At 70.8% G+C, this 56,872-nt stretch carries 49 protein-coding genes, 2 tRNA genes and 3 pseudogenes (1 of these 54 cut by a window edge); 28 read left to right on the top strand and 26 right to left on the bottom strand.

Features of this window, described 5'->3' with window-relative positions; translation table 11 throughout:
* On the bottom strand, positions 1–478 hold the 5' end (the start) of the coding sequence (locus AB0P24_RS29735) for a metallophosphoesterase (RefSeq protein WP_365799302.1). The gene continues 611 nt to the left of window position 1, outside the view; the window shows 478 of its 1,089 coding nt (coding positions 1–478); the start codon lies at positions 476–478; the stop codon falls past the left edge of the window.
* Between the two features lie 255 nt (positions 479–733).
* Positions 734–1,846, bottom strand: coding sequence for a LacI family DNA-binding transcriptional regulator (locus AB0P24_RS29730; protein WP_365799300.1), 1,113 nt, complete (start codon positions 1,844–1,846; stop codon positions 734–736).
* A gap of 470 nt (positions 1,847–2,316) precedes the next feature.
* Here AB0P24_RS29730 and hisC point away from each other — a divergent pair, with 470 nt between their 5' ends.
* The 4 genes from hisC (at position 2,317) to cydD (ending at position 9,883) form a co-directional block, all read left to right on the top strand.
* Complete coding sequence (gene hisC, locus AB0P24_RS29725; protein WP_365799298.1) at positions 2,317–3,396, top strand: histidinol-phosphate transaminase; 1,080 nt, start codon at positions 2,317–2,319, stop codon at positions 3,394–3,396.
* 273 nt (positions 3,397–3,669) lie between these two features.
* Entirely contained in the window at positions 3,670–5,178 is a 1,509-nt protein-coding gene (locus AB0P24_RS29720; RefSeq protein WP_365799296.1) for a cytochrome ubiquinol oxidase subunit I, read from the top strand.
* An 18-nt stretch (positions 5,179–5,196) separates the two neighbouring features.
* Positions 5,197–6,204: a cytochrome d ubiquinol oxidase subunit II gene (gene cydB, locus AB0P24_RS29715; protein ID WP_365799294.1), complete on the top strand. Its 1,008-nt coding sequence runs from the start codon at positions 5,197–5,199 to the stop codon at positions 6,202–6,204.
* An 82-nt stretch (positions 6,205–6,286) separates the two neighbouring features.
* A complete protein-coding gene (gene cydD / locus AB0P24_RS29710; RefSeq protein ID WP_365799292.1) occupies positions 6,287–9,883 on the top strand; it encodes a thiol reductant ABC exporter subunit CydD in 3,597 nt (1,198 codons plus the stop codon).
* A gap of 20 nt (positions 9,884–9,903) precedes the next feature.
* Here the strand turns inward: cydD and AB0P24_RS29705 are convergent, their stop codons facing one another.
* The 6 genes and pseudogenes from AB0P24_RS29705 to AB0P24_RS29680 form a co-directional block, all read right to left on the bottom strand.
* Positions 9,904–10,791 (bottom strand): HAD hydrolase family protein, encoded by an 888-nt coding sequence (locus AB0P24_RS29705; RefSeq protein ID WP_365799290.1) that lies wholly within the window; start codon positions 10,789–10,791, stop codon positions 9,904–9,906.
* Between the two features lie 114 nt (positions 10,792–10,905).
* Positions 10,906–11,808, bottom strand: a complete 903-nt coding sequence (locus AB0P24_RS29700) for an LLM class flavin-dependent oxidoreductase (RefSeq protein WP_365799288.1) — start codon at positions 11,806–11,808, stop codon at positions 10,906–10,908.
* 220 nt (positions 11,809–12,028) lie between these two features.
* Positions 12,029–12,604 (bottom strand): RNA 2'-phosphotransferase, encoded by a 576-nt coding sequence (locus AB0P24_RS29695; RefSeq protein WP_365799286.1) that lies wholly within the window; start codon positions 12,602–12,604, stop codon positions 12,029–12,031.
* 121 nt (positions 12,605–12,725) lie between these two features.
* Positions 12,726–13,216: pseudogene (locus AB0P24_RS29690) on the bottom strand (MerR family transcriptional regulator); the annotation flags it as partial.
* A 121-nt stretch (positions 13,217–13,337) separates the two neighbouring features.
* Entirely contained in the window at positions 13,338–15,098 is a 1,761-nt protein-coding gene (locus AB0P24_RS29685; protein ID WP_365799284.1) for an SDR family oxidoreductase, read from the bottom strand.
* Positions 15,095–15,222 (bottom strand): annotated as a pseudogene (locus AB0P24_RS29680) (Xaa-Pro aminopeptidase); the annotation flags it as partial. The gene AB0P24_RS29685 and the pseudogene AB0P24_RS29680, both read right to left, overlap by 4 nt.
* A gap of 257 nt (positions 15,223–15,479) precedes the next feature.
* On the opposite strand from AB0P24_RS29680, the gene AB0P24_RS29675 reads away from it, so the two are divergent.
* From AB0P24_RS29675 to AB0P24_RS29650, 6 genes are all read left to right on the top strand, one after another.
* Entirely contained in the window at positions 15,480–16,445 is a 966-nt protein-coding gene (locus AB0P24_RS29675) for an ABC transporter ATP-binding protein (protein ID WP_365799351.1), read from the top strand.
* A complete protein-coding gene (locus AB0P24_RS29670) occupies positions 16,435–17,343 on the top strand; it encodes an ABC transporter permease (protein ID WP_365799282.1) in 909 nt (302 codons plus the stop codon). Before AB0P24_RS29675 ends, AB0P24_RS29670 begins: the two co-directional genes overlap by 11 nt.
* On the top strand, positions 17,340–18,251 hold the full coding sequence (locus AB0P24_RS29665; RefSeq protein ID WP_365799280.1) for an ABC transporter ATP-binding protein: 912 nt from the start codon (positions 17,340–17,342) through the stop codon (positions 18,249–18,251). Before AB0P24_RS29670 ends, AB0P24_RS29665 begins: the two co-directional genes overlap by 4 nt.
* A gap of 10 nt (positions 18,252–18,261) precedes the next feature.
* A complete protein-coding gene (locus tag AB0P24_RS29660) occupies positions 18,262–18,981 on the top strand; it encodes an ABC transporter permease (protein WP_365799278.1) in 720 nt (239 codons plus the stop codon).
* Positions 18,982–19,060: 79 nt separating this feature from the next.
* Positions 19,061–19,285, top strand: a complete 225-nt coding sequence (locus tag AB0P24_RS29655) for a hypothetical protein (RefSeq protein WP_365799276.1) — start codon at positions 19,061–19,063, stop codon at positions 19,283–19,285.
* 274 nt (positions 19,286–19,559) lie between these two features.
* Positions 19,560–19,647, top strand: a tRNA-Ser gene (locus AB0P24_RS29650).
* 89 nt (positions 19,648–19,736) lie between these two features.
* On the opposite strand, the gene AB0P24_RS29645 is transcribed toward AB0P24_RS29650, so the two are convergent.
* The 9 genes from AB0P24_RS29645 to AB0P24_RS29605 all read right to left on the bottom strand — a co-directional run bounded on the left by AB0P24_RS29645 (position 19,737) and on the right by AB0P24_RS29605 (position 30,022).
* A complete protein-coding gene (locus AB0P24_RS29645) occupies positions 19,737–20,534 on the bottom strand; it encodes an HAD family hydrolase (protein WP_365799275.1) in 798 nt (265 codons plus the stop codon).
* Positions 20,531–21,808 (bottom strand): serine--tRNA ligase, encoded by a 1,278-nt coding sequence (serS, locus tag AB0P24_RS29640; RefSeq protein ID WP_365799273.1) that lies wholly within the window; start codon positions 21,806–21,808, stop codon positions 20,531–20,533. The genes AB0P24_RS29645 and serS overlap by 4 nt, the downstream gene beginning before the upstream one ends.
* Before the next feature lie 530 nt (positions 21,809–22,338).
* Entirely contained in the window at positions 22,339–23,274 is a 936-nt protein-coding gene (pheA, locus tag AB0P24_RS29635; protein ID WP_365799271.1) for a prephenate dehydratase, read from the bottom strand.
* 122 nt (positions 23,275–23,396) lie between these two features.
* Positions 23,397–24,677: an iron uptake transporter deferrochelatase/peroxidase subunit gene (efeB, locus tag AB0P24_RS29630; protein WP_365799269.1), complete on the bottom strand. Its 1,281-nt coding sequence runs from the start codon at positions 24,675–24,677 to the stop codon at positions 23,397–23,399.
* A gap of 8 nt (positions 24,678–24,685) precedes the next feature.
* On the bottom strand, positions 24,686–26,836 hold the full coding sequence (locus AB0P24_RS29625) for a copper resistance protein CopC (protein WP_365799267.1): 2,151 nt from the start codon (positions 26,834–26,836) through the stop codon (positions 24,686–24,688).
* 14 nt (positions 26,837–26,850) lie between these two features.
* Positions 26,851–27,375 (bottom strand): copper chaperone PCu(A)C, encoded by a 525-nt coding sequence (locus AB0P24_RS29620; protein WP_365799265.1) that lies wholly within the window; start codon positions 27,373–27,375, stop codon positions 26,851–26,853.
* A 32-nt stretch (positions 27,376–27,407) separates the two neighbouring features.
* A complete protein-coding gene (locus tag AB0P24_RS29615) occupies positions 27,408–28,061 on the bottom strand; it encodes an SCO family protein (RefSeq protein ID WP_365799263.1) in 654 nt (217 codons plus the stop codon).
* 106 nt (positions 28,062–28,167) lie between these two features.
* A complete protein-coding gene (locus AB0P24_RS29610; RefSeq protein WP_365799261.1) occupies positions 28,168–28,941 on the bottom strand; it encodes a YcnI family protein in 774 nt (257 codons plus the stop codon).
* A 217-nt stretch (positions 28,942–29,158) separates the two neighbouring features.
* Positions 29,159–30,022, bottom strand: a complete 864-nt coding sequence (locus AB0P24_RS29605) for a hypothetical protein (protein ID WP_365799259.1) — start codon at positions 30,020–30,022, stop codon at positions 29,159–29,161.
* Positions 30,023–30,381: 359 nt separating this feature from the next.
* Here AB0P24_RS29605 and AB0P24_RS29600 point away from each other — a divergent pair, with 359 nt between their 5' ends.
* The 4 genes from AB0P24_RS29600 (at position 30,382) to AB0P24_RS29585 (ending at position 33,354) form a co-directional block, all read left to right on the top strand.
* A complete protein-coding gene (locus AB0P24_RS29600) occupies positions 30,382–30,831 on the top strand; it encodes an ATP-binding protein (RefSeq protein WP_365799257.1) in 450 nt (149 codons plus the stop codon).
* Positions 30,832–30,869: 38 nt separating this feature from the next.
* On the top strand, positions 30,870–31,442 hold the full coding sequence (locus tag AB0P24_RS29595; RefSeq protein WP_365799255.1) for a GNAT family protein: 573 nt from the start codon (positions 30,870–30,872) through the stop codon (positions 31,440–31,442).
* 99 nt (positions 31,443–31,541) lie between these two features.
* The gene (locus AB0P24_RS29590; protein WP_365799253.1) at positions 31,542–32,522 is read left to right on the top strand and encodes an intradiol ring-cleavage dioxygenase; all 981 of its coding nucleotides are present in this window, start codon (positions 31,542–31,544) and stop codon (positions 32,520–32,522) included.
* A 10-nt stretch (positions 32,523–32,532) separates the two neighbouring features.
* A complete protein-coding gene (locus AB0P24_RS29585) occupies positions 32,533–33,354 on the top strand; it encodes a triphosphoribosyl-dephospho-CoA synthase (RefSeq protein ID WP_365799251.1) in 822 nt (273 codons plus the stop codon).
* A 131-nt stretch (positions 33,355–33,485) separates the two neighbouring features.
* Here the strand turns inward: AB0P24_RS29585 and AB0P24_RS29580 are convergent, their stop codons facing one another.
* Both AB0P24_RS29580 and AB0P24_RS29575 read right to left on the bottom strand, forming a co-directional pair.
* The gene (locus AB0P24_RS29580) at positions 33,486–34,955 is read right to left on the bottom strand and encodes an aminopeptidase P family protein (protein ID WP_365799249.1); all 1,470 of its coding nucleotides are present in this window, start codon (positions 34,953–34,955) and stop codon (positions 33,486–33,488) included.
* 167 nt (positions 34,956–35,122) lie between these two features.
* Positions 35,123–36,508, bottom strand: coding sequence for a PP2C family protein-serine/threonine phosphatase (locus AB0P24_RS29575; protein WP_365799247.1), 1,386 nt, complete (start codon positions 36,506–36,508; stop codon positions 35,123–35,125).
* 646 nt (positions 36,509–37,154) lie between these two features.
* On the opposite strand from AB0P24_RS29575, the gene AB0P24_RS29570 reads away from it, so the two are divergent.
* Positions 37,155–37,829, top strand: coding sequence for a bifunctional DNA primase/polymerase (locus tag AB0P24_RS29570; RefSeq protein WP_365799245.1), 675 nt, complete (start codon positions 37,155–37,157; stop codon positions 37,827–37,829).
* Between the two features lie 54 nt (positions 37,830–37,883).
* Positions 37,884–38,393 (top strand): annotated as a pseudogene (locus AB0P24_RS29565) (hypothetical protein); the annotation flags it as partial.
* Positions 38,394–38,762: 369 nt separating this feature from the next.
* Here the strand turns inward: AB0P24_RS29565 and AB0P24_RS29560 are convergent.
* From AB0P24_RS29560 to AB0P24_RS29550, 3 genes are all read right to left on the bottom strand, one after another.
* Entirely contained in the window at positions 38,763–39,728 is a 966-nt protein-coding gene (locus tag AB0P24_RS29560; RefSeq protein WP_365799243.1) for a DUF5926 family protein, read from the bottom strand.
* Between the two features lie 348 nt (positions 39,729–40,076).
* The gene (locus AB0P24_RS29555) at positions 40,077–40,715 is read right to left on the bottom strand and encodes an ATP-binding protein (RefSeq protein ID WP_365799241.1); all 639 of its coding nucleotides are present in this window, start codon (positions 40,713–40,715) and stop codon (positions 40,077–40,079) included.
* A 200-nt stretch (positions 40,716–40,915) separates the two neighbouring features.
* Positions 40,916–41,770 (bottom strand): glycerophosphodiester phosphodiesterase, encoded by an 855-nt coding sequence (locus AB0P24_RS29550; RefSeq protein ID WP_365799239.1) that lies wholly within the window; start codon positions 41,768–41,770, stop codon positions 40,916–40,918.
* A 257-nt stretch (positions 41,771–42,027) separates the two neighbouring features.
* Between AB0P24_RS29550 and AB0P24_RS29545 the strand changes: the two genes are divergently transcribed.
* Together AB0P24_RS29545 and AB0P24_RS29540 are read left to right on the top strand one after the other, a co-directional pair.
* Entirely contained in the window at positions 42,028–43,500 is a 1,473-nt protein-coding gene (locus tag AB0P24_RS29545; protein ID WP_365799237.1) for a trypsin-like peptidase domain-containing protein, read from the top strand.
* 60 nt (positions 43,501–43,560) lie between these two features.
* Positions 43,561–43,645, top strand: a tRNA-Ser gene (locus AB0P24_RS29540).
* Positions 43,646–43,907: 262 nt separating this feature from the next.
* Here AB0P24_RS29540 and AB0P24_RS29535 read toward each other — a convergent pair.
* The 3 genes from AB0P24_RS29535 to AB0P24_RS29525 all read right to left on the bottom strand — a co-directional run bounded on the left by AB0P24_RS29535 (position 43,908) and on the right by AB0P24_RS29525 (position 45,508).
* A complete protein-coding gene (locus AB0P24_RS29535; RefSeq protein ID WP_365799235.1) occupies positions 43,908–44,102 on the bottom strand; it encodes a hypothetical protein in 195 nt (64 codons plus the stop codon).
* A gap of 323 nt (positions 44,103–44,425) precedes the next feature.
* Positions 44,426–44,557, bottom strand: a complete 132-nt coding sequence (locus tag AB0P24_RS29530; protein WP_365799233.1) for a hypothetical protein — start codon at positions 44,555–44,557, stop codon at positions 44,426–44,428.
* 135 nt (positions 44,558–44,692) lie between these two features.
* On the bottom strand, positions 44,693–45,508 hold the full coding sequence (locus tag AB0P24_RS29525) for a winged helix-turn-helix domain-containing protein (RefSeq protein WP_365799231.1): 816 nt from the start codon (positions 45,506–45,508) through the stop codon (positions 44,693–44,695).
* Between the two features lie 312 nt (positions 45,509–45,820).
* Here AB0P24_RS29525 and AB0P24_RS29520 point away from each other — a divergent pair, with 312 nt between their 5' ends.
* A complete protein-coding gene (locus AB0P24_RS29520; RefSeq protein WP_365799229.1) occupies positions 45,821–46,216 on the top strand; it encodes a hypothetical protein in 396 nt (131 codons plus the stop codon).
* A 217-nt stretch (positions 46,217–46,433) separates the two neighbouring features.
* Complete coding sequence (locus tag AB0P24_RS29515; RefSeq protein ID WP_365799227.1) at positions 46,434–47,312, top strand: GNAT family N-acetyltransferase; 879 nt, start codon at positions 46,434–46,436, stop codon at positions 47,310–47,312.
* A 209-nt stretch (positions 47,313–47,521) separates the two neighbouring features.
* Here AB0P24_RS29515 and AB0P24_RS29510 read toward each other — a convergent pair whose 3' ends face one another.
* A complete protein-coding gene (locus AB0P24_RS29510) occupies positions 47,522–48,397 on the bottom strand; it encodes a bifunctional DNA primase/polymerase (protein ID WP_365799225.1) in 876 nt (291 codons plus the stop codon).
* A 371-nt stretch (positions 48,398–48,768) separates the two neighbouring features.
* Here AB0P24_RS29510 and AB0P24_RS29505 point away from each other — a divergent pair, with 371 nt between their 5' ends.
* The 8 genes from AB0P24_RS29505 (at position 48,769) to AB0P24_RS29470 (ending at position 56,787) form a co-directional block, all read left to right on the top strand.
* The gene (locus AB0P24_RS29505; RefSeq protein ID WP_365799223.1) at positions 48,769–49,086 is read left to right on the top strand and encodes a hypothetical protein; all 318 of its coding nucleotides are present in this window, start codon (positions 48,769–48,771) and stop codon (positions 49,084–49,086) included.
* 251 nt (positions 49,087–49,337) lie between these two features.
* Positions 49,338–50,525, top strand: coding sequence for an acyl-CoA dehydrogenase family protein (locus tag AB0P24_RS29500; RefSeq protein ID WP_365799221.1), 1,188 nt, complete (start codon positions 49,338–49,340; stop codon positions 50,523–50,525).
* Entirely contained in the window at positions 50,503–51,453 is a 951-nt protein-coding gene (locus tag AB0P24_RS29495; protein WP_365799219.1) for an OB-fold domain-containing protein, read from the top strand. The genes AB0P24_RS29500 and AB0P24_RS29495 overlap by 23 nt, the downstream gene beginning before the upstream one ends.
* A 1-nt stretch (position 51,454) precedes the next feature.
* Positions 51,455–52,588 (top strand): acyl-CoA dehydrogenase family protein, encoded by a 1,134-nt coding sequence (locus AB0P24_RS29490; RefSeq protein WP_365799217.1) that lies wholly within the window; start codon positions 51,455–51,457, stop codon positions 52,586–52,588.
* A gap of 16 nt (positions 52,589–52,604) precedes the next feature.
* Positions 52,605–53,048, top strand: coding sequence for a MaoC family dehydratase (locus AB0P24_RS29485; RefSeq protein ID WP_365799215.1), 444 nt, complete (start codon positions 52,605–52,607; stop codon positions 53,046–53,048).
* Positions 53,045–54,211 carry a lipid-transfer protein gene (locus AB0P24_RS29480; RefSeq protein WP_365799213.1) on the top strand — a complete coding sequence of 389 codons (1,167 nt, stop codon included), beginning with the start codon at positions 53,045–53,047 and terminating at the stop codon, positions 54,209–54,211. Before AB0P24_RS29485 ends, AB0P24_RS29480 begins: the two co-directional genes overlap by 4 nt.
* Positions 54,212–54,427: 216 nt before the next feature.
* On the top strand, positions 54,428–54,997 hold the full coding sequence (locus AB0P24_RS29475) for a SigE family RNA polymerase sigma factor (RefSeq protein ID WP_365799211.1): 570 nt from the start codon (positions 54,428–54,430) through the stop codon (positions 54,995–54,997).
* 134 nt (positions 54,998–55,131) lie between these two features.
* Positions 55,132–56,787 (top strand): long-chain fatty acid--CoA ligase, encoded by a 1,656-nt coding sequence (locus AB0P24_RS29470; protein ID WP_365799209.1) that lies wholly within the window; start codon positions 55,132–55,134, stop codon positions 56,785–56,787.
* Positions 56,788–56,872 lie beyond the last annotated feature (85 nt).

Raw genomic sequence — 56,872 nt, 5'->3', positions numbered from 1 at the left:
CCGCGGCTGCCTCGGCGGACAGCCGCATCACCAGGTCGATGACGCCGATGCCGTCCGGACCCCGGTCGGTGAAGTCGCCGAGGAACCACAGCCGGGCGGTGCCCGCACACCAGTGGCCGTCCGCGTCGATCAGGCCCTGCTCACGCAGCGCGGCGACCAGCTCGTCGAAGTAACCGTGCACGTCACCGACGACGTACAGCGGGCCGGGGCCGTTTCCGGGCTGCGCGGCCGGGTCCGCGGCCGGCTGGACGGGCATCTGGAGCGTGTCGCCGCGGTTGATGACGGGCAGGTCCCGCTGGGTGGGCGTGTACCCGTCCGGATATCCCTCGGGGTACACGTCATCGAGGGGCGGGACGACATCGCCGGGGTGGGTGCTGGGGGCGTACGGGCCGGTCTCGTTGACGTACCCGGGCACCCGGAAGTCGCGCAACGTCGCCGTCCGCTCCGCCTCGGGTCCCTGACCGGCCCCCTGAGTCATCAGACCCCTCCACCATCGCGCCGCCTCTGCACCGCTTCGGACTGCCTGGTCGCAGCGGCCCGCGGTGTCGTGGGCCCATCATAGGAATGCCCGTCGCGCCGTGTGATGACCCAGGGGTGGTGAATCCGGGCAGGACTCCAGTTCAGCGTGGCTTTCGCCCCGGTTGGGCAGGGCTTCGACCACCCGCCGTTCAGCTGCCGGCCGCCGTCGGACGACGCCCGGCGGCCCGGCCGCCCCGCTCTCCGCGCGCTCGTGCTACTCCTCCTCCGGTGCCCGCGGCGGGCTGACCGTGGTGCGCTGCGGGCGTCGCTGGGAGGAGGTACGCACGATCAGTTCGGTCGGTATCACCTGTTCGACCGGCTGGTCCGAATCGACGCCTTCGATCGCGTCGATGAGCAACTGCACCACGGCCGTGCCGATGCGGCGCGGCTTGAGGGAGAGCGTGGTGATGGGCGGCTCGGTGTTGGCGTACACCGTCGACTCGCTGCAGCACACCAGGAGCAGGTCGTCGGGGACGCGCAGCCCGTAGCGGCGGGCGGCGGCCAGCAGGTCGGTGCCGTTGGGGTCGAAGAGGCCGTAGACGGCGTCGGGGCGGTCCGGGCGGGCGAGCAGCCGGTCGGCGGCGACGGCGCCGGCGCACGGGTCGTGCGCCGGGTACGCCTCGTAGACCGGGTCCTGGCCGACGCGCTCGCACCAGCGCAGGTAGGCGGTGGTCGACAGGTGCGTGTACGTGTCCGTCGTGGTGCCGGTGAGCAGTCCGATCCGGCGGGCGCCCGCGTCGGCGAGATGGTCGAGGATGCCGAGGACGGCGGCCTCGTGGTCGTTGTCCACCCAGGCGGTGACCGGGAGCGCGCCGGCCGGGCGGCCGTCGGAGACCACCGGCAGCCCCTGCCGGACGAGCTCGCTGACCACCGGGTCCTGGTCGGAGGGGTCGATGACGACCGTGCCGTCCAGGGCGACGTTCGACCACACGTCGTGGCGTGAGGTCGCGGGGAGGATCACGAGGGCGTAGCCGCGGGCGAGCGCGGCCGAGGTGGCGGCCCGCGCCATCTCGGCGAAGTACGCGAACTCGGTGAAGGTGAAAGGTTCATCCCCGTACGTCGTCACGGTCAGGCCGATGAGTCCCGACTTGCCGGTACGGAGGGTGCGGGCGGCGGCCGAGGGGCGGTAGCCCAGCCGGTCGGCGACCTCGCGGACGTGGCGCCGGGTGGCATCCGGGAGCCGGCCCTTGCCGTTCAGGGCGTCGGAGACGGTCGTGATGGAGACTCCGGCGGCGGCGGCCACGTCTCTGATGCCGGCCCGGCCCGGCCGGCTGCCTCGCCGAGAGGTTTCCGCGCGGCTCACCTGGTGCTTCCCTGCTGCTGTCATGGCGAGCCGATAGTAGGGCTCATGCGGTGGGGTAGTGCGGACGCATATGCACGCGTTAACAGGCACGTTTCTGCAAGGCCAATGGGGGTCAACTGCCTTAGAAAGAAAGTCAGTTGAACGATCCAATGGTGAGACGTGACGTGTCGGCAGGGATGGGCCTGCCAAGTGCCCGATGTTTCGAAGAGGTCTCAACTCACCTGCACGGGTGATGCGCGCCAGGGCGTGAGCCACCGGCGCGTAGATATATGTAGGGCGCGCCCCCGATAAATGCGCCTTCGTGTGGTGATGCCCGTGATGCCTGTGGGGCGGATGAGGTTCGCGGTCTCGGTTCCTCGCCCACCGGCTGGTGCGCCGCTCCGGCTCAGCGCGCGCTCTTCCGCTGTACGCGGCGGGGCCCAATCCTCATAAGGTGAGCAGTATTGGATGCCGGCGGCGCGGACGGTCCGCCGGTGGTCGCGAGGAGGACTGCGGTGAGCGAGACGAGCCCCAAGCTGCGCGCCGAGCTGGAGGGTATCCCCACCTACAAGCCGGGCAAGCCGGCGGCGGCCGACGGACCGGTCGCGTACAAGCTCTCCTCCAACGAGAACCCCTATCCCCCGCTCCCCGGCGTGATGGAGTCGGTCACCGCGGCCGCCTCCTCCTTCAACCGCTACCCGGACATGGCGTGCACGGCGCTGATGAACGAGCTCTCGGACCGCTTCGGCGTCCCGCTCACCCACCTCGCCACCGGCACCGGCTCGGTCGGTGTCGCCCAGCAGCTGGTCCAGGCCACCAGCGGCCCCGGCGACGAGGTGATGTACGCCTGGCGGTCCTTCGAGGCGTACCCGATCATCACGCAGATCAGCGGTGCCCGGTCGGTCCAGGTGCCGCTCACGCCCGGTGATGTGCACGACCTGGACGCGATGGCGGACGCCGTCACCGACCGCACCCGCCTGATCTTCGTCTGCAACCCCAACAACCCGACCGGTACGGTCGTGAAGCGGGCCGAGCTGGAGCGGTTCCTGGACCGGGTGCCGAGGGACGTGCTGGTGGTGCTCGACGAGGCCTACCGGGAGTTCATCCGCGACCCCGAAGTGCCTGACGGCGTCGAGATCTACCGCGAGCGGCCGAACGTCTGTGTGCTGCGGACCTTCTCCAAGGCCTACGGCCTCGCCGGACTGCGCGTCGGCTTCGCGATCGCTCATGAACCGGTGGCGGCCGCGCTGCGCAAGACGGCGGTCCCCTTCGGTGTGAGCCAGCTCGCCCAGGAGGCGGCGATCGCCTCGCTGCGGGCCGAGGACGAGCTGCTCGGCCGGGTCGGCTCGCTGGTGTGCGAGCGGCAGCGCGTGGTCGCAGGGCTGCGCGGCCAGGACTGGACGGTGCCCGAGACCCAGGCCAACTTCGTGTGGCTGCGGCTGGGGGAGCGCACGACCGCCTTCGCGCAGCTCTGCGAGGAGCACGGCGTGGTCGTCCGGCCGTTCCCGGGTGAGGGTGTGCGGGTGACGGTCGGCGAGACCGAGGCGAACGACATCTTCCTGAAGGTGGCTGAGGCCTTCCGCAAGGAGCTGTAGCGCCGGCGGGGCGAGTGGGGTCTTCCCGCCGTCCCCGGGATTCACGCGCGTACGGGGTCGCACGGCCGAGATGAGGGCCGGGCGGCCCCGTACGCGCGTCCAGAAGGTGCCGAACGGCCCAAGTGCGACCCCCCTTCGAGCTTCGACAATCAGTGCGTCATAATGGTTTGTGAATGTGAATGCATTCACAAGCGTGTCCCATTAGTCCCGTGATGCACGCGACAAAAGGGGCAGAGTGCCGCTGTATCACGGCGACGTAAGGAGACTGACGACGTGTACCTGGCTCTGGCGCCGGAGACACTGGCGCGCTGGCAGTTCGGCATCACCACCGTCTACCACTTCCTGTTCGTCCCCCTGACGATCTCGCTGGCCGCCCTCACGGCCGGCCTGCAGACCGCCTGGGTGCGCACGGAGAAGGAGAAGTACCTCAGGGCGACCAAGTTCTGGGGCAAGCTCTTCCTGATCAACATCGCGATGGGTGTGGTCACCGGCATCGTGCAGGAGTTCCAGTTCGGCATGAACTGGTCCGACTACTCGCGCTTCGTCGGTGACATCTTCGGTGCCCCGCTCGCCTTCGAGGCCCTGATCGCCTTCTTCTTCGAGTCCACCTTCATCGGGCTGTGGATCTTCGGCTGGGACAAGCTGCCCAAGAAGATCCACCTGGCCTGCATATGGATGGTCTCCATCGGCACGATCCTGTCCGCGTACTTCATCCTCGCGGCCAACTCGTGGATGCAGCACCCCGTCGGCTACAAGATCGACAAGGCGAAGGGGCGTGCCGAACTCACCGACTTCCTGGCCGTCCTCACCCAGAACACCACGGTGGCCCAGGTCTTCCACACGCTGTCCGCGTCCTTCCTGACCGGCGGCGCGTTCATGATCGGTATCGCCGCCTTCCACCTGTTCCGCAAGAAGCACATCAGTGTGATGAAGACCTCGCTGCGGCTCGGTCTGGTCACCGTCGTCATCGCCGGCCTGCTCACCGCGATCAGCGGTGACACCCTCGGCAAGGTCATGTTCAAGCAGCAGCCGATGAAGATGGCCGCCGCCGAGGCCCTGTGGGACGGCCAGGACTCGGCGCCCTTCTCGATCTTCGCCTACGGCGACGTCAGCAAGGGCCACAACACCGTCGAACTCTCGGTCCCCGGCCTGCTGTCGTTCCTGGCCGATGGCAACTTCAACTCGCACGTCCCCGGTATCAACGACACCAACAAGGCCGAGCAGCAGAAGTACGGCACCGGCGACTACCGGCCCATCATCCCCGTCACCTTCTGGGCCTTCCGCTGGATGATCGGCTTCGGCATGGCGTCCTTCGCCATCGGCCTCGCCGGGCTCTGGCTGACCCGCAAGAAGTTCATGCTGCCGCAGCACCTGAGGGTCGGTGAGGACGAGGTGCCGAACCTGGTCCTCTTCAAGAACAAGGCGCTCAGCCCCAAGCTCGGCAGGCTGTACTGGCTGGCGGCGATCTGGACGCTCGGCTTCCCGCTGATCGCCAACTCCTGGGGCTGGATCTTCACCGAGATGGGCCGTCAGCCCTGGGCCGTCTACGGCGTCCTGACGACCAGCGCCGCGGTCTCCCCCGGGGTCTCCCAGACGGAGATCCTCATATCGATGATCACCTTCACCGCGCTGTACGCCGTCCTCGCCGTCGTCGAGGTCAAGCTGCTCGTGAAGTACGTGAAGGCCGGCCCGCCGGAGCTCACCGACGACGATCTCAACCCGCCCACGAAGATCGGCGGCGAGACCCGTGACGCCGACAAGCCGATGGCCTTCTCGTACTAGGCCGAGGGAGACGCAGTCATGGAACTTCACGACGTCTGGTTCGTCCTGATCGCCGTCCTGTGGATCGGCTACTTCTTCCTGGAGGGCTTCGACTTCGGGGTCGGCATCCTCACCAAGCTGCTAGCCCGGGACCGCCTGGAGAAGCGGGTGCTGATCAACACGATCGGCCCGGTCTGGGACGGCAACGAGGTGTGGCTGCTCACCGCGGGTGGCGCGACCTTCGCCGCCTTTCCCGAGTGGTACGCCACGCTCTTCTCCGGCTTCTACCTGCCGCTGCTGGTCATCCTGGTCTGCCTGATCGTCCGGGGCGTCGCCTTCGAGTACCGGGCGAAGCGGCCCGAGGAGAACTGGCAGCGCAACTGGGAGACCGCGATCTTCTGGACCTCGCTGGTCCCGGCGTTCCTGTGGGGAGTGGCCTTCGGGAACATCGTGCACGGTGTGAAGATCGACCGGAACTTCGAGTACGTCGGCACCTTCTGGAACCTGCTCAACCCGTACGCCCTGCTCGGCGGACTGGTGACGCTGACCTTGTTCACCTTCCACGGCGCGGTGTTCACCGCGCTCAAGACGGTCGGCGACATCCGGGTACGGGCGCGGAAGCTGGCGACCAAGGTCGGTGTCCTCACCGCCGCGCTGGCACTGGTCTTCCTGCTGTGGACCCAGATCGACAGCGGTGACGGCAAGAGCCTGGTGGCGCTGGTGGTGGCGGTCGTCGCACTGCTGGCCGCCCTCGGGGCCAACCTGCGGGGTCGCGAGGGATGGGCGTTCGCCCTGTCCGGCGTGACCATCGTGGCCGCCGTGGCGATGCTCTTCCTGTCGCTCTTCCCGAATGTCATGCCGTCGTCGCTCAACGGCGACTGGAGCCTCACGGTCACCAACGCCTCGTCGAGTCCCTACACCCTGAAGATCATGACGTGGCTGGCCGCGATCGCCACGCCGCTCGTCCTGCTCTACCAGGGATGGACCTACTGGGTGTTCCGCAAGCGGATCGGCACGCAGCACATAGCGGCCGAAGCCGCCCACTGAGTCCGAGGGGAGGGTGTCTCATGGTGCTGATCGCGTTGGTTCGTGATGTTTCACGTGAAACACCCTCTCCGGGCCGAAGGGCATGTTTCACGTGAAACCAATCGATCCCCGGCTGCTGCGCTACGCCCGTGCCACCCGCCTCTTTCTGGTGGCCGTCGTCGGCCTCGGTGCCGTCGGCGCCGGGCTGGTCATCGCTCAGGCCATGCTCATCGCCGAGGTAGTGGTCGGTGCCTTCCAGCACGGTCATTCGGTCTCCGAACTGCGCACGCCCCTGCTGCTGTTGGCGGCCGTGGCGGTCGGCCGCGCGCTGGTCTCCTGGCTCACCGAGCTGGCCGCGCACCGGGCGAGCGCGGCGGTCAAGTCCGAGCTGCGGGGGCGTCTTCTCGACCGGGCGGTGGCGCTCGGTCCCGGCTGGCTGAGCGGCCAGCGGACCGGGTCACTGGTCACCCTCGCCACGCGCGGTGTCGACGCCCTCGACGACTACTTCTCGCGCTACCTGCCGCAGTTGGGGTTGGCGGTGGTCGTGCCGGTCGCGGTGCTGGCGCGGATCGTCACCGAGGACTGGGTGTCCGCGGCGATCATCGTCGGAACCCTCCCGCTGATCCCGCTCTTCATGGTGTTGATCGGCTGGGCCACCCAGTCCCGGATGGACCGTCAGTGGCAGCTGCTGTCCCGGCTCTCCGGCCACTTCCTCGACGTGGTCGCCGGGCTGCCCACGCTGAAGGTGTTCGGCCGGGCCAAGGCGCAGGCCGAGTCCATCCGCCGGATCACCGGCGAGTACCGGCAGGCGACCATGCGGACCCTGCGGATCGCCTTCCTCTCCTCCTTCGCTCTGGAACTGCTCGCCACGCTGTCGGTGGCGCTGGTCGCCGTGACCATCGGCATGCGGCTCGTGCACGGCGACATGGACCTGTACATCGGGCTGGTCATCCTGGTGCTGGCGCCCGAGGCGTATCTGCCGTTGCGGCAGGTGGGCGCCCAGTTTCACGCGGCGGCGGAGGGGCTGGCGGCGGCGGAGGAGATCTTCGCTGTGCTGGAGACACCGCTGCCGGCGTCCGGGGCGGGTGCGGTGCCTTCCGTCGCTTCCCTGGCCTTCGAGGGAGTGACGGTCCGCTACCCGGGACGGTCGGCGGACGCGGTCACCGACGTCTCGTTCACCGTCGAACCAGGGGAGACGGTCGCGCTGGTCGGCCCGAGCGGCGTGGGCAAGTCGACGCTGCTGAGCGTGCTGCTGGGGTTCGTACGGCCGGCGCAGGGGCGGGTGCGGGTCGGGGGAGCCGACCTCGCCGGCCTCGACCTGGAGGAGTGGCGGTCGCGGATCGCGTGGGTGCCGCAGCGGCCCCATCTCTACGCCGGGACGATTGCCGAGAACGTACGGCTGGCGCGTCCCGACGCGGACGACGACGCCGTCCGGGGGGCGTTGCGGGACGCGGGGGCGCTGGAGTTCGTGGATGCGCTGCCGGAGGGAGCGGAGACGGTTCTCGGGGAGGACGGGGCCGGGCTCTCCGCCGGGCAGCGGCAGCGACTGGCGTTGGCGCGGGCGTTTCTGGCCGACCGGCCTGTGCTGCTGCTGGATGAGCCGACGGCCGCGCTGGACGGGGCGACCGAGGCGGAGGTGGTGGCGGCGGTACGGCGGCTCTCCGTGGGACGGACCGTGTTGCTGGTGGTGCACCGGCCGGCGCTGCTCTCGGCGGCGTCCCGGGTGGTGCGCCTCTCCGGCAGCGAGATCCCCAGTGGGCTTCGCCCCACGGATCCCCAGAATCTTTGCCCATCCACCACCGGACTCGATCAGTTCGAAGGCGAGGCCGCGGAGCGGCTCGGTCGTGCGGAGAGCGGGACGACAGACCGACCAGATCAGCTGGAGGGTGAGGCCGCGCAGGGGCTCGGGCTGCCTGTGGGTGGTCCCGTGGAGGCGGTGGCCGAGGGCGGGCGGAGTGTTCTTGGGCGGGTGCGTGCCGCTTCCGGGGCCCGGCGGGGACGGTTGCTGCTCGCGCTGCTGCTCGGAGCTCTCGCGCTCGGCAGCGCTGTCGGGCTGATGGCGACCTCCGGGTGGTTGATCTCGCGGGCCTCGCAGGAGCCGCCGGTGCTGTATCTGATGGTTGCCGTGACGGCCACGCGGGCCTTCGGGATCGGGCGGGCCGTGTTCCGGTACGGCGAGCGGCTGGTGTCGCACGACGCCGTGCTGCGGATGCTGGCCGAGACGCGGGTCGCCGTGTACCGGCGGCTGGAGCGGCTCGCGCCCGCCGGGCTGCGGACGACCAGGCGGGGTGACCTGCTCACACGGCTGGTCGCCGATGTGGACGCGCTACAGGACTACTGGCTGCGGTGGCTGCTGCCTGCCGGGGTCGCGCTGGCCGTCTCCGCGGGGTCCGTGGCGTTCACGGCCTGGTTGCTGCCCGAGGCCGGTGCCGCGCTCGCGGTGGGGCTGCTGGCGGCCGGTGTCGGTGTTCCGCTGGTGACCTCCGCGGTGGCCCGGCGGGCCGAGCACCGGCTGGCGCCCGCTCGTGGACTGCTCGCGACGCGGGTGACCGACCTGCTCACCGGCACCGCCGAGCTGACGGTCGCCGGCGCGCTGCCCGCCCGTACCGACGAGGCCCGGCGGGCCGACGGCACGCTCACCCGGATCGCCTCGCGGGGAGCCACGGCCACCGCGCTCGGTGACGGGCTGACCGCACTGCTGACCGGCCTGACCGTCGTGGCCACCGCGCTGCTGGGCGCCCAGGCGGTCGCCGACGGCTGGCTGAGCGGGGTGACGATGGCGGTCGTCGTCCTCACTCCGCTGGCCGCCTTCGAGGCCGTACTGGGGCTGCCGTTGGCCGCGCGGCACCGGCAGCGGGTGCGCAGGAGCGCCGAGCGGGTCTACGAGGTGCTGGACGCGCCCGAGCCGGTACGCGAGCCGGAGCGGCCGCGGCAGGCGCCCGCCGCGCCCTTCCCCGTCGTGCTGAAGGGCCTGACGGCTCGGTACCCGGGGCAGTCGAGGGATGCGCTCGACGACGTGGACCTCGCCCTGCACGAGGGGCGCAGGGTCGCCGTGGTGGGTGCGTCCGGCGCCGGCAAGTCGACGCTCGCGCAGGTCCTGCTGAGGTTCCTCGACCCGGCCGCGGGCTCCTACACGCTCGCCGGCGTGGACGCGTACGGCATGGACAGCGATGACGTGCGGCGGCTGGTCGGGCTGTGCGCCCAGGACGCGCACCTCTTCGACAGTTCCGTACGCGAGAACCTCCTGCTCGCCCGGAAGGACGCCACCGAGGAGGACCTGCGCGACGTGCTGGGCCGGGCCCGGCTGCTCGACTGGGTGGACGGGCTGCCCGACGGGCTCGACACCCTGGTCGGCGAGCACGGGGCGCGGCTCTCCGGCGGGCAGCGGCAGCGGCTGGCGCTCGCCCGGGCACTGCTCGCCGACTTCCCGGTGCTCGTGCTGGACGAGCCCGCCGAGCATCTCGACCTGCCCACGGCCGACGCGCTCACCGCGGATCTGCTGGCCGCCACCGAGGGCCGTACGACGCTGCTCATCACGCACCGGCTGGCGGGCCTGGAGGCCGTGGACGAGGTGATCGTCCTCGACGCCGGCCGGGTGGTGCAGCGCGGGACCTACCTGGAACTCGCCGCCGGAGCCGGACCGCTGCGTGACCTGGCGGAGCGGGAGGCGGCGGCGCAGTCGTCGGCGGGAGCGCGGTAGTCCGGCCGCGGCGGCCGGTCTCAGGCGCGGGCGGCCAGCATCTCCTCGATCACGACGGCCACTCCGTCCTCGTTGTTGGCGACCGTACGGCCGGAGGCGGCGGCGACGGCGGCGGGGTGGGCGTTGCCCATGGCGTAGGACTGGCCGGCCCAGGTCAGCATCTCGACGTCGTTGGGCATGTCGCCGAAGGCCACGACCTCCTCGTGCGAGATGCCGCGCTCGGCGCACTCCAGGGCGAGCGTGCTGGCCTTGGAGACGCCCGGGCCGCTGATCTCCAGCAGGGCGCTGGGGCTGGACCGGGTGACGGTGGCGAGGTCGCCGACGGCCAGGCGGGCGAGGCTGAGGAAGGCGTCCGGGTCGAGGGCGGGGTGGTAGGCGAGGACCTTGAGCACGGGCTCGCCGGCGCTCGGACCGTCGGTCGCCAGGATCTCCTCGGCCGGCAGCAGATGGTCCGGTATCTCCAGGTGCAGCTTGGGATAGGCCGGCTCCTGGTGGAAGCCGTACGTCTGCTCGATCGCGTACACCGTGCCGGGCGCGGCGTCGCGCAGCAGGCGTACGGCGTCCAGCGCGTTCCCCCTCGCCAGGTCGCGCACCTTCACGAAGCGGTGGGCGCCGGGGCCGCCGTGCAGGTCGACCACGGCCGCGCCGTTGCCGCAGATCGCCAGGCCGTGGCCGTGGACGTGGTCGCTGACGACATCCATCCAGCGGGCCGGGCGGCCGGTGACGAAGAAGACCTGGACACCCGCCTCCTCGGCGGCGGCCAGCGCGGCGACCGTCCTCGGGGAGACCGACTTGTCGTCGCGCAGCAGGGTGCCGTCGAGATCGGTGGCGATCAGCCGGGGCGGGGTCGCGAAGGCAGGGGTCTCGGGCTGTCGGGTCGCTGAGGTCACCGGCCCATTCTCGCGCATATGCCCGCACGGCCGGGCAGGCGTGCGCACAGATGAGACACAGACGACTCCACGACGCCGCCACCGCCGCCCTGTTCAGCTGTGCTGCCCAGCCGGGCAGCACGTGCACGATGTTCAGCCCAGCTGGCCCAGGGCCTCCATGGCGATCAGCTCGAAGACCTTCTCCTCGGCCGCGAACATCGAGTCCGGGACGGGCCAGTGGATCACCAGCTCGGTGAAGCCCAGCTCCTGGTAACGGCCCGCGAAGTCCACGAAGGCGTCCAGGGATTCCAGTGGACGGCCGCGGTCGGGGGTGAACCCGGTCAGCAGGACCTTGTCCAGCTCCGCGGCGTCCCGGCCGGTCGCCGCGCAGGTCTCGACGAGCTTGCCCAGCTGTCCGCGCAGTGCCTCGAACGACTGCTCGGGCGTGCCCGTCTCGTACAGCTTCGGGTCACCGGTGGTCACCCACGCCTGGCCGTACCGCGCGGCCAGCCTCAGCCCGCGCGGGCCGGTGGCGGCCACCGCGAAGGGCAGCCGGGGCCGCTGCACGCAGCCCGGGATGTTGCGTGCCTCGGTGGCTGAGTAGAACCCGCCCTGGTAGGTCACGGCATCCTCGGTGAGCAGTTGGTCGAGCAGTGCCACGAACTCCGCGAACCGGTCGGCCCGTTCCCGCGGGGTCCACGGCTCCTGGCCCAGGGCGGTGGCGTCGAAGCCGGTGCCGCCGGCGCCGATGCCGAGCGTCACCCGGCCGTCGGAGACGTCGTCGAGGGAGATCAACTCCTTGGCGAGCGTCACCGGATGCCGGAAGTTCGGCGAGGTGACCAGTGTGCCCAGCCGCATCCGGTCGGTGACGGAGGCGGCGGCGGTCAGCGTCGGTATCGCACCGAACCACGGCCCGTCGCGGAAGCTGCGCCAGGACAGGTGGTCGTACGTGTACGCGGTGTGGAAGCCCAGCTCCTCCGCGCGCGTCCAGGCGGAACGGCCGCCCTCGCTCCAGCGGCGGTACGGGAGGATCACGGTGCTCAGACGCAGACTCATGGGTCCGAGACTAAGGGGACCCGCTGTCAGCGGACGAAACGGTCACCGACCGGGGGAGAAACGGTCACCGTGGGCGGCTGCTCAGCCACGGCGTGAGCAGGTGGGCGGCGAGGTACTCCTCGTGCGTGCGGTTCCCGGGCAGCGGCACGACCAGCGAGGCCGCGGGCGGGAAGCGGCGGGCCCGGGCCCGGAGTGGTCCACACCACTCATGACGCAGGGGTCAGTGCGGATCGGGGAAACGCAGATAGCGTGGCGGTACGGCCTGTGTCAGCCACACCCCGTTCGCGCTGACGTGGAAGACGTACCCGTCCCGGTGCATCGCGCCCGCGTCGACCGACAGCACGATCGGGCGCCCGCGCCGGGCACCGACCCGCGTCGCGGTCTCCCAGTCCGCCGACAGATGCACGTCGTGCCTGTTCATCGGGCTGAGGCCCGCGCTCCGGATCGCGTCCAGGTTCCGCGCGACGGTGCCGTGGTAGAGGTACGGCGGCGGGGTCGCCGGGGGCAGTCCGAGGTCGACGTCGATGCTGTGGCCCTGGCTGGCGCGGATCCGGGTGCCTTCGATCGCGAACCGCTGCTTGTCGTTGGCGGCGACGACGTGGTCCAGTTCCTCGCGGGTGACCGGGAAGCCGTGTGCGGCTGCCGCCGCGAGCAGCGTGTCGATCTCCACCCAGCCCGCTTCGTCCACGCGGAGCCCGATGCGTTCGGGCTGGTGGCGCAGGTGTTTCGAGAGGTACTTCGACACCTTCACGGTGCGCCGCTCGTCCTGTGCTCCTTCGTTGTGTCTCGCGTTCATGCCACCAGCGTGCCGGGCGAGACGCGGATCACGCAGATATTTTTCTCCGCAGGTTTGATCCACAACCAAGTGCGGTTATCCACAAGGAAATTGGCCGGGCTGTGGACAAGTGCTGGGCGATTCACGGTGGTTCGTCAAGATCGTTAACAGGGCGGTGATCTGCGGCGAAGGCGTCCAAGTGCCCTGCCCTCAGCTCCCGTTCGGCGGCGACGGCGACGGACTCCGCGACACGGTCCGGGCCAACGGGGCGTCGTACGGCCTGAATCGTTTCGGCGCGCAGAGGCACCGAACGCGTCGCGTCCGGGGTTTTCGGCGGCTCCCCCGCGCCGAGGCGTCGGCGCACCTCGCGGGTCGCGAACAGGCGCATGGCACGGGCCAGTTCGGCGTCCACCGTCTGCTGGGCCAGGGGACGAAGGCGGCGTACGAGCGAGGCCGCTTCGGCCGCGCCGACGTCGGTGCGGTGTCCGGGGCGTCGAGGTAGCGGGCGAAGACGTGCTCGGTGGTGAACTCCACGCAACGCAGGGCGATGTGCTCGACCTGAACCCTCAACTCCCGTAGCTCCTCGGCGATCGCGGAGAGGGGGATGCCGGCCGTGTCCAACTCCGCGGCCAGCGGCACGATTACCCGCAGCCATGTAGCCGCGACGACCGGTGGAGCGCCCCGTAGGGGCGTGGAGAACTGTGCGACCAGCCGTCGTCGGCCCGCAGTTGGCCCGCAGTTGGGCCACGACGCGCTACAACTTCGGCTCCACCCTTGCGATTCGCCGCAAAACCCCCGGCGCCAGCCGCGACAGCACTCGCATCCCCCGTGCCTCCGGAGTCACCGGTACCACCGCGCGGTTGTGCGCCACCGCCTCCAGGATCGCCGAAGCCACCTTCTCCGGAGGGTAGTTGCGCATGCCGTACAGCCGGGCGGAGCGCTTCTGCAGGCGTCGTTGTTCTTCCTCGTCGACCCCGGTGAAGCGGGCCGTCGACGTGATGTCGGTGTTGATGAAGCCGGGGCAGATCGCCGTCACCCCGATGCGCCGGGAGGCGAGTTCGGCGCGCAGGCACTCGGACAGCATCAGGACCGCCGCCTTGGAGGTGCTGTAGGCGGGCAGGGCGCGGGAGGGCTGGTACGCGGCGGCCGAGGCGACGTTCACGATGTGGCCGCCCTGGGCGCGTTCTGCCATCCGGGCGCCGAAGAGGCGGCAACCGTGGATGACACCCCAGAGGTTGACGTCCAGGACCTGGCGCCAGTCCTCCGTCGTCGTCGTGAAGAAGGATCCCGACAGGCCGATGCCCGCGTTGTTGACCAGCACGTCCAGGACGCCGTACTCGCGGTGGACCTTCTCCGCGAGTTTCTCCATGGCCTGTTCGTCGGAGACGTCGGCGGTCTCGGCCCACGCGTCCGCCGCGCCGGCTTGCCGGGACAGCTCGGCGGTACGGGCGGCCGCCTCCGCGTCCCGGTCCACCGCCACCACCCGCGCGCCCGCCTCCGCGAACGCGCACGCCGTCGCCCGCCCGATACCGCTGCCCGCGCCGGTGACCAGGACCAACTGGCCCCCGAACCGCTGGGCATGGCGGTCGGCGGGCTTCGGCTCCGCCTCCCGGCCGCCCTCCACCGACATCACGAACTCCTCGATCCAGGACGCCACCTGGTCCGGCCGGGTGCGTGGGATCCAGTGCTTGTCGGGCAGGGTGCGGCGGGTGAGCCGGGGCACCCAGCGCTCCAGATCGTCGTAGAGCCGCTCGGAGAGGAACGCGTCGCCGAGGGGCGTGATGAGCTGCACGGGCGCGTGCGCGTACGCGTCCTCGCGCGGGCGGCGCAGCCGGGCCCGAACGTTGTCGCGGTACAGCCAGGCGCCGTGTGCCGCGTCGGAGGGCAGGGAGGCCGTCGGGTAGTTCCCTGCGGGCAGCCTCTCGGACCGTCGCAGGATCCTCGGCCAGGCCTTGCCGAGGGGGCCGCGCCAGGCCAGTTCGGGCAGGGCGGGGGTGTGCAGCAGGTACACGTACCAGGACCTGGCGCCCTGGCCGAGGAGCTGGCCCACCCGCCGGGGCGTGGGGCGTTGCACGCGCGCGTTGATCCAGTGCCCGAAGTGGTCCAGGGACGGCCCGGACATCGACGTGAAAGAGGCGATACGGCCCTGAGTACGCCCCACCGTGACGAACTCCCAGGACTGCACCGAGCCCCAGTCGTGGCCGACGAGGTGCACCGGGCGGTCCGGGCTGACCTCGTCGATCACCGCCAGGAAGTCGTCCGTGAGCTTGGCGAGGGTGAAGCCGCCGCGCAGGGGCTTCGGGGCGGTGGAACGGCCGTGGCCGCGGACGTCGTACAGGACGACGTGGAAGCGGGCGGCGAGCCGGGGCGCGACCTGGGACCACACTTCCTTGCTGTCCGGGTAGCCGTGGACGAGGACGACCGTCGGGGCCGCCGGGTCGCCCAGCTCCGCCACGCACAGGTCGACGCCGCCCGTACGCACCCGTCGCTCGCGCGCGCCTTCGATGTCCGTCACCCGTCCTCCGTCCAGCGCCGCGTGTGCGGCAGATCGTCGTCCAGCCAGAAGGCACTCTGCTCGGGGGCCCGGGAGTCGGTGACCACGAGGTCTCGTCGAACTCGGCGCCCGTGCCCCTGAAGCCGGTCCGGCGCCGCCGGCCACCGCGCCTCGCCCATCCCTCGCCCCGTCGACTGCGGTACGTGCCCGTAACGTGACACTGGCGAATGTGACAGTTGTTAGAGATGACGTCAATGGGCGCGATGCGGCCTGTGGATAACTCTGCGTAGCTCTCAAGGAGGGGATTCCCCTAGGGCCCCGTAATACTGGAGTCTGACGAGAAGACTGCTCCGAGGTCTGACGACCGCAGTGGCCCGGGTCACTACCGTCTAGGGCGTGACTGTGATCGCGACCGAAAGCCTGAGCAAGCGGTTCCCCCGGGTGACCGCGCTCGACCGGCTGTCCGTGGACATCGGAGCCGGTGTGACCGGACTCGTCGGAGCCAACGGCGCCGGCAAATCCACCCTGATCAAGATCCTGCTGGGTCTGTCCCCCGCGACCGAGGGCCGCGCCGAAGTGCTCGGCCTCGACGTAGCGACCAAGGGCGCCGCCATCCGCGAGCGCGTGGGCTACATGCCGGAGCACGACTGCCTGCCGCCCGACGTCTCGGCCACCGAGTTCGTCGTGCACATGGCCCGCATGTCCGGCCTGCCGCCCACCGCCGCCCGCGAGCGCACCGCCGACACCCTGCGCCACGTCGGCCTCTACGAGGAGCGGTACCGCCCCATCGGCGGCTACTCGACCGGCATGAAGCAGCGCGTGAAGCTCGCCCAGGCCCTGGTCCACGACCCGCAGCTGGTCTTCCTCGACGAGCCGACCAACGGCCTCGACCCGGTCGGCCGCGACGAGATGCTCGGCCTGATCCGCCGCATCCACACCGACTTCGGCATCTCGGTCCTGGTCACCTCGCACCTGCTCGGGGAACTGGAACGCACCTGCGACCACGTGGTCGTCGTCGACGGCGGCAAGCTGCTGCGCTCCAGCTCCACCACCGACTTCACCCAGTCCACGACCACCCTCGCCATCGAGGTCACCGACAGCGACGAACACCCGGACGGCAACCGCGCGGTGCGCGACGCGCTCCAGGCACGCGGGGTGGACACGGACAACGAGGGCGGCGGCCTCCCCGGCGCCGGCCGCATCCTGCTGCTCACCGCGCAGGGCGAGGAGACGTACGACCTCGTCCGTGACGTCGTCGCCGACCTCGGCCTCGGCCTGGTGCGCATGGAGCAGCGCCGGCACCACATCTCCGAGGTCTTCACCAGCAACGACGAGCAGCGGAAGGAGGCGACCGTCCATGGCGGTTGAGCATCCCCTGGCCACCCCCGCGGGTGACCAGTCCCGAATCCACGACATCGGCTACCGCGGCTACGACGGCCCGCGCCTCGGCCGCGCGTACGCCCGCCGGTCCCTCTACTCGCAGACCCTGCGCGGCTCCTACGGCCTCGGCCGCTCGGTGAAGTCCAAGGCGCTGCCGATGCTGCTCTTCGCGGTGATGTGCGTGCCGGCGGCCATCATGGTCGCCGTCGCCGTCGCCACCAAGGCGCACGACCTGCCGGTGTCCTACACGCGATACGCGATCATCATGCAGGCCGTCATCAGCCTGTACGTCGCCTCCCAGGCGCCCCAGGCCGTCTCCCGCGACCTGCGCTTCAAGACCATCCCGCTGTACTTCTCGCGGCCCATCGAGACCGCCGACTACGTCCAGGCCAAGTTCGCGGCCCTGGCCTCCGCGATGTTCATCCTCACCGGCGCCCCGCTGGTCGTGCTGTACGTGGGAGCCCTGCTCTCCAAGATGAACTTCGCCCACCAGACCAAGGGGTTCGGCCAGGGACTGCTCTCGGTGGCCCTGCTGTCCCTCCTCTTCGCCGGCATCGGCCTGGTCATCGCGGCGGTCACCCCGCGCCGCGGCTTCGGCATCGCCGCCGTGATCGCCGTCCTGACCATCTCCTACGGCGCGGTCTCCACCCTCCAGGCCATCGCCGACTCCCAGGGCAGCACCAGTGCCATCCCGTGGATCGGCCTGTTCTCGCCGGTCACCCTGATCGGCGGCGTGAGCACCGCCCTCCTCGGCGGCACCAACACCTTCCCGGGCGGCGACGGGCCCTCCCACGCCCAGGGCGCGGTGTACCTGCTCGTCATCGTCGGCCTCATCGCCGCCTGCTACGGCCTTCTGCTGCGCCGCTACAAGAAGGTGGGACTGTGACCACGCTCTCCATCGACCACGTCTCCCGCTGGTTCGGCAACGTGGTCGCCGTCAACGACATCACCATGACCATCGGCCCCGGCGTCACCGGCCTGCTCGGCCCCAACGGCGCCGGCAAGTCCACCCTCATCAACATGATGGGCGGCTTCCTGGCCCCCTCCACCGGCACGGTCACCCTCGACGGGCAGCCGACCTGGCGCAACGAGGCCATCTACAAGCACATCGGCATCGTCCCCGAGCGCGAGGCGATGTACGACTTCCTCACCGGCCGCGAATTCGTCGTCGCCAACGCCGAGTTGCACGGTCTCGGCGCCAAGGCCGCCCAGAAGGCCCTCGCCACGGTCGAGATGGAGTACGCGCAGGACCGCAAGATCTCGACGTACTCCAAGGGCATGCGCCAGCGCGTGAAGATGGCGTCCGCCCTCGTCCACGAGCCGTCCCTGCTCCTCCTCGACGAGCCCTTCAACGGGATGGACCCGCGCCAGCGCATGCAGCTCATGGAACTGCTGCGGCGCATGGGCGACGAGGGCCGCACGGTCCTGTTCTCCTCCCACATCCTCGAAGAGGTCGAGCAACTCGCCTGGCACATCGAGGTGGTGGTCGCCGGACGGCACGCGGCCAGCGGTGACTTCCGCAAGATCCGCCGCCTGATGACCGACCGCCCGCACCGCTACCTGGTCCGCTCCAGCGACGACCGCGCCCTCGCGGCCGCCCTCATCGCCGACCCGTCCACCTCGGGCATCGAAGTGGACCTCGCCGAGGGCGCGTTGCGCATCCAGGCCGTCGACTTCGGCCGCTTCACCACGCTGCTGCCCAAGGTCGCCCGCGACCAGGGCATCCGGCTGCTCACGGTCTCGCCGTCCGACGAGTCCCTCGAATCCGTGTTCTCGTATCTGGTCGCGGCGTAGGAGGCCGAAGATGTACGACCCCACAGTCGCCCGACTCACCTACCGGGCCCTGCTCGGCCGGCGCCGGGCCCTCATCCTGGGCGCGCTGCCCATGCTGCTGATCGCGATCTCCGTCGTCGTCCGAGGCCTGGCCGGAGCAGACGACCAGACGGCCGCCGACCTGCTCGGCGGCCTCGCCCTCGCGACCATGGTGCCGATCATCGGCGTCATCGCCGGCACGGGTGCGATCGGCCCGGAGATCGACGACGGCTCGGTGGTGTACCTGCTGTCCAAGCCGGTCAAACGGCCGACGATCATCCTCACCAAGCTGATCGTGGCGATCGCCGTGACGATGGTCTTCTCGGCCCTGCCGACCCTGGTCGCGGGCTTCATCCTGAACGGCAACGGCCAGCAGATCGCCGTCGCCTACACGGTCGCCGCGCTGGTCGCCTCCATCGCCTACGCCGCGCTCTTCCTGCTCCTCGGGACGGTGTCCCGGCACGCCGTGGTCTTCGGACTCGTCTACGCCCTGGTCTGGGAGGCCCTGTTCGGCTCCCTGGTCCCGGGGGCGCGGACGCTGAGCGTCCAGCAGTGGTCCCTGGCGGTCGCCCACAAGGTGACCGGCGGCGAGCTGGTCACGTCCGACGTGTCTTTGACGACGGGCACGGTGCTGCTGGTCGTGGTGACCGTCCTGGCCACCTGGTACGCCGGCCAGAAGCTGCGCTCGCTGACGCTGGCGGGCGAGGAGTAGACGCCCGCCTTATTGACAGGGGCTTCATCCGGGCCCGGGCACACTGGGCAAAGGGGATGTTCTGCGGAGAGGAACGGGGATGGCTGAGGGCTTCCGGGACGCCGACGCCGACGCGGACTGGGACGGCGTGGTGCTGGACGAGGAGTTCATACGGTCCGCGGGGGCGGCGGAGCCGTCCGCGCGGACTCGGATGCTGGCCGCGAAGTGGCGGGCCGAGGCGCCGGAACCTCAGCCGTGGCGATCGGATGAGCCGCCGGCGGGGTGGTTCTTCAGCAGGGGCCGGCGCAAGTGGTGGCGCCGGTAGGCGGTTCTTCGGTCACACACAGCCCCGCGCCCCTTGGGGGGCGCTCCGGTTCCCTACGTGGCGCTCCGGTTGACGCCGGTTAATTCGATGGCGCCCAACTCGATGCCAGGACACACTCGTTGCATCGCCACAAACCGGGAGAGGAGCCGGACGATGTCCATGCACGACAGTACGTCCCGCTCCCGTCAGGGCAGCCAGAGGCGGATCGCCGTGTAGCTGCCCGGGGCGGCCGCTTCGAGCACGCGATGGTCGCTCTCGCGTGGGCCGCCCACCCGGAGGATTGGCCGAGTGGTAAGGCACTGGCTTGCTAAGCCATGGTCGGGCCTGGAAAGCCCGCGCACGTTCGATCCGTGCATCCTCCGCAGAATTCTTGAGCGCGCGTGAGTGGTCCCGCCCCAGGGGGGCGGGGAACTGCGCTCAGCCCCCGCGCACCCGCGGCCGGCCGACGACCTCAGCCGAGCAGACGCTCCACGACCACCGCGATCCCGTCCTCCTCGTTGGAGGACGTCACCTCGTCGGCCACGGACTGCAGCTCCTCATGAGCGTTGGCCATGGCCACCCCCCGAGCCGCCCAGGTGAACATCGGGATGTCGTTCGGCATGTCGCCGAAGGCGATCGTGTCGGCGGGCTTGAGGCCCAGTCGGCGCGCGGCCAGGGACAGGCCCGTCGCCTTCGAGAGACCGAGCGGGAGCAGCTCCACGATGCCCTCGCCCGCCATGGCGACACTGACAAAGCCCCCGGCCGCCTGCCGGGCCGCTTCCGCCAGCACGTCGTCGGACAGCCCCGGGTGCTGTATGTAGATCTTGTTCAGCGGCTCCGCCCAGAGGTCGGCCGCGTCGCTGAAGGGGGTCGACGGGAGATGGCCCGTCACCGTGTACCCCGGCCCCACCAGTACCTCGCCGTCCAGGCCGCCACGGCTCGCCGCGAGGTACAGCGGGCCGATCTCCGCCTCGATCTTCGCGAGGGCGACCGCGGCCAGCTGCCGGTCCAGCGTCACGGAGGTGAGGAGCCGGTGCGCTCCGGCGTCGTACACCTGCGCGCCCTGGCCGCAGACGGCGAGGCCGTCGTAGCCGAGGTCGTCGAGGATGTGCCGGGTCCAGGGGACCGCGCGGCCGGTGACGACGATGTGCGCGGCGCCCGCCGCGGTGGCCGCGGCGAGCGCGTCACGGGTGCGCCGGGAGACCGACTCGTCGGAGCGCAGCAGGGTCCCGTCGAGGTCGGTGGCGATGAGCCCGTAGGGGAAGCTCACCGGGACGCCGGCTCCAGGACCTCCCGGCCGCCCAGGTACGGGCGCAGCACCTCGGGCACGTACACCGAGCCGTCGGCCTGCTGGTGGTTCTCCAGGATCGCCACGATGGTGCGCGGTACGGCGCACAGCGTGCCGTTGAGCGTGGCCAGCGGCCTGACCTGCTTGCCGTCGCGGACCCGGATCGACAGCCGGCGGGACTGGAACTCGGTGCAGTCCGACGTCGACGTCAGCTCGCGGTACTTGCCCTGCGTCGGGATCCACGCCTCGCAGTCGAACTTGCGGGCGGCCGAGGCGCCGAGGTCACCGGTGGCGACGTCGATCACCCGGAACGGCAGCTCCAGCGCGGTCAGCCACTGCTTCTCCCAGGCCAGCAGACGCTGGTGCTCCGCCTCCGAGTCCTCGGGGACGACGTAGGAGAACATCTCCACCTTGTCGAACTGGTGGACGCGGAAGATGCCCTTGGTGTCCTTGCCGTGCGAACCGGCCTCGCGACGGAAGCAGGGCGAGAAACCGGCGTAGCGCAGCGGGAGGCGCTCGACGTCGATGATCTCGTCCATGTGGTACGCGGCGAGCGGCACCTCGGAGGTGCCGACCAGGTAGAGGTCGTCCTTGTCGAGGTGGTAGACGTCCTGGGCCGCCTGGCCGAGGAAGCCGGTGCCCGCCATGGACTGCGGGCGGACCAGCGCCGGGGTCAGCATCGGCGTGAAGCCGGCCTCGGTGGCCTGCGCGATCGCCGCGTTGACGAGCGCCAGCTCCAGCAGGGCGCCGACACCGGTCAGGAAGTAGAAGCGGGAGCCGGAGACCTTGGCGCCGCGCTCGACGTCGATCGCGCCGAGGAGCTGGCCCAGCTCCAGGTGGTCCTTGGGCTCGAAGCCCTCGGCGCCGAAGTCGCGGATCGTGCCGTGCGTCTCCAGGGTGACGAAGTCCTCCTCGCCGCCGACGGGCACGTCGGGGTGGACGAGGTTGCCGAGCCTGAGCAGCAGCTCCTGGGTCTCGGCGTCGGCCGTGTCGCGCTCGGCGTCGGCGGTCTTGACGTCGGCGGCGAGCTGGCCGGCCTTCTTCAGCAGCTCGGCCTTCTCCTCGCCGGCGGCCTTGGGGATGAGCTTGCCGAGCTGCTTCTGTTCGGCACGGAGCTCGTCGAAGCGGACGCCGGACGACCTGCGCCGCTCGTCGGCGGAGAGGAGGGCGTCGACGAGCGCGACGTCCTCTCCACGGGCGCGCTGGGACGCGCGCACACGGTCGGGGTCCTCACGGAGCAGGCGAAGGTCAATCACGGAGTCAAGGCTACCGGTGCGGGGTTGCCCCCCACGAATCACTATTCACACGTGTTCCGAATAGTGGCTTACGTTCCGCTATGAGGGAATTGCCGGGCGTGTCAATAAAAAGTGTCTCACTCCCTGGGACGGGGCAAGCGCGCGGCCCGCGGTTGACTGGATTTCCCTGGGGAGAACGGCACTTGGGGGTGCCGTTGTCCACAGGAATCCGCGCCCTCCCGAGAGTTATCCACAGGGTGTGTGGATGAGGTGTGGACTTCGGAATTGATCACTCCGCACGCGGTGCGCGAAGAGGGGGATTCCCGCCCCAAACCGGGACAACACCCTCTTTCGAGTGGAAAGTCATCGCTCCAAAAGATGAACCAAGGGAAACGAGTGGACGAAGGGTGATGCGGGCGGACGGAGTCGCGCCGATGGGCTGGAGAGAGATTTGTCGACAGACTCGGGCGTCGGTGTCGACTTGTCCCCAGGTCGAGATGATGGCCTGTGGATAACTCCTGTGGATAACCAGGATATGAGGGTACGACCGGCTAGAAACGGCCGTCCTGGCAGCGCGCCACCCAGTCCGAGGCCGCCACGAACTCCTCGTCCGACGTCCCCGGCCGGGTGGGCGCCGCGGCCTCGCCCGGCTTGATGTCCGCCCGCGGGTAGGAGCCGAGGAACCGCACCTGGCGGCAGATCCGCTTCAGCCCCATCAGCGCCTCCGCCACCCGCCGGTCGGAGATGTGGCCCTCGGCGTCGATGCAGAAGCAGTAGTTGCCGATGCCGGCACCGGTCGGCCGGGACTGAAGCAGCATGAGGTTGATGCCCCGGGTGGCGAACTCGCCGAGCAGGTCGCGCAGCCCGCCGGGATGGTCGTCGTTCTGCCAGAGCACGACCGAGGTCTTGTCCGCGCCGGTCGGGGCGGCCGGCCGGGCCGGGCGGCCCACCAGCACGAACCTGGTCTGCGCGTTCTCCGCGTCGTGGATCTCGGTCTCCAGGGCCTCCAGGCCGTAGCGCGCGGCCGCGAACTCGCCGGCGAAAGCGGCGTCGTACCGGCCCTCCTGGACCAGGCGGGCGCCGTCCGCGTTGGAGGCGGCGGACTCCCAGACGGCCTCCGGGAGGTGCGCCCGCAGCCAGTTGCGGACCTGCGGCTGGGCCGCCGGGTGGGCGGTGACCGTCTTGATGTCGGAGAGCTCGGTGCCCGGCCGGACCAGCAGCGCGAAGGTGATCGACAGCAGCACCTCGCGGTAGATCATCAGTGGCTTGCCCGCGACCAGCTCGTCCAGGGTGGTGGTGATGCCGCCCTCGACGGAGTTCTCGATCGGCACGAACGCGGCCTCGGCCTCACCGCCCCGCACCGCGTCCAGCGCGGACTGCACGGAGACGTACGGGATCAGCTCCCGGGTGGCGGCCTCCGGAAGGGTGCGCAGGGCGACTTCGGTGAAGGTGCCTTCGGGACCGAGATACGCATAGCTCGCTGGCATGTCCCTCACCCTAATGGCCGCAGGGAGACGCGGCTCGCTTGTCTCATCGGATCCACTCGACCGGGTGGTTTGGACCCCGGAAACGCACCAATAGTGATCAGAAACCACTGTGGTAACCGGGCTCACCCCTCCAGCAGCCGCTGCCCCACGTACTCCCCGGCGGCCGCGCCGCCCGGTACCGCGAACAGGCCGCTCGCCTCGTGCCGGATGTACTGCGACAGGGCGTCCCCGCGGTCCAGCTTCCGCTGCAGCGGTACGAACCCGCGCAGCGGATCCGCCTGCCAGCAGACGAAGAGCAGCCCCGCGTCCGGTGTCCCGTCCGCGTCGATGCCGTCGTGGTACGAGAACGGGCGCCGCAGGATGGCCGCGCCCCCGTTCTGGTCGGGCCGGGTGATCCGGGCATGGGCGTTGACCGGGACGATGTACTCCCCGCCGGCCTTGGCCTTGTCCAGGTCCATCGCCGTCGTCTCGGTGCCTCCGGACAGCGGCGCCCCGTTCGACTTCTTCCGCCCGATCACGTTCTCCTGGGCCGCGAGCGACAGCTTCTCCCAGTCGTCGAGGAGCATGCGGATCCGGCGTACGACGGCGTAGGAGCCGTTCGCCATCCACGCCGGATCGCTCGAACCGCTCGCCGGCACGAAGATCCGCCGGCCGAAGTCCGAGTCCGTCGGCTTGGGATTGCGCGTGCCGTCCAGCTGGCCCATGAGGTTGCGGGCCGTCATGGGGTGGGCGGTGGCGCCCGGGGTGCGGTTGAAGCCGTTCATCTGCCAGCGGACCTTCGCCGCGCTGCCCGCGTCCTTCTGGATGGCGCGCAGGGCGTGGAAGGCGACCAGGGCGTCGTCGGCGCCGATCTGCACCCACAGATCGCCGTTGCTGCGCGAGGTGTCGAGGTGGTCGGAGGAGAAGTCGGGCAGCGGGTCCAGAGCGGACGGCCGTTGCTTCTCCAGGCCGGTACGGCCGAAGAAGCTGTTGCCGAAGCCGAAGGTGACCGTCAGCGACGAGGGTCCCGCGTCCCGGGCCACGTCCGTGTCGTCCTGCGTCATCGGCTCGCCGGCCATTAGCCGCTCGGCCGTCGCCGACCAGCGGCGCAGCAGTGCGGCGGCCTCGGTGCGGCCCGCGCCCGCCGCCAGGTCGAAGGCGACGAGATGGCCGCGTGCCTGGAGGCCCTCGGTGATGCCCGGCTGATGTTTCCCGTGAAACATCGCCCGGCCGGAGCCCACCGAGCTGAGCGGGGTGGCCTGGGCGGGGGCGGCCGCGTAGCCGACGCCGGCGCCCGCGGCGCCGAGCGCGAGCCCGGTGGCCCCGGCGGTGCCGAGCAGCGCACGTCGGCTGACACCCCCGGCCGGTGGAGCGTCAGTGGCTGCGGTACGGGCCTTGGTGACGGACTGGGACTGTTCGGGCATGGTGCGGTTCAGCCGATCTGCGCGTTCTTGGAGACGGTCACCTGGTCGATGTCGGAGGTCCGCACGGTGACGGAGACCCTCCAGTCGCCGGCCATGGGGATCTGCACGCCGTTCGCGGCCCAGTGCCCGGTGGTGACGTGGTCGGGGGCCACGGGAAGCGGCCCGAGGTTCTTGGCGGCGAGGGTGAAGGCGACCTTGACCTCGGGGATGTCGAAGGCGCGGCCGTTGGGCCGCTGGACGTAGACGTGCATCTCGTTGCTGCCCACGGTCGCGGGGTCGAGGTCGACGCGGACGACGCCCTTGCCGTCCTTGCCGCCGGTGTCGAAGGACATGTCGAGGGTCAGCGCGCCCGAGGACGAGTTCGACGCCGAGGAGGACGAGGCGGCCGAGGCGGCGGCCTTCGCGTCCTGTTCGGTACGGCCGGGCTCGGTCTGCGTGAGCACGGTCGTGACGGCGAGCAGGACGACGGCGACTCCGGCCTCGGCGAGCACCGAGCGGCGCAGGCCGAAGCGGTGGGGGTCGGCGTCGCGGGCCCGCTTCTGCCGGGCGGTGTCCATGGCGGTCTGCTGCCGGGCCAGTTGCGCGGCACGCTCGGGGTCGGCGTCGGGGCTGGGGTCGGCGTCGGGGTCGGGGGCGGTGTCGTCATCGGCGGACGCGACCTTGCCGGAGACGCCGGAGACGCCGGAGACGCCGGAGACGCCGGAGACGCCCGAGACCGACGCGTCGGAGGAGCCGGTGAGGGACTTGGCGGACGTGCCGGACGCCTCCTTCGTGGCGGCGGACGCCTTGACGGTCTCCTTCTCCTTCGCCGTCTCCGCCTCTTCGGACGCCGCTGCCCCTGCCTCGGTCTCTACCTCTACCTCTACCTCTACCTCTACCTCTACCTCTGCCTCTGCCTCTGCCCCTGCCTCGGTCTCCGCCACCGCGCTGTCCGCGAGCCGCCCCGTCCACCGTCGCGAGATGGACGCGATGCCGACGAGCAGCGCCACGAGCCCGATCTTGACCAGCAGCAGCTCGCCGTAGGTCGTGTCGGTGAACGCCGACCAGGAGCCGAGCTGGCGCCAGGACTGGTAGATGCCGGTCGCGACCAGGGCGAGCACCGATCCGAAGGCGACCCGGGAGAAGCGGCGTACGGCGACGGACTCGACCGGGGTGTCGGCGGGCGCCCGGTAGAGGGCGACCAGCAGGGCGGTGAGGCCGCCCAGCCAGGCGGCGACCGCGAGCAGGTGGACGACGTCGACCGGCATCGCGATGCCCGGCTGGAGTCCGGTGGAGGCGTGCTCGGCCATGGCCCAGCTCGCCGCGAGCCCGGCGGCCACGACGGTCCCGCCGATGGCGAGCCCGAAGGTCAGGTCACGCTTCTCCTCGCCCTCCTCGCGCTTGTCGTAGGCGCCGAAGAGGACGGCGATGAACAGGGCGGCCGCCGCGAGCAGCAGCAGCCGGGAGACCAGGGCGGCGCCGGTCTTGGTCTGCAGGACCTGGCCGAGGAGGTTCAGGTCGACGATGTCGCCGACGCTGCCGGAGGTCGTGTAGGAGCCGCGCAGGAGCAGCAGCCAGAGGGTGGCGGCGGTGAGCGTCAGCCAGCCGCCGACCACCAGGCGCTGCATGGCCCGCACCCCGGAGCCGCGCCGCCAGCAGGCGAGGACGAAGGCGGCGCCGCCGACGAGCACGATGTACCCGGCGTACGACATGTACCGCCCGAAGCCGTACAGCCAGCCGACGACCCCGCCGCCGACGTCCTGGTCCCCGACCGAGGCGACGGTCCTGGAGGGCGCTCCCACGGAGAAGGTGAAGGCGCCGGCGACGGGGTGGCTGTCCGCCGAGACGACCTGCCAGGCCACGGTGTACGTGCCTTTGCCCAGCCCGCTCTTGAGCTGCACGCCGTACGTCGTCCCGCTCAGGTTGTCCGGCTTGCCCAGGTCGACCCGCGCACCCTTGGGGTCGAGGACCCGGATCGAGTTGTTGTTCATCGACACGTTCTCGGAGAACGTGAGCGTCACCTGGTCGGGTGCCTTGGTGACCACCACCCCCTGGGAGGGGTCGCTGCCGGTCAGCGCGGCGTGCGCGGAGGCCGGCCCGGCGCCGGCCAGCAGCGCGCCGGTGACGGCGAGGAACAGCAGCACCAGGGTGCGCAGGCGGGGGGTGATGGTCCGCGTCAAGGTCGGTCCCTCCCTCAGTGTCCGGTCGACGGGTTGTACGTGGCGGACTTCACCGGCATCTCGACGGTGAGCGGACCGGATTCGGCGAATTTGAGTTTCAAGGTGATCGTGTCGCCCTGCTCCGGGCGGCGCTTCAGCTTCTCGAACATCAGATGGTTGCCACCGCTCTTGAACACGAGTTGACCATGGGCGGGCACCTCGAACGAGCTGACCTGCTCCATCGCCCCGCCGTTGGTCTCGTGCATGGTGATCTCACCGGCGGAGTCACTGGTGACGGAGGTCAGCTCGTCCTTCGTGTCGCCCTTGTTGGTGATGGTCAGGAATCCGGCGGCCATGTCCGCGGAGACCGGCTGCGGCATGTAGGAGGCGCCGACGGACAACTCGGCGCGCGAGGAGCCCGACGACCCCGACGATCCCGACGACCCCGACGAACCCGAGACGTTCGAACTGCCGCAGCCCGCCAGGGCAAGGGCCCCCGTGATCGCTATCCCGGTCAGGGCAAGGCGTTTCACGGGTTGCACGGGTTGCACGGGTTTCATGGGTTGCACGGGTTTCATGGGCTTTATGGATGTCACGGGTTCTCCCCCCTGATCAGCTTGGGGAGGTCCTTGGTGTAGTCGTCGACGGTGGCGTCCTCGCCGTAGAGGACGTATCCGCCGTTGGTCTTCGGCGAGAACGCGATGACCTGGGTGCCGTGCACCGAGACGACCTTGCCGGTCTTCTTGTCCTTGTGGGTCGGCTCGATGGAGATGCCGAGGGTGCGGGCGCCCGCCTGGATGGTGGCGAAGTCGCCGGTCAGTCCGACGAAGCCCGGGTCGATGCCCTTGAGCCACTTGCCCAGCTCGGACGGGGTGTCGCGGGCCGGGTCGGTGGTCACGAACACGACCCGCAGCTTCGCCTGGTCGGCCTTGGACAGCGCCTTCTTGGCGACCGCGAGGTTGTTCATGGTCAGCGGGCAGACGTCAGGGCAGTGCGTGTAGCCGAAGTAGATCAGCGTCGGCCTGCCCTTGGTCTGCGCGCGCAGGTCGTACTTCTCGCCGTGGGTGTCGGTGAGCACCAGGTCCGGCTTCTCGAAGGGCGTGTCGAGGATGGTCGCTGCCTTGTTCGAGGTGGACCCGGAGACCACGGTGACGGCTGACTTGGCGTCGTCGCCGCTGCCGCAGGCGGAGAGGGTCAGGGAGGCGGCGGCGAGCAGCGCGGCCGCGGCGAACGTCTTCTTGCGCATACGAAAATGTCCCAGATGTGAGAGATCCGGCGCATACCGGGGTCGTACGACGGTCGTGGGAGTACGACAGCCGCACGACCCCCTGTGCGTGCCACGGACGTGGAACTCAGGCCTCGGTGCCGGTGGTGGAGCGGCGGCGGCCGGCGAGGACGCCGTAGGCGACCCCGGCCGCGCCGACGACGATGCCGACGACGCCGAGGACGCGGGCGGTGGTGTCACTGCCGCCCGCGGAGCCGGAGTCGGCGGCAGCGGTGGTCCCGGTCTTGGCCGACGTCTCCTCGGCGGTGTCCTCGGCCGTGGCGGACCCGTGGTGGTCGTCGGTGGCGGCGGACAGCGCGAGGACCGGGGCCGGGTTCTCCGGCTCGTCCTGGCCCTCCTGCTGGACCTCGATCCAGCGGACGACCTCCTTGTTGGAGTAAGTCTGGACCGCCTTGAAGACCAGTTCGTCGGTGTTCTCGGGCAGGGCGCCCACGGAGAGCGGGAACTTCTGGAAGTAGCCCGGCTCGATGCCCTTGTCCTCGGCGGTCCAGGTGACCTTGGTGACCGCCTGGTCGATCTTCTCGCCGTGCATCTCCAGCGGCTTGGCCAGCTTGGACTTGGTGACCTCGATCTTCCAGCCGGCCATCGGCTGTGGCATCACGGACGCGATCGGGTGGTCCGCGGGGAAGTTGACCTCGACCGTGGTGGTCGAGGCGTCGTCACGCTCGTTGGGGACCTTGAAGTCGATCACTGCGTAACCGCCCTTGGCGGCGGTGCCCTCGGGCTGCACGCTGACATGCGCGAACGCGGGCGAGCAGACGGCCAGTACGGCCGTGCCCGTGACGGCGGCGACGGCGGCGACACGAGAGGTCTTCTTGGCGGACATGACGGAAGCCTTCATGGCAGGGAGCACTCCACTCCGAGTGAGTTCTGTCGTTGAGGGGCACGTGGCAAGCCGATAGCCGGCAACTGGCAGCTGGCAGCTGACAGCTGATGGCCGAAAGCGAAAGCCGAAGAGCGACAGCGGCCATCGGAAAGCGCACGCGCGCGGGCCGCACGAGGGCGGCCGGCCCCTCCGGATCCGGGCAGATCCCGGGGAGTGCGCTGGTCGCGTCGTGTCAGGCGGCGAGAACGAGTACGGCGGCGGCCACCGGCGGCCCGCGCCGGATCACGGAGTGCTGGAGGGTGACGGTGCGCGGGGCGGCCGGTATGTCCCAGGCGCTACGACGGCCGCGCGCGGGCGCCTCGGGTACGGCCACGAGCCCGGCGCACAGGGCGCACGCCAGCGCGAGCGCCCTGTGCAGGGAACGGACGAGCGCCCCCTCGGCGACCCCGTGCGCCGAGTCGGCCGACAGCCGGATCAGGCGCAGCAGCGCCAGGTCGCCCCGGCGCAGCAGCCACCCGGCCACCACAGCCGCGAGGACGTGTCCGAGCAGCATGGGCACGGAGGGCAGCAGCGAGCCGGAGGCCCCGGCGACGTCCGCGGCGTGGGCCGCCCCGCTCGTGCCGGTGGCCGGAGCGGAGGTGCTGAGGTGCGCGTCCGTGAGGATCTTGTACGCGTGGGCGGGGCTGATCTGCGCTGCCCCGGCCCCGCACACCAACCGTGCGGCCCGCTCCACCAGCGAGGCGTCGCTCACGGACGCCGAGGACATGGTCGTCATCGATGTCATCGACGACGACATCGATGACGTGGACATCGACTCGCCGTGCTGACCGAGCCCGAACAGGGTGTGGAGCACGGTCTGCGCCACCGCGAGCAGGGCCACGGTCCCCGGCAGCGAGCGGGCCCGGCCGGTCAGCGGGGCGACGAGCGCCAGGGCGCCCAGGAAGCCCGCGCCGAGCGTCCACAGCGGAACGGCCGCGCAGGAGGCCAGGGTGTGCCCCGCCGCGGCCAGCACGACGCAGAACGCGGCGAACACCGCGGCCCGCAGGAGCCGCAGTCCGCTTCCGGTGCGCGCCGCGCGCGGGTGGGGGGCAGTCATGGCGCGCTCATCATCGCACTGGACCCGCGCCCGCTTGACGTCAGGTCCGGAAGATTCCGTTACGTGCGGAAACGCTGGACCGCGCTGGACCGCGCTGGACCGCGCTGGACCGCGCTGGACCGCGCTGGACCGCGCTGAACGGCGCTGAACGACGGGGAACCGACGGCGGCAAGACGCGACAGGAGGTGTTCGAGAGGAAGAACCGAAAGATCATTCTTGCCCCGAACCACCCGCTCATACACCGAAACCTCCCACCGCGCATCCCCCGGATGGGCGTTCTCACATGAACGGAGTGCTTACACCCGCGCACGGGTGGCAATAGGTATCGGTATGTCGAGCCGCGGCCAGGAGGCTGGAGCATGAGCATCTGGTGGTCACTCCATCTGCGGCGTGAGGCCGCGAGCGTGCCGCTCGCCCGTCGGCTGCTGATCGGCACGATGGAGACGGCGGGCGTCGACCCCGACATCTCCTACGACCTCTCCGTGGCCCTCAGCGAGGCCTGCGCGAACGCCGTCGAGCACGGCGGGGCGGGCCGTACCTCGGAGGCGTACCGGGTCACCGCCTACCTGGACGGTGAGAAGTGCCGTATCGAGGTGGCCGATTCGGGGCCGGGGCTCGGTCCGGGGTTCGCCCGCACCCAGGACATAAGACCCGTCCGTCCCGACGCCGAGCACGGAAGAGGCCTCTGTCTCATCAGAGAACTCGCGGATCACGTCCACATCGGCAACAAGCCGGGCCGGGGCGGCACCGTGGTCAGCTTCGACAAGATTCTCAAGTGGAAGAAAGATCCTTCCCTGCTTTCGGCATGACCCTCGCTCCCGCATAACACCCGCGCTAGTGTGCGCGCATGATTCTCAGAAAGATTAAAGAAAGCCTGCTCATCCCGGGTGTGATATTGCGTCCGATTGCCGTCGGCGATGCCGGGGCGCTGTGCACCGCATACGTCGGCAGCCGAGGCCATCTCGAACCCTGGGAACCGGTCAGACCGGAGTCCTTCTTCACCGTCGAGGGCCAGACCGAGCGCATCGAAGGCCTGCTGGGACAGGCCGCCGACGGACTTCTGGCCCCCTGGATCATGGAGTCGGCCGACGGGCGGATCGTCGGGGCGATCACCCTTTCCGGAATTTCCCTGGGCCCTTTCTGTAGTTCCTACGTCGGCTATTGGGTGGCCGCTGATCAGCAGGGCCGCGGTCTGGCCACCGCCGCTCTGGAGCGGGTCTGCGAGATCGCCAGGGATGTCGTGGGACTTCACCGGATCGAGGCGTCCACCCTGATCGAGAACACGACCTCCCAGCGCGTGCTGAAGAAATGCGGGTTCGAGACGATCGGCGATGCGCCGCAGTATCTGCACATCAATGGAGAATGGCGGGACAGCCGGCTGTTCCAGCGGATCCTGCACGACCGCGCGCCGGCTCTGTGACCAGTGGCTTCCCGACTGGTTCAGCTTCCTGGGCGTTCACAGGCTGTCGCCAGCTCCCGCCCATGGCCCTGACAAACGAGGTTCCTAGCTTCGTCGGCCATGACGGGAAACCACAAGAACACGTCGATCACCCGCCGCCGTGCCCTCGCGGTCTCCGGCGGCACGGTGGCGGCCGGCGGCCTCGCGGTCGCCGGCTTCCAGTCGGCCTTCGCCGACACGACCGACACCGGCACCGACGCGACCGGCACCGACGCGACCGGCACCGGCACCGAAGCGGATGCCACCGCGACCGCGAGTTCGGCCGGCGGTGCGTGCATGACGCTGATGAGCAGCGTCACGGAAGGGCCGTACTACCTCGATGGTGCCTTGGTGCGCAAGGACATCACCGAGGGCAAGGCCGGCGTCCCGCTGACCCTGCGCCTGACCGTCGTGGACGCCACCGACGGCTGCACCCCGGTCAGGGGCGCGGCGGTCGAGATCTGGCACTGCGACGCCTGGGGCTACTACTCCGGCTACACCACCGCCAACCCCGGCGGCTCCGCCCCCGCGGAGAGCGAGGAGGGCGACTCCGCCGACGACAACACCTACCTGCGCGGCTACCAGATCGCCAATGCCAACGGGGTCGTCAAGTTCGAGACGATCTTCCCGGGCTGGTACACCCCGCGCACCTGCCACATCCACGTGAAGGTGCACACGGGCGGCGAGAAGGAGGACGGCACCTACGAGGGCGGCAAGGTCAACTACACCGGCCAGCTGTTCTTCGCCGACGACATCGCCGAGGAGATCTTCGCCCTTGCGCCCTACTCGAGGCACACCGGTGACTACACCGTCCTCGCCAAGGACATGGTGTACGACGGCGGAGGCGCCTCCAGCGGTCTGCTCACCCTGGAGGCCGTGCACAAGAAGGACCCCTCGAAGGGCTACAAGGGTTTCCTGACCCTCGCCGTCGACCCGGACGCCGAGAACACGGGCGCCGGCAGCGGTGGCGGCGGCACGCCTCCCGGTGACACGCCGACGGGCACGCCGCCGAGCGACGCTCCCGGCGACAGCGCCTCCCCGTCGGCCTCCGCCTCCTCGTAAAGTAAGGGACATGACAAGCCGCGAGGACGAGGCGCTGGCACAGGCCGCCGTGACCGCGCTCACCGGTCAGCTGGCACTGGCTCCCAAGCCGGGCCTGCCCGACCCGCGTGACCTGGACGCCCGCAGTACGCGCCAAGAGCACGACAGTCTGCGCTGGTCGGCCAGGGCGCTGGCGCCCGGCCTCGCGGCGATGGCCGCCTCCGCCCGCCGTACCGGCGAGGCCACGCCCGCACTGCGGGCGGAACTGGGCGCGATCGGCCGGTGCACCGAGCACTCGGTCGGCCTGGCCGGCGGCGGCCACAGGGGCGCCCTGTGGGCCCTCGGCTTCCTGGTCGCCGCGGCCGCCCTGGACCCCCGCGCCAAGGCCCGCGAGATCGCCGCGAACGCACGGAAGATCGCCGCGTTCAACGACAAGGGCGCCCCCAGACGCCCCTCCCGGGGCTCGTCGATCTCCGTCAAGTACGGCGCGGCCGGCGCCCGGGGCGAGGCGAGGGCCGGATTCCCGCACGTACGCAGGGCGTTGGACGCGCTGGCGACAGCCCGCAAGGCCGGCGCCACCGAGAACCAGGCGCGCCTCGACGCGTTACTGACAGTGATGTCCACCCTTCAGGACACCGAACTCCTCTACACGGCGGGCCCGTTGGGCCTGCGTCAGGTGCAGGCGGGGGCGCGGGCGGTGCTGGAGGCGGGTGGCACCGCGACTCAGGCGGGTGCGACGGCACTCCGCACCCTGGACACGGACCTGTACGAAAAGGGCTGGAGCCCACGCGGTAGCGCGGGCCTGCTGGCCGGCGCACTGTTCCTGGACGGGCTCTCCGGAGCGCCCCTTTAGGAGCGCGGGGCTGTATTCGACGTGCGGCTACCGCCGCGTGGGCGCGACCAGCCACCCATTCCCCACGGAACTCACCCGCAGAACGCGACGATGGCCGGGCACCCCCTCGGTGCCCGGCCATGTCACATCCGTCAGCTCTTGAGCGAAGCCATCCACGCCTCGACCTCGTCCGACCGCCGAGGCAGCCCCGCGCTGAGGTTCCGGTTCCCGTCGGCCGTCACCAGGATGTCGTCCTCGATCCGGACACCGATCCCCCGGTACTCCTCCGGCACGGTGAGGTCGTCGGCCTGGAAGTACAGCCCCGGCTCGACGGTGAGCACCATCCCCGCCTCCAGGACACCCTCCACGTACGTCTCGGTCCGCGCGGCAGCGCAGTCGTGGACGTCGAGCCCGAGCATGTGCCCCGTCCCGTGCAGCGTCCACCGGCGCTGTAGCCCGAGCTCCAGCACCCGCTCCACCGGCCCCTCCACGAGCCCCCACTCGACGAGCCGCTCGGCCAGCACCCGCTGCGCGGCATCGTGGAAGTCGCGGTACTTGGCGCCCGGCTGTACCGCCGCGATCCCGGCTTCCTGGGCGTCGTACACGGCGTCGTAGATCTTCTTCTGGATCTCGCTGTACGTGCCGCTGACCGGCAGCGTGCGCGTGACGTCGGCGGTGTACAGGCTGTGCGTCTCGACGCCGGCGTCGAGAAGGAGCAGGTCGCCGGAGCGCACCGGGCCGTCGTTGCGCACCCAGTGCAGCGTGCAGGCGTGCGGTCCGGCCGCGCAGATGGAGCCGTAGCCGACGTCGTTGCCCTCGACCCGCGCGCGCAGGAAGAACGTGCCCTCGATGTAGCGCTCGCTCGTGGCCTCGGCCTTGTCGAGCACCTTCACGACGTCCTCGAAGCCGCGGACCGTGGAGTCGACGGCCTTCTGCAGCTCGCCGATCTCCCACTCGTCCTTGACCAGCCGCGCCTCGGAGAGGAAGACGCGCAGCTCCTCGTCGCGCTCGGCGGTGACCTTGTCGGTCAGCGCGGCCTGGATGCCCGCGTCGTACCCGCGGACGACCCGCACCGGACCGGTGGCCTCGCGCAGCCTGCCGGCGAGCTCGCGGACGTCGGCGGCGGGGATGCCGTAGAGCGCCTCGGACTCGGTCAGGGAGTGCCTGCGGCCGACCCACAGCTCGCCCTGTCCGGAGAGCCAGAACTCGCCGTTCTCGCGGTCGGAGCGGGGCAGCAGGTAGACGGTGGCTTCATGGCCGTCGTCCTTCGGCTCCAGGACGAGTACGCCGTCCTCCGTCTGGTTGCCGGTGAGGTAGACGTACTCGACCGACGCCCGGAACGGGTACTCCGTGTCGTTGGAGCGGGTCTTCAGGTTGCCGGCCGGGATCACCAGGCGCTCGCCCGGGAAGCGGGCGGACAGCTCGGCACGGCGGCGGGCGGTGTGCCCGGCCTGCTCGACGGGCTTGAGATCACGCAGCTCCGTGTCGGCCCAGCCGGACTTCATGCTCTCGGCGAGCTCGTCGGACACGCCCGGGTACAGGCCGTTCTTGCGCTGCTTGATCGGCTCTTCCGACTCGGTCTCCGGGGTCTCCGGAGTTTCCGGGGTGAGCTCGTCGGACACGGTCATCCTCCTCGACACTGCAGTGGGTGTCGTCCATCGTACGGTCGTACGGAACGGCGCCCCATGGACTGGGGTCCACAGCCGTGTGAGGCGTCTCGGCCTCCGTCTTCCGGCTCCGTCTTCCGGCTCTCCTCCTGACCGACCGGCGACTCCTTCTGACTGACCGGTCAGTCGAACCGGGCCGCCAGCAGAACCACGTCTTCCTCGCTGTCGGCCTCGTCCAGGCCGTCCGGCAGCATCGTGCGCAGGACGTGGTCGGCGATCGCCCCGGGGTCGTGGCGCAGCGCGCGCGGGATGCTCGCGGCGGCCGCGTGCAGCCGGGCGAAGGCGCGGTCCATGGGGTCGCCGGTGCGGTGCAGCAGCCCGTCGGTGTAGAGGAGAACGGTTTCCCCGGCTTCCGCCTCGATCTCCACGCAGGGCGCCTCCCAGCAGGCGAGCATGCCGAGCGGCGCGGACACGGAGGTCTCCGCGAACTCGGTGCGGTGCTCCCCGATCAGCAGCGGCGGGCTGTGGCCGGCGCCGGCCAGGGTGACCTTGCGCGGCGCGGGCTCGCAGTAGGCGAACAGGGCGGTGGCGGAGCGGGCCGGTTCGGTCAGCCGCAGCAGCAGTTCCAGGTCGGAGAGGACCGCGACCGGGTCCTCGCCCTCCATCACGGCGTACGCCCGCAGGGAGGCGCGCAGCCGTCCCATCGCGGCGACCGCGCTGGGACCGGAGCCGGTGACCGAGCCGACGGCGAGGCCGAGGGCGGCGTCGGGCAGCGGCAGCGCGTCGTACCAGTCGCCGCCGCCGCGCGGGCCGGTGCGGTGCCGGGCGGCGAGCTGGACGCCGGCCACCCGGGGCAGCCGGGAGGGGAGCAGTTCCTCGGTGATGGTCGTCATGCACGCGCGCGTGCGCTCCACTTCCAGCAGCCGGGCCAGGTGTTCGGCCGCGTACTGGATGTAGCGGCCGATGAGGTGGCGCTGCCGCTCGTGCGGCTGGGCAGGCTCGTCGTACAGCCAGGCGACCGCGCCGAGGCGGTCGGCCGCGGCGGTGGCGAGGGGGAGTGCGTAGCTGGCGGCGTAGCCGAGGCGGGCGGCGACCTCGCGGTGGCGCGGGTCGAGGCCGTCCTCGGCGAACAGGTCGGGGTGCACGATCTCGGCGGTGGTACCGCTGTCGTACGGCAGCGCGCCGCGCGGGACGGTCTCCAGGTGGCCGAGGTCCGCGCGGCCGAGGCCGAGGCCGAGCGTGTGGTGCGGGCCGAGTCCGTCGGCGGGCTCCAGCGCCACGAGACCGCGCCGGGCGCCCACGAGGGCGGCACCGGCGCACAGCAGTTCTTGGAGGGCCGGCTCCAGCGTGCCGGTCCGGGCGAGCCGTTCGGTCAGTTCGTGGAGGGTGGTGAGGTCGGAGACCCAGCCGGCCAGCCGGTCCTGGAGGAGGGTGCCGGGTGCCGGGGCGGGCGGGGTCTTCGGGACGGGAGGTGCGGTCGGGGCGGGGGGAACCGGCGCGACAGTGTGGGCGGGAGTGGGGATCGTTGGATCGATTCCAGCCACTTTCGGAGGGTGCGGGGCGTTCATCGCGTCCGGCTTTCAGACCTGTGCGTATTGCTCAAAAGCATCGCAAACCCCCATGTCCTTCTGCGCCGCTAGCAGTGTCTCCACATGTACACGCACTCGTGAGGAGATGTCCAGCATTGTCCTGCCGGGATTCCTGGTGTCCGTGGGCCTCTTGGGGTCTTCCTGAGGTGTTCGTCCGGACTGCTTGCGCAATGGCAAAGTTGGCTTAAAACTGACTCGGGCAGCGGTTCACTGCGGTCGACTGGCCTTGCTCCACGGAGCGTCACAGCGGTCGTGATGGGTACCTACTCGGAGAAGGCCAGGGGTGGTTGGGGGAGCACCCGGAACCTGGCGGCGGACCCGGGCGTCTTAACCACCGACGACCGTGCCCCATCCTCCCGTGGCGGAGGCGGAGAGAAACACTCGGAACGGCAAAACGCCAGACTTCGCCACCCCACGCCGTGGCCGTGCTTTTGATAGACGCAGTACGAGCAGTACGACGCAGTTCTTGTGAACGCGGGCGCGGCCTCCGCTCGACCTCCAGGGGTTCCCCTTGCCCAGGGCAGGGGTGTGATGCGCCAACAGGTACGCACAGTGAAGTGATCGACACATGGTGTGATGTGGTCCACGGTGTTGCCAGCGGTGCAACGGAAAGGAACGAGCGCTCATGCGCGAGATCCTCGGAAGGCGACGCAGGCTCCTGTCCAAGCGGAACGACAAGGGGCCTGACTTTCTCGGCGCGGCCCTGACCTTCGCGACGGAATGGCAGTGGCCCGTACTCCCGGGTGTGGCTCCCGACCCCCAGGGACGGGCCCGGTGCGCGTGTCCCGACCCGGAGTGCACGGTGCCCGGTGCCCACCCCTTCGACCCCGGCCTGCTCGCCGCCACCACCGACGAGCGCATGGTCCGCTGGTGGTGGGGCAACCGGCCGACGGCCCCGATCGTCCTCGCCACCGGAGCCTCCGGTGGAAAGGCACCCTGCGCGGTGAGCCTGCCGGCCCTGGCCGCCTCCCGCGCCCTCACCCTCCTCGACCGCCGCGGCATGCGCCTCGGCCCGGTGGTCGCGGCGCCCACCCGCTGGGCGCTGCTCGTCAAGCCGTACTCCATGGAGCAGTTGGGCGAGCTGCTCTACGCCCAGGACTTCGTCCCCGGCTCGCTCCGCTTCCACGGTGAGGGCGGCTACCTCGCCCTGCCGCCCTCCGAGACCGGCCAGGGCGCCATCCGCTGGGAGCGGGCCCCGCTGCCCGGTTCGGCCAAACCCTGGGTGCCCGACGTGGAGGCCGTGGTGGACGCCGTGGTCGACGCCCTCACCCGTACGGGTGTGAGCGCGCCCGAGTTGTAAGGGTGTCGGGCGCGACAACCCCGCTTGCCGCGTCCGTCTCGTTACCCTCCGCACATGAACGTGCGTCTACTCGCCCTCGCGGGCGTCATGGTGTGCGCGGTCGCGCTGCCGCTGACCGTGGCGTCCGCAGGACAGGTGGGCGATGCCGTACACCACGCCCGGCAGGACGACGAGAAGCTGCCGGAACCGGTCCGGTCCCCGCTGGTGCTCGGCCTGGGCCTGGCCACAGCCGCCCGCTGCGGTCCCGAACTCACCTCGCCCGACGGCGTCGAGGCGCAGACCTGTGTGATGGCCCAGGGCGCGGACACCTGGGCGCGCACCTACTACCGCAACGCCACCGGGGCGGCCCTGGAGGGCGTGCTCAGCCTCCTGGGCCCGCACGGCCGCACCGTGCAGACGCACTGCCCCGCGGACGCCGACGACGAGCCCGCCACCTGCGAGACGCCCCGGGAGCGCACCCGGAGCACCCTGGACGCCTACACGGCCGTCACGGAGTTCGCGGCACGCGACGGCGACGGACCTCTGCTGCTGCGCTCCGCGAGCAACTCGGGGGACGATTCCGGGGACGGCTCGGGGGTCGCATCGCGGAGCACGTCGGGGGCCGCGACGGGGAGTGCCCCCGAGGGAGCCTCCGGGGACCTGTTCGCGGACAACTCCCAGCAGGAAGACCCGAGTTGACGAACCGCTCGGTCCCTACACCGGACGCGGGCATGAAAGGGCCCGGTTGCTGGCGACGGGGGATGCACCAGCAACCGGGCTACTGAGACGGTAACAAGAGATCGCCGGTTCGCAAATTCGATCTCGGCTATTCAGACACGTATTTGCTTGCCGTGTAGGGAAGTTGTGACAGGAGTCACCCGATGCTACGGGCCTGACGCGGCTGACCGACCGGTCAGCCGCGCCCCTGCGTCCACGCTGATCGACAAGCGATCGTCAGCTGAGCGTGACCTGTCGGTTGGTCAGCCCGCCGCGGGCCCGCCGCTCGTCCGCCGTGAGCGGTGCCTCCGAGGCCAGGGCGGTCGCGAGCCGCTCGGCGAACTCGGCGGCCGGCTTCTCGATGTCCTCCGCGCCGACCCCGCTCGGCAGGTCCCAGACCGGCACGGTGAGACCGTGCGCACGGAAGGAACCGACCAGCCGGGTCCCCTCGCCGAGGCTGGACCGGCCCGCCGCGTGCAGCCGGGCGAGAGCGTCCAGAAGCTGCTCCTCGGGATACGGCATGACCCACCGCAGATGGTTCTTCTCGGGCGTCTCGCACCAGTAGGCGGAGTCGACGCCGGTCAGCTTCACCGTCGGGATGGCCGCCGCGTTGGCCCGCTCCAGGGAGGCGGCCACGTCCGGGCTGGCGTTCGCCGCGTCCTGCACCCAGAACTCGAAGCCGTCGTGCACAACTGGCTCGAACGGGCCCTTCGGGTCGAGCAGGTCCTGCAACCGCGGGCTGCCGGCGGGGGCGCGGCGGCCCTGCACCGGGGTGCCCGGTTCGGCGGCCAGGGCGCGCTGGAGGGTGTCGGCGAGGTCGCGGCTGATGTCGCCGGACGCCGTGTCGTTCTGCAGGCCGAGCAGGACCGAGCCGTCGTCGCGGCGCAGCGCCGGCCACGCCATCGGCAGCACCGTGGCGAGCGTGACCGAGGGGACGCCCTCGGGCAGACCGTCCTTCAGGGTCAGCTCGACCGTGGCGGCCGGGACCAGCTCGCGCATCGCCACCCAGTCGCCCTCGCCGGCCAGCCCCTCGAACGGGCGGTGCACCAGCTCGGTCACCGCGTGCGCCGCGGCCCGGCCGTGGCACGCCTTGTAGCGGCGGCCGCTGCCGCAGGGGCAGGGCTCACGGGCACCGACGACCGGGATCTCTCCATCGCCGAGCTGCGGCCGTGTGGCCGTCGTCTGGGGTCGCTTCTTGGCCATCTGGGTGTCTCCCGGTTACGGCTCGTCTCGTACGGCGGGAGCCTAGCCGTTCCCGCCCTGAGGCACGGGAACCTGTGGACGACGGCGCCGACACGGGGCGTACGGCCGTGTCCCTGTGGACGGAGCCGACGCCGCGTACCCGGGCGGTCCCTGCCGCCGGAAGCCGCCGGCAGGGGGCCGCCGGGAGCCGCCGGAGGCGCGGGAGTCGCCGGAAGCTTCCGGCGAGTCGCTGGAAAGCCGTCCGAAGCTTTCGCGAGTCGCCGGAAGCCGCCGGAAGCCGTCCGAAGCTTTCGCCAGGCGCCGGAAGTCGTCCGAAGTCGTGGAGAGTCCGGGAAGTACTCCGAAGGCTCAGTCCAGGTCGTCGAACGCGTCCGTCAAGTCCAGGCCCGGCAGTTCCGGGACCGAGGGCGCCATGACGCGCGTGGCGAAGGTGCCGCGGTGGTCCCGGGTGCCGGGATCGCTCGCGTCCCGGTGGATCACGACCCAGACGGTCACCTCGCCCCGGGCGTCGTCGCGGACCCCCCAGTCGTCGGCCAGGGCCGTGATGATGTTCAGCCCGCGGCCGCCGTGTGCCGTGACCGACGGGGTCATGGGGGCCGGGCGGGTCGGGCCGCCGCCGTCCGTCACCTCGACGATCAGGCGGCCGCGGCTGTCCACCCGCCAGGCGGCCCGGACGTCGCCGTCCCCGGCCAGTGCGTCGCCCAAGGGGCGGCCGTGTTTGCAGGCATTGCTCAAAAGTTCGGAAAGGATCAGTACGGCATCGTCGATGACCGATTCCGATAGACCACCCGTGCGCAACTGCTCGCGCATGCGCTGTCTCGCCTTCCCCACGCCCGCAGGGCCATGGGGTACGGCCATGCTCGACGACGTGGGCACCTCCTGTGCCACCACCAACGCCACCCCCGAGACCTCCTTCGCCCCACGCCACGGTGTGGATGCCCCATCGGCCTGAACCGGAAACCGGCCAGTCAATGTCCGGTGACGCATTCGCAACCAACGAATACGTGCCGAACGCGCCGGAGCACCCCCTGTGACGGGCCGTCGCCCTATTCCCCCGGATACGGCTTCAGATAAGGCTTCGTATGGCTTGATTTCGATGGTGTGGCCGAGAAGTGAGGATGCTGTGAGCGGGCTTTCGGGTCAAGAGGTACGACGTGTCCTTACTTGACTCTTTATCTGATCCCTGGTCAGGACAGGTCCGGATCCCCCGTCCCGCACCGCCCCAGCCGGCGCAGCACCGCCGCCGGCCGGTTGGTGATGATCGCGTCGATGCCGAGTTCCACGCAGAGGTCCACGTCCTCCGGCTCGTTCACCGTCCACACGTGCACCTGGTGGCCGTTCCGCTTCAACCGCTCGACATAGGCCGGGTGATTGCGCACGATCCGGATCGAGGGGCCCGCGATCCGGACGCCGGCCGGCAGCCGCCCGTCGCGCAGCCGGGGCGAGAGGAACTGCAGCAGGTAGACCGTCGGCAGCGTCGGCGAGGCCGCCCGGACCCGGGCGAGCGACCGCGCGGAGAAGCTCATGACCCGCACCGGCGACTCGGCGGGGGCGGCCGGGGCGTCCAGGCCGAACCGCTTGAGCAGGACCAGCAGCCGCTCCTCGACCTGCCCCGCCCACCGCGTGGGGTGCTTGGTCTCGATCGCCAGCTCCACCCGCCGCCCGGCGTCCGCGACCAGCTCCAGCAGCCGCTCCAGGGTCAGTACGGAGGTGTCGGCGCGGTCCTCGGGCCGGAACTCCCAGTCGGGCTCCTCGTCCCGTCCGCGCCAGGCCGAGCCCTTCCGCCACGCGCCGAAGTCCAGGGCGGAGAGGTCGGCGAGCTCCAGGGCCGAGACGGCACCCCGCCCGTTGGACGTACGGTTGACCCGTCGGTCGTGGACGCACACCAGGTGGCCGTCGGCGGTCAGGCGTACGTCGCACTCCAGGGCGTCGGCGCCGTCCTCGATGGCCTTCTTGTACGCGGCCAGAGTGTGCTCGGGGGCGTCCTCGGAGGCCCCGCGGTGCGCGACGACCTGGATGCGATGCTGTGGTGCATGGGTCACCGCGACATGGTGCCACCGAGCGGGGGTGTCTGGGGGCACCATGGATGCCAGTAAAGAGAACTTTTGTCGGATAGACCCTATATAAAGATTGTCCGTGTACCCACAGCCACCGCTTATGGTGCTCTGACGCCCTGTGGGAAAAGCTGACGGCATACAAAAGCACATGCACAGCCGAATCGCGCCGGACCGACAGCAAGCGTGAAAGAGCGTGACCGAGTGCGACCGAGAAGAAAAGCCGTGGACCGAGGAGAGAAGCTGTGAGCACCGAGAACGAGGGCAACCCGGTACCTCCGGCCCCATCGGCACCTCCCGTGCCGCCGGCGTCTCCCGCCACCTCGCCGCAGGCAGCCGCGCCCGACGGCGGGGAAGCACCGACCACCCCGATCCCGCCGGCGCCCCAGGCTCCCGGCGTACCAGCGGGTGACCCTTACGGCACCGCACCACAGGCCCCCGACAGCTCCTGGCCGCCCCCGCCCCCCGTGACCCCCTCCTACGCGGACCCCGGCGCGGGTGCCGGCACCGGCTGGGGCTCGTCGTACGACCAGCAGCACCAGTACCAGCAGCACCAGCCGTTCCAGCAGCCGCAGCACGCGCCGAAGAAGGGCAGCGGGCGCGGCGGTCTGATCGCCGCCGTCCTGGTGGCCGCACTGGTCGCGGGTGGCCTCGGCGGCGGCCTCGGCTACACGCTGGCGAAGAACAACGACGACAGCGGCTCGACGACCATCTCCGCGTCCTCCGACACCGGCGCCACCCAGGTCAAGCGTGCCGCCGGCACCATCGCGGCGGTCGCCGCCAGGTCGCTGCCCAGCACGGTCACCATCGAGTCCGAGTCGACCAGCGGCGAGGGCGGCACCGGCACCGGCTTCGTCTTCGACAAGCAGGGCCACATCATCACCAACAACCACGTGGTCGCCGACTCCCTCGACGGCGGCAAGCTGACCGCCACGTTCCCGAGCGGCAAGAAGTACGACGCCGAGGTCGTGGGCCACGCGCAGGGCTACGACGTCGCGGTCATCAAGCTCAAGAACCCGCCGTCGGACCTTCAGCCGCTCGCCCTGGGCGACTCCGACAAGGTGGCCGTCGGCGACGAGACGATCGCGATCGGCGCACCCTTCGGCCTGTCCAACACCGTCACCACGGGCATCATCAGCGCCAAGAACCGCCCGGTCGCCTCCAGCGACGGCAGCTCCACCAGCAAGGCGTCCTACATGAGCGCCTTGCAGACCGACGCCTCCATCAACCCGGGCAACTCCGGCGGGCCGCTGCTCGACGCCTCCGGCGCGGTGATCGGCATCAACTCCGCGATCCAGTCCGCGTCCAGCGGAGGCCTGGGCAGCAGCGGGCAGTCGGGTTCGATCGGCCTCGGCTTCGCCATCCCGATCAACCAGGCCAAGTACGTGGCCCAGCAGCTGATCAAGACCGGCAAGCCGGTCTACGCGAAGATCGGCGCGTCGGTGTCGCTGGAGGACAGCGCCTCCGGCGCCCAGATCACCGACTCCGGTTCGAGCGGCTCCGCCGCGGTGGAGCCGGGCGGCCCCGCGGACAAGGCGGGCCTCAAGCCCGGCGACGTCATCACCAAGCTGGACGGCTCGGTGATCGACAGCGGCCCGACCCTGATCGGCGAGATCTGGACCCACAAGCCCGGCGACAAGGTCGAGATCACCTACAAGCGCGGCGGCTCGGAACACACGGTCACCGTCACCCTCGGCTCCCGCGTCGGCGACAACTGACCAGCACACGCCCGCACGAACCGGTTACTCTGTTCCCCGCGCCGACCTCCGTCGGCGCGGGGTGGGTTGCCCGAGCGGCCTAAGGGAACGGTCTTGAAAACCGTCGTGGCGAGAGTCACCGTGGGTTCAAATCCCACACCCACCGCATGACGTGAACGGCCCCTGACCAGGCAAGACGGTCGGGGGCCGTCGCCGTGCGTGCTCCGGGCACGGAAGGGGCATGGCCTGAGGGAGCTGTCGTCAGTGCGGCGGCCTCGCCCCCGGCGGCTCTCGTCGGCTGGGCTCCCCACGTGCGTGGCGGAACAGGCCGGCTTCACGTCGGCCGAAGCGGAGTTATGAGACGGACGGCGGGACCGCTGCGGTTCCCTGACTCGGGTAGCTGCGTCGTCAGCGTCTGCGGCGGGCCGTCACGTGTTGCTGCGCGGCCGGAAGAAGCGACGCCCAGACCGGATGGCGAGGACCACCACCGTGACGGCCAGTACGAAGTTGAGCGCATCAACGATCTCGACGACAGGGTGGGGCGCGTGCAGCAGGCCTGGCACCCTGGCGCCGATCATTCCCAGACCCATGAGGAGGGGGAGCCATGCCCAGAGGTAACGCATGCCCGGATCGGGTTTGTCTCCCTTCGAAATCCTGGCTCGCTCCCACCAGCGGCTACCGAGACTCCCGAGAACCAGTGCGCACCCCATCGCGACTACGGACCAGTCCATGAACCGCAGCATCACGTCTCCCTCGGTCAGGGAGGATCTTCCTCTTGGGGGTGATGGCACACAAGAGGCGTCGCGCCGACCCGGCGGATACGAGGGCGGCCGGCGCGAACAACCGCTTCAGGAGTTCGTTCTCCCCGCGGCACCATCGGGGAGCCACCTGGCTACGCCGGCCATGCCGGACGGCCTCGGACCGCTGACGTCCGGCGCCGTTGACGTCACTCGTGGATGCCGACCTCGTCACCGAAGACGGACAGGTTGATGCCGGTGCCCGAGTGGCTGAGGTCTCGCGACTCCTGCTCGTACTCCGTGATGCCCAGTTTGCCCAGCAGTACCTGGGCCTGCGGCACTATGTGGTCTCAAGCGCTCCGCCGCGTCGGCCGCGCGGGTTGGCGTGTGGCACGTCCGCCGGGTGCCGTGCCGTGCCGTGCCGTGCCGCGTCCTTACGGCTGTGCTGCTGGGGGCGGTCTGGGGGCAGCGGTCGGTCAGGGTGCGGCGTGCTGTTTCAGGAGGGCGGCGCCGAGGGGGGTGAGGGTGTGCAGGACCGTGTTGGCGTGCCGGTGGCTGGTGATGAGGCCGGCGTCGCGCAGCACGGCTGTGTGGTGGCTGGCCGTGGTGGCGGTGACCCCGGAGCGGCGTGCGGCCTCGCCGGTGGTGGCGCTGGTGGCGGTGGCCCGCAGGATCGCGGTTCGCGTGGTGCCGAGCAGGGCTTGCAGCGCCCGCAGGGTGTGCAGAGGTGCGTCGTCCGCCGGCGGGGGTGCGGTGAGCCGGTGGTGGAGCGGATAGACCAGTACCGGGGGCAGCCCCGGGTCGGCCAGGGCGATCGGGGTCTTCCAGCAGAAGTAGGAGGGGATGAGGAGGAGCCCGCGGCCGTCGAGATGGACGTCGCGTTCGTCGGGGTAGGACCCGATCTCAAGGACCGGAGGCCGCCAGCGGACCGCGGGCGCCAGGTTCGCGAGTAGCTCCTCGATGCCGGTACGGAAGAGGGCGCCCGAGAGTCGTACCCGCTCCGCGTACAGGTGGGCGTGAAAGGTTTCCTCAAGCGGGGTGATCACGGTGTCGTGGTAGGCGCGCAGGACGCGAACCACCTGGCCGCGTGTCTCGCCCTCGGCGAGCCGGTGGACCCAGGAGGGGGCGCCGACGGTCTGCGCGAGCAGCGCGGTCTCCCTCGCCACCTGGGCGGCGGGCGTGGACAGGAGGGCGTCGAGGCCGGCGTCGAGGCCGTCCTGTCCCGCCGACGGGGTGAGGAAGTCGGGGAAGTAGCTGGCGCGCGGGAAGAGCGGCAGCAGAACGGATCTCACTTCGCGGCCGAGGTCCGTTCCGCGCAGTGTGGATACGGCGTCGCGGTGCCAGGCGGCATAGGCCCAGCGCCCGTCACGGGTCTGGAAACGGTGCAGGCTGGCGGCTATTTCCCAAAGTGCGTGAGGTCCGTCCGCCATTCTGACCCTGGTCAGGTCTTCCGGCGCGAAATGAAAGCGGAGCATCCTTTTCCCCCTGTGGTCATGGGCTCCGGCCTGCGATGTGTCAGCAGGTTCGTAGGAGCATGACAGCGAAAGAGGGGGCCGGGAACATGAGTTCACGCCAGTCGAAAAGCAATGGGGACAGGGGGAATCATGTACATCCGTTCACGAGCCGTAAGAATTCTGGCGATCACCGCACTGACCGCCGGCGGACTGACCGCCGCCGGCACGGCTACGGCGACGGCGGCACCCTCCGCCGCCGAGTCCTGCTACGGCAGCGCGAAGGGCTACTCCACCGACTCCAACAACTGGTGGCCCCAGGGTTCCGCCTGGGCCTACACCACCTCCAACTGCGCCGACATCAACGTCAAGCCCAGCAGCGGCGTCTACGTGAAGACGTGTTTCGCCCCCACGAGCGGTGACTCCTACTGCAACTCCTACCGCTGGATCGCCGCCGGAACCTGGGGACTGGCGGCCACCGACGTCAATGACGGCACCAAGTTCTTCCTGCAGTTCGACCGGTCCAGCAGCGGGAGCGTCGCCTACTGACGGCCGATCCTGCGCCGCATTTGTGCAGCGGACGCAGCGGACACAACTGACGCGGCGCACGCGGTGCAGGCAGTGCAGGCAGTGCAGGCAGTGGAGTTCGAGGTGTGCGGGCAGCGGGGTGGTTCCTGTTTTGGAAAACCCCGACTGCCCGCACGGCCTTTTGCTCTTTACGTGTGCGGTCCGGATGTACGCCGTCGGAATGGGAAAGGTATCGGGCATGCGTTCAGCCGACTGGTACCTGACCGAGGACGTCGACGACTTCCTCGCCCGGGCCGGGGACTTCCTGCGCTCGCGTCCCGGCCTGCACGTCATGCAGTTGACGTGGGCCGAGAGAGTGCGGGCGCGTGGGGCGGAGGCGTTCGGCGCCGGCGTTCCCGTCTTCGGCGTTCTGGAGGAAGCCGGTGAGGCCCGCGCCACCTTCTACCGCCTCCCGCCCCGTGGCTTCGGTCTCTCCCCCCTCACCCCCGAGCAGGCCGACTCCCTCGCCACCAGGCTGGCCGCCCTCGGCCACTCCGTCCCCTCCGTCAGCGCGGACCACGGCACGGCCACCGCGTTCGCCGAAGCCTGGCAGCGGCACACCGGCGCGACGCCCCGACTCCGTGACACACGGTTGCGTCTCTACCGCCTCGGTACGCTCACCCCACCCGACCCGCTGCCGGCGGGCCACGGCCGCGTCCTGGGCGGGCAGGACCTCGAACAGGCCATGTTCTGGTGCGCCGAGTTCGCCAGGGCCGTCGGGGAGGACGTCACCATCGACGCCGGCACGTGGGCCGGCACCCGTTTCGCCGACAAGGACTACACACTCTGGGAGACCCCTGACGGCACACCCGTGTCCGTCGCGGGCCTTAACCCGATGATCGGCGGCCAGATCCAGGTGGACGTCGTCTACACCCCGTCCCACCTGCGCGGCCGCGGCTACGCGGGTGCCGTGACGGCGGAGGTGAGCCGGGCCGCGCTGGCCGCGGGCGCACGGGACGTCGTCCTGTTCGCCGACCTGTCCAACCCGACCAGCAACGCCCTCTACCAGCGCCTCGGATACGCCGGTCTCGCCGACTGGGATGTGTACGACTTCCCAGCCGCGGCGGCTGCCGGGTAGCCGAGGAGAGCCGGAGGCGCCGGAGACCGATCGGGCGGCCGGAGGCGAGGACGACGCGGGTCAGGGGCATGAGCGGCAGGCCAGGGGGCGGGCGACCAGGAGTGTTCGGTTTGCAGGGGTGGTAGTCGGCCGTGTTTCACGGGTGGTGGCCGGCCATGTTTCACGGGTGGTGGCCGGCCATGGTTTGACGGGTGGTGGGCGGTCATGTTTCAGGGGCGGTGGCCGGTCATGCGGGCCGCCGACGCGATGGTCGCGCGGGCCTCGTGTTCCGTCAGGCCGGTGTGGACCGCCGCGTCTATCAGGGGGGCTCGCAGGGCTCGGCCGATGCCGTTCTCGTAGGCGCGGCAGGCCGCCCAGAAGAGGCGGGTGTTGCGCTGGCCCTCGTGGGCGGAGAGGACGAACTGGACCAGGCCCTGGCCGCGGTTGCCGACCGAGGGGTGGGTCGCGGGGTGGGGCGCGCGCGGGGGCGGGAGCAGGAGGCGTAGGAGGGACGGAGGGCAGGGCGCGGGGACCAGGTGCTCGGTGCCGGGGGCCGTGGCGTAGACGCCGTGTTCGGTGCGGGAGCCGGGGCCGACCAGGTAGCCGCCGGCGCCCCGGATGTCGATGCCGGGGGCGAGCCGCCCGGCCGAGTTGGGGACGACGGAGTCCGGCGGCCCGGTCAGCCAGAGGTGGCGGCCGCCGCTCGGGGTGAGGATGACGACCGTCGGCGGGATGGTGAACAGGTGCCGCAGGGCCAGTTCGCGCAGGGCGGCCGTGGCGTCCGTACCGGACTTCACGTCGAGGTCGACGCCGATGAGGCGGTGCGGGGGCAGCCCGCAGGCGATGCCGTAGCCGGTCGCCCAGGGCGCCGCGGCGAACAGTTCGCGGATGCGGGCCGGGTCGGTGGTGGCGTCGTACACCCCGTGGCCTGGGCGGCCGCACTCGCCGTGGCAGGGCGGCAGCGCGGGCTCGGGGTCGTGGCGGTGTGGGGAGCGCAGGGCCGGGAGTTTGGTCCGGGACAGGGGGATGACGGCCAGGCCGCGCTCGGCGGCTGACAGGGCGTGTGCGAGGGCCAGCGTCGTGGCCTGCCGATCGGTGGTGGCCATGACTCCATGTTCGTACGTGCGTTCGAAAAAGGGAAGAGGGGGCCGGTGTGACACGCCGGGGGCGCGCAGGGCCGGTGGCTTCGTCGCAGAGCGGGGCTGGAACGTTTTTTCCCTTGAGGGGCCTGGAGGGGGTGAGTGTCCTGAGTGGTGGCGACTGGTCACGAAATCGATCAAAGATGGCGAAAGGGGTTTATCGACTTGTCATCACGCTTGAGGACGAATAGCGGCTTCCGGGATGGTTCGCCGGGGATTCGGTGGGCAACTCTGGTCTCGCGACGTCGACGACAACCACCGGGACGGTCGGCCAACTGCCCCGGAAAAAGCCTTACTTGACGTATTTCCGGCACAGCCGGGCTCTGAGAGGAAACAACATGGCAAGCATCCGTACCGCCCGCGTTCTCGCCGCCGTCTCGGCGCTTCCGCTCGCCGCCGCCCTTTTTGCCGGTGTCGCGGCCGCGGACAACGGTGCGATCGCGGACGACGGATCGAGCGCCAACGCCGGCACGGCGGGCGTCATCGGCAGCGGCGTCGGCCACGACAACAACGGCAACTCCTCCACCACCCAGCAGAACGCGGTGGGCAACGGCGCCTCGAACCAGAGCAGCACCGCTCAGGTCAAGGGCTCCGCGGGGACTGCGATCCAGCAGGGCAACGACAACGTCGCCGTCCGCTTCGCCCGGCTGTGGTAGGCCCCGTCTGAGCCCTGGTGGGGTGCGGGGTGCGGGGTGTGGTCTGTGGGGATGGGGGGGGCAGTGCGTCCGCGCGGCGGTGCTTCGGCATCGCCGCGTAGGCGTTCTCCGGCCCTCGCCGCCCCCGCGCTTCCCCCTCTCCGCTCCCTCTCCGCTCCCTCGCCGCCCCTCCGGCAGGCCCTCGCTGTCAGCCCCTCCGCCGACCCGTTCGACCTTGACACCGAGCCATATCTGACGGACAGTCAGAAACCATGCATCTGGCTCCCACCGAACGCCAGCAACGGCTGCGCGCCGAACTCCGTGCCTACTTCCGGAGCTTGATCCCGACGCCCGCCCCCGAGGACCCCGCCGAACGCCGTGCCCTGCTGCGTCGTATCGGCGCGGACGGCCTGCTCGGCCTCGGCTGGCCCGTCGAGTACGGCGGTCAGGGCCGGGGCGCCGACGAACAGTTCGTGTTCTTCGACGAGGCGTACCGGGCCGGCGCCCCCGTCTCGATGGTCACCCTGAACACGGTCGGACCGACGCTGATGAAGTACGGCAGCCCGGAGCAGAAGGCCCGCTTCCTGCCCGGCATCCTCCGCGGCGACCTCGTCTTCGCCATCGGCTACAGCGAACCCTCCGCCGGCACCGACCTGGCCTCGCTGCGCACCCGGGCGGTACGGGACGGCGACGGCTGGCGGATCGACGGGCAGAAGATCTTCACCTCGGGCGCCCAGCACGCCGACTGGATCTGGCTGGCCTGCCGCACCGACCCCGAGGCGCCCAGGCACCGCGGGATCTCGATCCTCCTCGTCCCCACGGACGCGCCAGGGTTCTCCTGGACGCCGATCGAGACGGTGGGGGGCCAGGTCACCACGGCGACGTACTACGACGGCGTCCGCGTGCCCGTCGGCAACCTGGTCGGCACCGAGCACGACGGGTGGTCGCTCATCACCAACCAGCTCAACCACGAGCGGGTCGCCCTCGCCGCGACCGGTATGCAGGCCGAGGACTTCTACGCGGACGCGCTCACCGCCGCCCGCACCCCCGATCCGGTGACGGGGCGACGCCGTGTTGACGAGCCCTGGGTGCGATTTCGGCTGGCCGAGGCACATGCCCGGCTGGCGGCGAATCGCCTGCTCAGCTGGCGTCTGGTGGGGGACGCCGGGGCGGGCCGGGTGGCCCCCGCGGAGGCCAGCGGGGTGAAGTTCGCGGGAACGGAATCGGCAGTCGCGACGTATCGCATGTGTCAGGAGATCGTCGGCGAGGCGGCATTGGTCCGGTCCGGATCGCCGGGGGCGTTCGGGGACGGCGAGCTGGAGCGGCTCAACAGGGCGGCGCAGATCAACACGTTCGGGGGCGGGGTGAGCGAGGTGCAGCGGGAGATCGTCGCGACGATGCGGCTCGGGATGCGCAGGACAGGAAGGGGTGGCGACCGTGGCAGTGGCAGGGGGGAGTGAGGAGCCGGGGGCGCGGCCGGGGACGGATGATCTCGGAGCGCGGCTCAGGGTGTACGAGGGGCAGCCGGCGGCCCGCGCGGGCATCGGCAAGGACCCGGTCAACCTGCCCATGATCCGGCACTGGTGCGAGGCGATGGGCGACACCAACCCGGCGTACGAGGGGCCGGACGCCGTCGCCCCGCCCACCATGCTCCAGGCCTGGACGATGGGCGGCCTCTCCGGGCACACCGCCCGCACGGGCGCCTACGACGAGATGCTCGCCCTCCTCGACAAGGCGGGCTGCACCTCGATCGTCGCCACCGACTGCGAGCAGGAGTACCTCAGGCCCCTGCGGCCGGGCGACGAGGTCGCCTTCGACACGGTGATCGAGTCGGTGTCCGGGCGCAAGACCACCAAGCTGGGCACGGGGTACTTCGTCACGACCCGCACGGACGTCCGCGTCGGTCCCGAACTCGTCGGCACCCACCGCTTCCGCGTCCTCAAGTACGCGCCGAGCGGCCGGAAACGCAAGCCGCCGCCGCGCCCCCGCCCGGTGGTCAACCGGGACAACGCCGCCTTCTGGGAGGGCGTGGCCGAGGAGCGCCTCCTCATCCAGCGGTGCGCGGACTGCGGCGTCCTGCGCCACCCCTGGCTGCCGGGCTGCAACGCCTGCGGTTCCCTCGACTGGGACACGGTCGAGTCGTCCGGCGAGGGCACGGTCTGCTCGTACGTCGTGATGCACCACCCGCCCTTCCCGGCCTTCGCCCCTCCGTACGCGGTCGGCCTGATCGAACTCGCCGAGGGCGTGCGGATGGTGAGCAACGTGGTGGGGGTGCCGTACGACAAGGTGCGGATCGGGCTGCCGGTACGGGTGGAGTTCCGCCGGTACGACGATGACGGCGGGGCGTTGACCCTGCCCGTCTTCCGGGTCCTGGACGGGGAGGCATGACATGGACTTCACGCCCACCGAAGCCCAGGCCGAGGCCCGTGACCTGGCCGCCCGGATCTTCGCCGACCTCGCCACCCATGAGCGGCTGCGGGCCGCCGGCACCGGCAGCGACCCGGAGCTGTGGAAGGCACTCACCGCGGCCGGGCTGGTGGCCGCGGTGGCGGAGCTGGGGTTGCTGGGGCTGGTGCTGCTTCTCGAAGAACAGGGGCGCACCACGGCGCAGGTGCCGTATGCGGCGAGCTGTGTGTACGGGCAGCTGGCGATCGCCGCGCACGGCACGGGCGAACAACGGGAGCGGCTGCTGCCGGGGATCGGGGACGGCTCGGTGGTGGTGACCGGCGCGTTTCCGGCACAGACATCGGTACGGCCTTCCTCGCACGGCGGGTCGGTACGGCCTTCCTCGTACGGCGGGTCGGTACGGCCTTCCTCGCACGGCGGGGCCGTACGCCCCTCTTCGCACGGCGGTTTGAGCGGCACCGTGCCTGTCGTCCCGTGGCTGCGCGACGCCACGCACGTCCTGGTCGCCGATGCCGAACGAAGGCTGTGGCTGGTGCCGATCGGCGAGGGCACCGGCATCGAGGAGGTCGAGCTGACCGCGCCCTGGTCGGCAGGGCGGCTCACCCTCGAAGAGGCCCCCGCCGAGCCCCTCGGTACCGGCCCCGGCCCCGGCCTCGGCTCCGACCCCGGCGCCTACGCCGACGTCCTGGCCACCGCCCGCACCGCCTTCGCCGGACTCCAGGCGGGCGTCTGCGCGGGCTCCCTCGCCCGCGCCGTGGCCCACACCAACGCCCGCGAGCAGTTCGGGCGCCCCCTCGCCACCCGGCAGGGCGTCCAGCTCCGTGCCGCCGACGCCCACATGGACACCGAGGCGATACGGGTGACGGCGTACGAGGCGGCCTGGCGGCGGGACGCCGGGCTGCCGTACGCCACGCACGCGCTGACCGCGGCCTGGTGGGCGTCCGAGGCCGGGCAGCGGGTCGTGCACACGGGCCAGCATCTGCACGGCGGGGCGGGCGCCGACGTCGACCACCCGGTGCACCGGCACTTCCTGTGGGGCCGGCAACTGGACGCGTATCTGGGCAGCGGGGGCGAAGTGCTGCAGGAACTGGGGGAGTTGATCGCGAGTGGGAGCTGAGACGACACGGCCGGGCGTGGGCACCGAGCTGCCGGCTCTGGAGATTCCGATCACGCGGACGCTGATCGTGGCGGGGGCGATCGCGTCCCGGGACTACCAGGACGTGCACCACGACGCCGAACTGGCCCGCCACAAGGGCTCGCCGGACATCTTCATGAACATCCTGACGACGAACGGCCTGGTCGGCCGGTACATCACCGACTGCTTCGGTCCGGCGGCACAGCTCCGCAAGGCCGCCATCCGCCTGGGCGCGCCCAACTATCCCGGAGACACGATGGTGTTGACCGGGCGGATCGAGGAGATGGACGACGAGACCCGCACGGCGACCGTCCGCGTGGTGGGCGCCAACGGCATCGGGAACCACGTGACCGGCACGGTGACCGTCGTCCTCGCCGAAAGCACCGAGGACAGGGGCAGCGTCACCGTCACCGTCACCGTCACCGACGAGGTGGACTCATGAGCGTGCGGAGCCGGGACTCGCTCGGCGGGCGGGCGGCGATCGTGGGGATCGGGGCGACCGAGTTCTCCAAGGACTCGGGGCGCAGCGAGCTGCGGCTGGCGGCGGAGGCGGTGCGGGCCGCGCTGGACGACGCCGGGCTGACTCCGGCGGACGTGGACGGGATGGTGACGTTCACGATGGACACCAGCCCGGAGATCACCGTGGCGCAGGCCTGCGGGATCGGCGAGCTGTCCTTCTTCTCCCGCGTCCACTACGGCGGCGGCGCGGCCTGCGCCACCGTCCAGCAGGCGGCCCTCGCCGTGGCGGCCGGGATCGCCGAGGTGGTGGTCTGCTACCGCGCCTTCAACGAGAGGTCGGGCCGCCGCTTCGGCTCGGGCGTGCAGCACCGGGAGCCGTCGGCGGAGGGCGTGGCGCTCGGCTGGGTCCTGCCGTTCGGGCTGCTCACCCCGGCGTCGTGGGTGGCGATGGCGGCGCAGCGCTACCTGCACACGTACGGGCTGACCCCGGAGGCGTTCGGGCACGTGGCGGTGACGGACCGCGGATACGCGGCGACGAACCCGGCCGCCTACTTCCACGGCCGCCCCATCACCCTCGCGGACCACGCGGCCTCCCGCTGGATCGTCGAGCCGCTCCGTCTCCTGGACTGCTGCCAGGAGTCGGACGGCGGCCAGGCCCTCGTCGTCACCTCGGTGGAGCGGGCACGTGATCTGCCGCATCCGCCGGCCGTGATCGCGGCGGCCGCGCAGGGCGCCGGCCGGGCCCAGGAGCAGATGACCAGCTTCTACCGGGACGACCTGACCGGGCTGCCGGAGATGGGTGTGGTGGCCCGCCAGCTGTGGCGCACCAGCGGTCTCGCCCCGGCCGACATCGACGTGGGGATCCTGTACGACCACTTCACCCCGTTCGTGCTGATGCAGCTGGAGGAGTTCGGGTTCTGCGGGCGCGGGGAGGCGGCGGACTTCGTGGCCGAGGCGCGGCTGCCGCTGAACACACACGGGGGACAGCTCGGGGAGGCGTACCTGCACGGGATGAACGGGGTGGCGGAGGCGGTGCGTCAACTGCGCGGCACGGCCGTGAACCCGATACCCGGGGCGGACCGGGTCCTGGTCACCGCGGGCACGGGCGTACCGACGTCCGGACTGGTCCTGACCTCGGACGGGTGAGGTCTCCCGCCTCGGACGAGTGAGCTCTCCTGACCTCGGGCAGGTGAGGTCGCGCCCACTCTTCCGCTCCCCCTCAGGGGTAAACCCGCAGCGGTTCCGCACCCGTACTCCACCTTCAGGAGGTGTAGGCAGCCCCACCCCTACAACCTGAGGGGGACCCCGCTTCGGGACCTGCGGCCGATCCGCCCTGACATCGCTCGCTCATAGCGTGGAGCCATGACCACACCCGTCTGCACCAGCGCTTCGGACGCCGCTGTCTCGGCGAGGCAGACCCGCGCACACACCCGCCCGTACCCGTCGTTCGCGTCGTACGTCAGGGCCCGCCAGCCCATCCTGCTGCGCACCGCCCGCTCGCTGACCGCGAACCCGAGCGACGCCGAGGATCTTCTGCAGACCGCGCTCGCCAAGACGTACGCGGCCTGGGAGCGGATCGAGGACCACCGGGCGCTCGACGGCTATGTGCGCCGGGCGCTGCTGAACACGCGGACCTCGCAGTGGCGCAAGCGCCGGGTCGACGAGTTCGTCTGCGACGAGATGCCCGAGCCTGAGCCGACGGGTGGCGAGGACGATCCGGCCGAGCGGCAGGCGCTGCACGACGCGATGTGGCAGGCGATCATGAAACTGCCCGCGCGGCAGCGGGCGATGGTCGTGCTGCGGTACTACGAGGACCTGAGCGAGGTGCAGACGGCCGAGGTGCTCGGGGTGTCGGTGGGCACGGTGAAGTCGGCCGTGTCGCGTGCGCTCGGCAAGCTGCGCGAGGACCCTGAGCTGGACCTCGCGCGATAGCGGCCGGGGCGGTGGCCGGAGCGGTCGGACAGGCTTTGTTGGCTTTCTCCTAGTGACATACCGAGTGGTATGTGCGCAGAATCAGCGCAGCCCCTTTACCACCGAGTAGGCAATGTCGCCCCCGGGAGGACTCCGTGCTGAGCACCATGCAGGACGTACCGCTGCTGATCTCAAGGATCCTGACCCACGGGTCGAGGGTTCACGGCGCGTCGCAGGTCACCACCTGGACGGGCGACGGCGAGCCGCACCGCCGCAGCTTCGCCGAGATCGGCGACCGGGCCGCCCGGCTGGCGCACGCCCTGCGGGACGACCTCGGGGTCCGGGGAGACGACCGGGTGGCCACCCTGATGTGGAACAACGCGGAACACGTCGAGGCGTACTTCGCGGTTCCCTCCATGGGCGCGGTCCTGCACACCCTCAACCTGCGCCTGCCCGCCGAGCAGTTGGTCTGGATCGTCAACCACGCGGCGGACAAGGTCATCGTCGTCAACGGCTCGCTGATCCCGATGATCGCGCCGCTGCTGGCCAAGCTGCCGACCGTCGAGCACATCGTGGTCTGCGGCCCGGGCGACCGTTCCCCCCTCGCCGGCGCGACCGCGGCCGTACACGAGTACGAGGAGCTCATCGCCGACAAGCCGGCCGACTACGACTGGCCCGAGCTCGACGAACGCCAGGCCGCCGCCATGTGCTACACCTCCGGCACCACCGGCGACCCGAAGGGCGTGGTGTACAGCCACCGTTCGATCTACCTGCACTCCATGCAGGTCAACATGGCCCAGTCGATGGGCCTGACCGACCAGGACACCTCCCTGGTCGTCGTACCGCAGTTCCACGTCAACGCCTGGGGCCTGCCGCACGCCACCTTCATGACCGGCGTCAACCTGCTGATGCCGGACCGTTTCCTCCAGCCCGCCCCGCTCGCCGAGATGATCGAGCGCGAGCGACCCACGCACGCGGCCGCGGTCCCCACCATCTGGCAGGGCCTGCTCGGCGAACTCACCGCCCGCCCCCGGGACGTCTCCTCGCTCACCCAGGTCACCATCGGCGGCGCCGCCTGCCCGCCCTCCCTCATGACGGCCTTCGACAAGCTGGGCATGCGGGTCTGCCATGCCTGGGGCATGACCGAGACCTCCCCGCTCGGCACCATCGCCCGCCCGCCGGCCCATGCGGTCGGTACGGACGAGGAGTTCGCGTACCGCCTCACCCAGGGCCGCTTCCCGGCGAGTGTCGAGGCCCGGCTCAGCGGCCCGGCCGGCGAGCGCCTGCCCTGGGACGGCGAGTCGGCGGGCGAACTGGAGGTGCGCGGCCCCTGGATCGCGGGCGCCTACTACAACGGCCCCGACGCCGAGCCCCTGCGCCCCGCCGACAAGTTCAGCGAGGACGGCTGGCTGAAGACCGGTGACGTCGGCACCATCTCCCCCGACGGCTTCCTCACCCTCACCGACCGTGCGAAGGACGTCATCAAGTCCGGCGGCGAGTGGATCTCCTCGGTCGAACTGGAGAACGCGCTGATGTCCCACCCGGACGTCGCCGAGGCCGCGGTCGTGGCCGTGCCGGACGAGAAGTGGGGCGAGCGCCCGCTGGCCACGGTCGTCCTGCGTGAGGGCTCCACGGCCACCTTCGAGACCCTGCGCGTCTTCCTCGCCGAGGAAGGCAAGATCGCCAAGTGGCAGCTCCCCGAACGCTGGACGGTCATCGAGTCGGTGCCGAAGACCAGCGTCGGCAAGTTCGACAAGAAGGTACTCAGGAAGCAGTACGCCGCCGGGGAACTGGACGTCACCAGCCTGTAGGCGCCGTCATGTGAACGCCCCTGAGCGGGGCGCGGGGAACTGCCGGGGGGGGGGCCCCCCGCGGTGTGTGGGGAGGGCGCGCCGG

Origin of the sequence: Streptomyces sp. NPDC086519 (assembly GCF_040686075.1) — a bacterium.
In the GTDB taxonomy this organism is placed as follows: domain Bacteria; phylum Actinomycetota; class Actinomycetes; order Streptomycetales; family Streptomycetaceae; genus Streptomyces; species Streptomyces shenzhenensis.
The sequence above is the reverse complement of the archived record's forward strand: the minus strand, read 5'-3'. Positions and strand labels throughout refer to the sequence as shown.

Bases quoted from the DNA above. Each gene is read 5' to 3' on its own strand.
- AB0P24_RS29700 (WP_365799288.1), bottom strand. From the start codon at position 11,808: ATGAGTCTGCGTCTGAGCACCGTGATCCTCCCGTACCGCCGCTGGAGC.
- AB0P24_RS29500 (WP_365799221.1), top strand. From the start codon at position 49,338: ATGCATCTGGCTCCCACCGAACGCCAGCAACGGCTGCGCGCCGAACTC.
- AB0P24_RS29475 (WP_365799211.1), top strand. From the start codon at position 54,428: ATGACCACACCCGTCTGCACCAGCGCTTCGGACGCCGCTGTCTCGGCG.
- AB0P24_RS29570 (WP_365799245.1), top strand. From the start codon at position 37,155: ATGCGCGAGATCCTCGGAAGGCGACGCAGGCTCCTGTCCAAGCGGAAC.
- AB0P24_RS29705 (WP_365799290.1), bottom strand. From the start codon at position 10,791: ATGCGCGAGAATGGGCCGGTGACCTCAGCGACCCGACAGCCCGAGACC.
- AB0P24_RS29535 (WP_365799235.1), bottom strand. From the start codon at position 44,102: ATGCGTTACCTCTGGGCATGGCTCCCCCTCCTCATGGGTCTGGGAATG.
- AB0P24_RS29490 (WP_365799217.1), top strand. From the start codon at position 51,455: ATGGACTTCACGCCCACCGAAGCCCAGGCCGAGGCCCGTGACCTGGCC.
- AB0P24_RS29560 (WP_365799243.1), bottom strand. From the start codon at position 39,728: ATGGCCAAGAAGCGACCCCAGACGACGGCCACACGGCCGCAGCTCGGC.
- AB0P24_RS29600 (WP_365799257.1), top strand. From the start codon at position 30,382: ATGAGCATCTGGTGGTCACTCCATCTGCGGCGTGAGGCCGCGAGCGTG.
- cydD (WP_365799292.1), top strand. From the start codon at position 6,287: ATGTTTCACGTGAAACCAATCGATCCCCGGCTGCTGCGCTACGCCCGT.
- efeB (WP_365799269.1), bottom strand. From the start codon at position 24,677: ATGCCCGAACAGTCCCAGTCCGTCACCAAGGCCCGTACCGCAGCCACT.
- AB0P24_RS29730 (WP_365799300.1), bottom strand. From the start codon at position 1,846: ATGACAGCAGCAGGGAAGCACCAGGTGAGCCGCGCGGAAACCTCTCGG.
- AB0P24_RS29555 (WP_365799241.1), bottom strand. From the start codon at position 40,715: ATGCGTCACCGGACATTGACTGGCCGGTTTCCGGTTCAGGCCGATGGG.
- AB0P24_RS29605 (WP_365799259.1), bottom strand. From the start codon at position 30,022: ATGACTGCCCCCCACCCGCGCGCGGCGCGCACCGGAAGCGGACTGCGG.
- AB0P24_RS29595 (WP_365799255.1), top strand. From the start codon at position 30,870: ATGATTCTCAGAAAGATTAAAGAAAGCCTGCTCATCCCGGGTGTGATA.
- AB0P24_RS29585 (WP_365799251.1), top strand. From the start codon at position 32,533: ATGACAAGCCGCGAGGACGAGGCGCTGGCACAGGCCGCCGTGACCGCG.
- AB0P24_RS29505 (WP_365799223.1), top strand. From the start codon at position 48,769: ATGGCAAGCATCCGTACCGCCCGCGTTCTCGCCGCCGTCTCGGCGCTT.
- AB0P24_RS29610 (WP_365799261.1), bottom strand. From the start codon at position 28,941: ATGAAGGCTTCCGTCATGTCCGCCAAGAAGACCTCTCGTGTCGCCGCC.
- AB0P24_RS29615 (WP_365799263.1), bottom strand. From the start codon at position 28,061: ATGCGCAAGAAGACGTTCGCCGCGGCCGCGCTGCTCGCCGCCGCCTCC.
- AB0P24_RS29660 (WP_365799278.1), top strand. From the start codon at position 18,262: ATGTACGACCCCACAGTCGCCCGACTCACCTACCGGGCCCTGCTCGGC.
- AB0P24_RS29480 (WP_365799213.1), top strand. From the start codon at position 53,045: ATGAGCGTGCGGAGCCGGGACTCGCTCGGCGGGCGGGCGGCGATCGTG.
- AB0P24_RS29620 (WP_365799265.1), bottom strand. From the start codon at position 27,375: ATGAAACCCGTGCAACCCGTGCAACCCGTGAAACGCCTTGCCCTGACC.
- AB0P24_RS29510 (WP_365799225.1), bottom strand. From the start codon at position 48,397: ATGGCCACCACCGATCGGCAGGCCACGACGCTGGCCCTCGCACACGCC.
- AB0P24_RS29590 (WP_365799253.1), top strand. From the start codon at position 31,542: ATGACGGGAAACCACAAGAACACGTCGATCACCCGCCGCCGTGCCCTC.
- AB0P24_RS29520 (WP_365799229.1), top strand. From the start codon at position 45,821: ATGTACATCCGTTCACGAGCCGTAAGAATTCTGGCGATCACCGCACTG.
- AB0P24_RS29575 (WP_365799247.1), bottom strand. From the start codon at position 36,508: ATGAACGCCCCGCACCCTCCGAAAGTGGCTGGAATCGATCCAACGATC.
- AB0P24_RS29670 (WP_365799282.1), top strand. From the start codon at position 16,435: ATGGCGGTTGAGCATCCCCTGGCCACCCCCGCGGGTGACCAGTCCCGA.
- AB0P24_RS29695 (WP_365799286.1), bottom strand. From the start codon at position 12,604: ATGAACGCGAGACACAACGAAGGAGCACAGGACGAGCGGCGCACCGTG.
- pheA (WP_365799271.1), bottom strand. From the start codon at position 23,274: ATGCCAGCGAGCTATGCGTATCTCGGTCCCGAAGGCACCTTCACCGAA.
- AB0P24_RS29655 (WP_365799276.1), top strand. From the start codon at position 19,061: ATGGCTGAGGGCTTCCGGGACGCCGACGCCGACGCGGACTGGGACGGC.
- AB0P24_RS29515 (WP_365799227.1), top strand. From the start codon at position 46,434: ATGCGTTCAGCCGACTGGTACCTGACCGAGGACGTCGACGACTTCCTC.
- cydB (WP_365799294.1), top strand. From the start codon at position 5,197: ATGGAACTTCACGACGTCTGGTTCGTCCTGATCGCCGTCCTGTGGATC.